Source organism: Helicobacter macacae MIT 99-5501 (genome assembly GCF_000507845.1).
GTDB classification, from domain to species: domain Bacteria; phylum Campylobacterota; class Campylobacteria; order Campylobacterales; family Helicobacteraceae; genus Helicobacter_B; species Helicobacter_B macacae.
In genome coordinates, this window is record NZ_KI669454.1 from 834,642 (window position 1) to 892,312 (window position 57,671).

Annotated in this window: 41 protein-coding genes and 1 tRNA gene (2 of these 42 cut by a window edge); 24 read left to right on the forward strand and 18 right to left on the reverse strand. The window is 40.9% G+C overall.

Going from position 1 to position 57,671, the window contains the following annotated elements:
• Both HMPREF2086_RS03705 and HMPREF2086_RS03710 read right to left on the reverse strand, forming a co-directional pair.
• Positions 1-649, reverse strand: the 5' portion of a protein-coding gene (locus HMPREF2086_RS03705) for a hypothetical protein (RefSeq protein ID WP_023927429.1). Its footprint begins 203 nt before the window's first position; 649 of the gene's 852 nt are visible here — the first part of the coding sequence; its start codon is at positions 647-649; its stop codon lies off the left edge, out of view.
• A 33-nt stretch (positions 650-682) separates the two neighbouring features.
• Complete coding sequence (locus tag HMPREF2086_RS03710) at positions 683-1,630, reverse strand: outer membrane beta-barrel protein (RefSeq protein ID WP_023927430.1); 948 nt, start codon at positions 1,628-1,630, stop codon at positions 683-685.
• 640 nt (positions 1,631-2,270) lie between these two features.
• Here HMPREF2086_RS03710 and fliR point away from each other — a divergent pair.
• Positions 2,271-3,047 carry a flagellar biosynthetic protein FliR gene (gene fliR, locus HMPREF2086_RS03715; protein WP_023927431.1) on the forward strand — a complete coding sequence of 259 codons (777 nt, stop codon included), beginning with the start codon at positions 2,271-2,273 and terminating at the stop codon, positions 3,045-3,047.
• Between the two features lie 180 nt (positions 3,048-3,227).
• Here the strand turns inward: fliR and miaB are convergent, their stop codons facing one another.
• Positions 3,228-4,550 (reverse strand): tRNA (N6-isopentenyl adenosine(37)-C2)-methylthiotransferase MiaB, encoded by a 1,323-nt coding sequence (miaB, locus tag HMPREF2086_RS03720; RefSeq protein ID WP_023927432.1) that lies wholly within the window; start codon positions 4,548-4,550, stop codon positions 3,228-3,230.
• 52 nt (positions 4,551-4,602) lie between these two features.
• Positions 4,603-4,875, reverse strand: coding sequence for an HP0268 family nuclease (locus HMPREF2086_RS03725; protein WP_023927433.1), 273 nt, complete (start codon positions 4,873-4,875; stop codon positions 4,603-4,605).
• A 219-nt stretch (positions 4,876-5,094) separates the two neighbouring features.
• Here HMPREF2086_RS03725 and nusA point away from each other — a divergent pair, with 219 nt between their 5' ends.
• Both nusA and HMPREF2086_RS10705 read left to right on the forward strand, forming a co-directional pair.
• On the forward strand, positions 5,095-6,456 hold the full coding sequence (gene nusA, locus HMPREF2086_RS03730; protein WP_023927434.1) for a transcription termination factor NusA: 1,362 nt from the start codon (positions 5,095-5,097) through the stop codon (positions 6,454-6,456).
• Positions 6,457-6,999: 543 nt separating this feature from the next.
• A complete protein-coding gene (locus tag HMPREF2086_RS10705; RefSeq protein WP_023927435.1) occupies positions 7,000-7,791 on the forward strand; it encodes an outer membrane beta-barrel protein in 792 nt (263 codons plus the stop codon).
• A 149-nt stretch (positions 7,792-7,940) separates the two neighbouring features.
• Here HMPREF2086_RS10705 and gltS read toward each other — a convergent pair whose 3' ends face one another.
• Positions 7,941-9,179, reverse strand: a complete 1,239-nt coding sequence (gltS, locus tag HMPREF2086_RS03740) for a sodium/glutamate symporter (RefSeq protein ID WP_023927436.1) — start codon at positions 9,177-9,179, stop codon at positions 7,941-7,943.
• A 268-nt stretch (positions 9,180-9,447) separates the two neighbouring features.
• On the opposite strand from gltS, the gene HMPREF2086_RS03745 reads away from it, so the two are divergent.
• From HMPREF2086_RS03745 to HMPREF2086_RS03780, 8 genes are all read left to right on the forward strand, one after another.
• Complete coding sequence (locus tag HMPREF2086_RS03745; protein WP_023927437.1) at positions 9,448-10,617, forward strand: agmatine deiminase family protein; 1,170 nt, start codon at positions 9,448-9,450, stop codon at positions 10,615-10,617.
• A gap of 9 nt (positions 10,618-10,626) precedes the next feature.
• Positions 10,627-13,443 carry a Kae1-like domain-containing protein gene (locus HMPREF2086_RS03750; protein WP_023927438.1) on the forward strand — a complete coding sequence of 939 codons (2,817 nt, stop codon included), beginning with the start codon at positions 10,627-10,629 and terminating at the stop codon, positions 13,441-13,443.
• Between the two features lie 196 nt (positions 13,444-13,639).
• Positions 13,640-14,200, forward strand: coding sequence for a D-sedoheptulose 7-phosphate isomerase (gene gmhA, locus HMPREF2086_RS03755; RefSeq protein WP_023927439.1), 561 nt, complete (start codon positions 13,640-13,642; stop codon positions 14,198-14,200).
• Between the two features lie 71 nt (positions 14,201-14,271).
• Complete coding sequence (locus HMPREF2086_RS03760; RefSeq protein WP_023927440.1) at positions 14,272-16,221, forward strand: DEAD/DEAH box helicase; 1,950 nt, start codon at positions 14,272-14,274, stop codon at positions 16,219-16,221.
• A gap of 1,172 nt (positions 16,222-17,393) precedes the next feature.
• Positions 17,394-19,010 carry a TolC family protein gene (locus HMPREF2086_RS03765; protein WP_023927441.1) on the forward strand — a complete coding sequence of 539 codons (1,617 nt, stop codon included), beginning with the start codon at positions 17,394-17,396 and terminating at the stop codon, positions 19,008-19,010.
• Between the two features lie 43 nt (positions 19,011-19,053).
• The gene (locus tag HMPREF2086_RS03770) at positions 19,054-19,857 is read left to right on the forward strand and encodes an efflux RND transporter periplasmic adaptor subunit (RefSeq protein WP_023927442.1); all 804 of its coding nucleotides are present in this window, start codon (positions 19,054-19,056) and stop codon (positions 19,855-19,857) included.
• A gap of 41 nt (positions 19,858-19,898) precedes the next feature.
• Positions 19,899-22,985 carry an efflux RND transporter permease subunit gene (locus HMPREF2086_RS03775; protein WP_023927443.1) on the forward strand — a complete coding sequence of 1,029 codons (3,087 nt, stop codon included), beginning with the start codon at positions 19,899-19,901 and terminating at the stop codon, positions 22,983-22,985.
• A gap of 94 nt (positions 22,986-23,079) precedes the next feature.
• Entirely contained in the window at positions 23,080-23,901 is an 822-nt protein-coding gene (locus tag HMPREF2086_RS03780) for a hypothetical protein (protein ID WP_023927444.1), read from the forward strand.
• 118 nt (positions 23,902-24,019) lie between these two features.
• Here the strand turns inward: HMPREF2086_RS03780 and HMPREF2086_RS03785 are convergent.
• From HMPREF2086_RS03785 to HMPREF2086_RS03800, 4 genes are all read right to left on the reverse strand, one after another.
• A tRNA-Val gene (locus HMPREF2086_RS03785) sits at positions 24,020-24,094 on the reverse strand.
• 329 nt (positions 24,095-24,423) lie between these two features.
• Positions 24,424-25,650 carry a cation diffusion facilitator family transporter gene (locus HMPREF2086_RS03790; protein WP_023927445.1) on the reverse strand — a complete coding sequence of 409 codons (1,227 nt, stop codon included), beginning with the start codon at positions 25,648-25,650 and terminating at the stop codon, positions 24,424-24,426.
• 39 nt (positions 25,651-25,689) lie between these two features.
• A complete protein-coding gene (locus HMPREF2086_RS03795) occupies positions 25,690-27,228 on the reverse strand; it encodes a 2-hydroxyacyl-CoA dehydratase (RefSeq protein ID WP_023927446.1) in 1,539 nt (512 codons plus the stop codon).
• A gap of 39 nt (positions 27,229-27,267) precedes the next feature.
• Positions 27,268-30,723 carry an acyl-CoA dehydratase activase gene (locus tag HMPREF2086_RS03800; protein WP_023927447.1) on the reverse strand — a complete coding sequence of 1,152 codons (3,456 nt, stop codon included), beginning with the start codon at positions 30,721-30,723 and terminating at the stop codon, positions 27,268-27,270.
• Between the two features lie 456 nt (positions 30,724-31,179).
• Here HMPREF2086_RS03800 and fliQ point away from each other — a divergent pair, with 456 nt between their 5' ends.
• Together fliQ and HMPREF2086_RS12070 are read left to right on the forward strand one after the other, a co-directional pair.
• Positions 31,180-31,446 carry a flagellar biosynthesis protein FliQ gene (fliQ, locus tag HMPREF2086_RS03805; protein WP_023927448.1) on the forward strand — a complete coding sequence of 89 codons (267 nt, stop codon included), beginning with the start codon at positions 31,180-31,182 and terminating at the stop codon, positions 31,444-31,446.
• 69 nt (positions 31,447-31,515) lie between these two features.
• Entirely contained in the window at positions 31,516-32,706 is a 1,191-nt protein-coding gene (locus HMPREF2086_RS12070; RefSeq protein WP_023927449.1) for a UDP-N-acetylenolpyruvoylglucosamine reductase, read from the forward strand.
• A 109-nt stretch (positions 32,707-32,815) separates the two neighbouring features.
• Here the strand turns inward: HMPREF2086_RS12070 and HMPREF2086_RS03815 are convergent, their stop codons facing one another.
• The 4 genes from HMPREF2086_RS03815 to HMPREF2086_RS03830 form a co-directional block, all read right to left on the reverse strand.
• On the reverse strand, positions 32,816-33,793 hold the full coding sequence (locus HMPREF2086_RS03815) for an ABC transporter ATP-binding protein (protein ID WP_023927450.1): 978 nt from the start codon (positions 33,791-33,793) through the stop codon (positions 32,816-32,818).
• Positions 33,790-34,857 (reverse strand): FecCD family ABC transporter permease, encoded by a 1,068-nt coding sequence (locus HMPREF2086_RS03820; RefSeq protein ID WP_023927451.1) that lies wholly within the window; start codon positions 34,855-34,857, stop codon positions 33,790-33,792. The genes HMPREF2086_RS03815 and HMPREF2086_RS03820 overlap by 4 nt, the downstream gene beginning before the upstream one ends.
• Positions 34,858-34,926: 69 nt before the next feature.
• Positions 34,927-37,113 carry a TonB-dependent receptor gene (locus HMPREF2086_RS03825; RefSeq protein ID WP_023927452.1) on the reverse strand — a complete coding sequence of 729 codons (2,187 nt, stop codon included), beginning with the start codon at positions 37,111-37,113 and terminating at the stop codon, positions 34,927-34,929.
• A 54-nt stretch (positions 37,114-37,167) separates the two neighbouring features.
• Positions 37,168-39,573: a TonB-dependent receptor plug domain-containing protein gene (locus HMPREF2086_RS03830; protein ID WP_023927453.1), complete on the reverse strand. Its 2,406-nt coding sequence runs from the start codon at positions 39,571-39,573 to the stop codon at positions 37,168-37,170.
• Between the two features lie 306 nt (positions 39,574-39,879).
• On the opposite strand from HMPREF2086_RS03830, the gene HMPREF2086_RS03835 reads away from it, so the two are divergent.
• On the forward strand, positions 39,880-41,373 hold the full coding sequence (locus tag HMPREF2086_RS03835) for a hypothetical protein (RefSeq protein ID WP_023927454.1): 1,494 nt from the start codon (positions 39,880-39,882) through the stop codon (positions 41,371-41,373).
• On the forward strand, positions 41,370-42,416 hold the full coding sequence (locus HMPREF2086_RS03840) for an ABC transporter substrate-binding protein (protein WP_023927455.1): 1,047 nt from the start codon (positions 41,370-41,372) through the stop codon (positions 42,414-42,416). Before HMPREF2086_RS03835 ends, HMPREF2086_RS03840 begins: the two co-directional genes overlap by 4 nt.
• A gap of 167 nt (positions 42,417-42,583) precedes the next feature.
• Here the strand turns inward: HMPREF2086_RS03840 and HMPREF2086_RS03845 are convergent, their stop codons facing one another.
• The gene (locus tag HMPREF2086_RS03845; RefSeq protein ID WP_023927456.1) at positions 42,584-44,575 is read right to left on the reverse strand and encodes a methyl-accepting chemotaxis protein; all 1,992 of its coding nucleotides are present in this window, start codon (positions 44,573-44,575) and stop codon (positions 42,584-42,586) included.
• Positions 44,576-44,840: 265 nt separating this feature from the next.
• Here HMPREF2086_RS03845 and HMPREF2086_RS11470 point away from each other — a divergent pair, with 265 nt between their 5' ends.
• A complete protein-coding gene (locus tag HMPREF2086_RS11470; RefSeq protein ID WP_156921312.1) occupies positions 44,841-45,005 on the forward strand; it encodes a hypothetical protein in 165 nt (54 codons plus the stop codon).
• A 16-nt stretch (positions 45,006-45,021) separates the two neighbouring features.
• Here HMPREF2086_RS11470 and HMPREF2086_RS03855 read toward each other — a convergent pair whose 3' ends face one another.
• From HMPREF2086_RS03855 to HMPREF2086_RS03865, 3 genes are all read right to left on the reverse strand, one after another.
• Complete coding sequence (locus HMPREF2086_RS03855; protein WP_023927457.1) at positions 45,022-46,227, reverse strand: septal ring lytic transglycosylase RlpA family protein; 1,206 nt, start codon at positions 46,225-46,227, stop codon at positions 45,022-45,024.
• A 24-nt stretch (positions 46,228-46,251) separates the two neighbouring features.
• Positions 46,252-47,820 carry a transglycosylase SLT domain-containing protein gene (locus HMPREF2086_RS03860; protein WP_023927458.1) on the reverse strand — a complete coding sequence of 523 codons (1,569 nt, stop codon included), beginning with the start codon at positions 47,818-47,820 and terminating at the stop codon, positions 46,252-46,254.
• Between the two features lie 172 nt (positions 47,821-47,992).
• Entirely contained in the window at positions 47,993-48,799 is an 807-nt protein-coding gene (locus HMPREF2086_RS03865) for a TatD family hydrolase (RefSeq protein WP_023927459.1), read from the reverse strand.
• Positions 48,800-48,909: 110 nt separating this feature from the next.
• Between HMPREF2086_RS03865 and ribE the strand changes: the two genes are divergently transcribed.
• From ribE to hypE, 4 genes are all read left to right on the forward strand, one after another.
• Complete coding sequence (gene ribE / locus HMPREF2086_RS03870; protein WP_023927460.1) at positions 48,910-49,560, forward strand: riboflavin synthase; 651 nt, start codon at positions 48,910-48,912, stop codon at positions 49,558-49,560.
• A 19-nt stretch (positions 49,561-49,579) separates the two neighbouring features.
• Positions 49,580-49,927 (forward strand): EscU/YscU/HrcU family type III secretion system export apparatus switch protein, encoded by a 348-nt coding sequence (locus tag HMPREF2086_RS03875; protein ID WP_023927461.1) that lies wholly within the window; start codon positions 49,580-49,582, stop codon positions 49,925-49,927.
• Between the two features lie 40 nt (positions 49,928-49,967).
• A complete protein-coding gene (locus tag HMPREF2086_RS10710; RefSeq protein ID WP_023927462.1) occupies positions 49,968-50,804 on the forward strand; it encodes a C40 family peptidase in 837 nt (278 codons plus the stop codon).
• A 435-nt stretch (positions 50,805-51,239) separates the two neighbouring features.
• Positions 51,240-52,319 carry a hydrogenase expression/formation protein HypE gene (gene hypE / locus HMPREF2086_RS03890; RefSeq protein WP_023927463.1) on the forward strand — a complete coding sequence of 360 codons (1,080 nt, stop codon included), beginning with the start codon at positions 51,240-51,242 and terminating at the stop codon, positions 52,317-52,319.
• Between the two features lie 252 nt (positions 52,320-52,571).
• On the opposite strand, the gene HMPREF2086_RS03895 is transcribed toward hypE, so the two are convergent.
• Positions 52,572-54,545, reverse strand: coding sequence for a Na/Pi cotransporter family protein (locus HMPREF2086_RS03895; protein WP_023927464.1), 1,974 nt, complete (start codon positions 54,543-54,545; stop codon positions 52,572-52,574).
• Positions 54,546-54,942: 397 nt separating this feature from the next.
• On the opposite strand from HMPREF2086_RS03895, the gene HMPREF2086_RS12335 reads away from it, so the two are divergent.
• The 4 genes from HMPREF2086_RS12335 to frr all read left to right on the forward strand — a co-directional run.
• Positions 54,943-55,110, forward strand: a complete 168-nt coding sequence (locus HMPREF2086_RS12335) for a hypothetical protein (protein WP_023927465.1) — start codon at positions 54,943-54,945, stop codon at positions 55,108-55,110.
• Between the two features lie 14 nt (positions 55,111-55,124).
• Entirely contained in the window at positions 55,125-56,780 is a 1,656-nt protein-coding gene (locus HMPREF2086_RS03900) for a disulfide bond formation protein B (RefSeq protein ID WP_023927466.1), read from the forward strand.
• Between the two features lie 466 nt (positions 56,781-57,246).
• A complete protein-coding gene (gene secG, locus HMPREF2086_RS03910) occupies positions 57,247-57,639 on the forward strand; it encodes a preprotein translocase subunit SecG (protein WP_023927467.1) in 393 nt (130 codons plus the stop codon).
• Between the two features lie 21 nt (positions 57,640-57,660).
• A protein-coding gene (frr, locus tag HMPREF2086_RS03915) for a ribosome recycling factor (protein WP_023927468.1) crosses the window boundary here: on the forward strand, positions 57,661-57,671 show its start. The gene runs 547 nt beyond the window's last position; the window shows 11 of its 558 coding nt (coding positions 1-11); it begins with the start codon at positions 57,661-57,663; the stop codon falls past the right edge of the window.

Below are 57,671 nucleotides of genomic sequence, written 5' to 3' on the forward strand. Positions count from 1 at the left end.
GTCCATATCCACTATCTTTGACTTCTGCGCGGTTGGCATAGGTCTGAGAGATATTGTAGTAGGAGTCAAATATCCACTTCGCGCCAAAGGCGTATTCTAGTGAAACTTTGCCTAGAGGGAATTTACCATCGATTTCTGCACCGATTCCGCGCGTCTGAAGTTTAAATCCATTGCCTTGCTCATAGTCTCTTCTATACTTTTCTGCTTCATACAAAAGGTTTATAAAAAATGGCATTCTCTGATTTGCCACATTAAACCCAGCTTTGATTGGCAAAATATAAAACAAATCCTCCATTTTGTTGCCATATAGTCTAAACGCACTTCCGCTAAGGTTAGAATCCCCAAGCCCGATTTTGACATCGGTAAGCACTTGTAGCCTCTCTTTGTCATCAGTGATTCTAGCATACGCCCCCACTAGCCAGCCATAGCTTGTGATTTTGGCATTAGTGCCACTATCAAGTCCATACCAGCCTCCAGCACTTGCGCGGATATTTAGGCATAGATATTCATTGCAGATTCCAAAGGCATTGCTTGATATAGCGCAAGTAAGCGTGCATATCGCTAGCAGTCTGCCCAAAAATGACTTTCGTCCAAAGCCTTGCACGCTAGAATCCTTGCTGATAGATTTTGCTGTTTTTGTTGTTTGCATTGTTTGCTCCTTAATTTTCATAGTCTTTACGCGCTATCGTCTATATGCAGAGGTAGTTCTAGGGTTGCCACTTCTAGCATTGTTAGTGCTTCTTGTGGGAGTGCCACCTCTTGCATTGCTTGCTCCCCTTGCATTGCTTCCACCTCTTGTGTTTGCTTGGCTTCTATTTTGAGTTGAAGACTTAGCGGTGGATTTTGCACCTCCCTTGCTAGCAGTTTTTGTGCTTGCAGGGGTTGATTGAGAGCTATTTCCTTTGCTTGTGTTTATGCTAAGCGTATAGCGGAAATACACTGCGTAGTTTGAAGTTGTGCTATGACGATAGCTTACAACCATTCCTAGTGTTTCTTGGCTTCTTTGATACAAAATATGCTCAAAAAACGGCAGACTTACACCTACTTCTATGCCATTGTATTTCATATAGTGTATGCGCATACCTAGATTTGCTCCCACATCTAGGTGGGTTTTTGCGATTGTTTGAGTGCCTTGCCGAGTAGCATTTAGTCTCCATTGCTCTTCTAGCTCGTTTATCCGAGCAGAATCATAAGTCTTGCCACCTATATAAAATCCCGCATAAAATCCCGCATCCACACTTGGCTTAGACACAGCATTTAGCAGCACATCAAATGCTCCACCATACGCCATAACGCTAATGTCTTGCTTTTGTTGCATATCATCGACAAAGCGTAGATTTGTATAAGTGAAATACCCGCCTAAGCGGAATCCAAACTTATCGCTGAAAAAATGCTTATAGCCAAGTATTCCGCCATATTGCATATCGCTTACATTCTTATCACTTGGATATTGAGTGAGTCCGTTTGTGCGGGTTTGCACTTTATACACCAAGTCGCCATAGCCTACTTGCAGTCCTGCAAACACCCCGCTTACTTCGGCATTTGCGACACTACACGCACCTGCAAGAAGTGCAGTGGCTAGATATTTGCCTATTTTTGTGCTTATCGTTTTGTTTATAGTCTTTCTCATAGAGATAGAGTCCTTTCGTATTTGGATAAACAACGACTATGGCAGAATCTACCTCACACACTTGTGCATAATCTCACACATATTTTGATTTTTATACAAGATTTTGCACGCATTTTGATTTGACTCATTTATATGCAAAATCTAACCAAATCTAGCAAAATCAAATTTATAGACTTTGGTGTGAAATCTTTGAGGTTTTATCCTATTATCTTGCCATTAACTCGTTATTTTGATAGGCATTGTAACGCGTTTTTTTTTTTTTTGTATGCAAAAAGCGTATTTTTTGAGTATTTTCCCCTGTAATTGTTACTATTGGTTACTTTTTGCACGAAAATTTTGAAAAATTTTTGATAAAAAACCTAAAAATAAATAGTTTTTAAACACAATTTTTTGCAAAAAATCACAAAAATCAGCAAAAATAAAAGGCACATACATTCATATTTTTTAAGATTTTTTTAATATAATGTCGCTTTGATAATTTTATAAAATCTTTGACAAGTTTAAAAAAAACAAAAACTACTAAGAGTGCTTCAAATTTTTGACAAAAAATTTTTGGCAGAAAAAGACAAAAATTTTGCCAAAGCAATCTTTAAAAGGTGATTTTGCTACCTCACACCACCACACCTAAAGGCGCGTAAAAATGGAATTTTTATCTTATCTAACCGATGGGAATGTAACGACATTTTTTTTACTTTTGTTGCGCTTTAGCGCGATTTTGGCGTTTTTCCCGTTTTTTGATTCCCAGCTTGTGCCTGTGAGTGTGCGCGGTGCATTGGCGTTTTTTCTCACTATCGTGTTTTTGCCTTTGGCGCATTCTCCTGCTGTGATTACCAATCTACCTGATTTGCTATATGCGGCATTTATGGAAGTCGCACTAGGGTTTATGGCGTCTTTGCTACTTCAAGTGGTGTTTAGCTCGCTTGCCATAGCAGGCGATACGATAAGTTTCTCTATGGGTATGACTATGGCAAGTGCCTATGACCCAAGCAGTGGCAACACCCGCCCAATCATCGCTCAAGTCCTCATTATAAGCGCACTTGTGCTAGCCCTCGTGCTAAATTTTCATCATCTAGTCTTGCAGTTTATCGCATATAGCCTTAAGATTTTGCCACTAGGAGAGGTGGCTTTCTCGCCCAATGTCATAAACTACATTATACGCGCATTTGGTGGAATGTTTGCGCTAGGGTTTGCTATGGCTTTCCCTGTGCTAGGCATTATTTTGCTATCTGATATCGTCTTTGGTATGATTATGAAAACCCACTCACAATTTAATCTTTTTTCTTTTGGATTCCCTATCAAAATCGGCATAGCACTTTGTGTGATAATCCTCATAGTCCCCGGGATTTTGTATCATTTCAAAACCGATTTATACGAAGCCTTTAAAGCAATGTCGATTATTTTTGACTTGGATAGATAGTTTTATATTAGGTAGTTTTTGGAGTTGCAAAATATTTGCCAAAATTTGCCTAAAAATCCACTGCAATGAGTGCAAGATAGCGATTTTCATTTCATAGTTAATTTTATCTGTGGCGAAATGTGGCAAGAAATTATCATAAATAAAATCTAAAATATGGCATTTTAGGAAAATATAAAATCTCTAGCTCAAAATCTCGCCATATAGACTTCCACCCTCATTGTGGCTTACTCGCACTCGTGCAAAATCCCCGATATTTAGCTTCACTCCTTGAATGTGTAGCAAGCGATTATTATCGCTTCTACCCTCACTAAAGACTTGCGTTTCATCTGCATAAGTATTTTCAATAAGCACTTCATAGACTTTGCCTATCTCGCCTTGTGCGATTTCGCGCAAAATCTCTCTATGTCGATTTTGCAATGCGCTTAATCTCTCTTGGGCTACTTGCTTTGGGATAGCATCTACTTCCCCCCAAGAGTGCGCAAGTGTGTGCGGACGAGGCGAGTAGATAAAGCTATACATCGTATCAAATCGCACACTCTCTAGCACTTCTAGTGTTTCTTTGAAGTCCCTATCACTCTCACTAGGAAAGCCTACGATAATATCTGTGCTAATGGTTAGCTCTGGCATAAGTGAGCGCATTTTTAGCGCGCGCTTGATATACCACTCTTTTGTATAGCCTCGCTTCATTTTTTTTAGAATCGCACTAGAGCCACTCTGAAGCGGGATATGGATAGATTTGCAGACTTTTTTATTCCCCGCAAACTCTTCTATAAACTCATCATCAAAATGCAGTGGGTGGGGCGAAGTAAAGCGAATGCGCTCTATGCCATTTACTTCGCTTAGTAGTCGCAAGAGTTTGGGGAAATTTATGTCTTTATATTTGGATTCTAGCTCGGTAGAAAATCTAACCCCATAGTTATTGACATTTTGTCCAAGTAGCAAAATCTCTTTGACACCATTTTGAGCTAGCTTACTTGCTTCATTTAGTAGCAAATCTGGCGGGATAGAAATCTCTTTGCCCCTAGTGTGTGGGACTATGCAGTAGGCACAGGACTTATCACAACCGATAGAGATATTTAGCAATGCTTTGATTTTGCTTTGTCGCACACTCTCAAACGCATACAAACTATCATCATAATCAAGCGCGACTTCTACGGCTTTGTCTTGGTGGATAACCTGCGTGATTTTGGAGATATTTCGCGCTCCTAGCACGAAATTTACACTTGGGGCTTTTTTTATGATTTCTTTGCCTAGATGACTTGCAGTGCAGCCACAGATACCGATTTTGGCATTTGGCTTTTTGATTTGGGTGTATTGCCCGATTTCAGAAAACAGCCTGCGCTCGGGCTTTTCGCGCACCGAGCAGGTGTTTATCAAAATCAAATCCGCCTCTTTTGGCTCATCTGTGAGTGTGTAGCCCTCTTTTGATTCTAGCTCGGCTATGATATGCTCGCTATCGCGTTCATTCATCGCGCAGCCAAGTGTTTGGATAAAAAGTTTCATTGCAAATTCTAATCAAAATCTATTTTTTAGCGCACAAGCGCAATTCCAAAACCTAAATAATGCGAAATTCATAAATCATATCCGCGCTATCTAGTCCGTATCGCACTTCTCCCATATAGACGGTTTTGCCTTTTGCTTCTATGAGTGCTTTTGCTTTTTTTAAGTCTTTGTCCTTACAGCTTCTATCAAAGTATAAAATCTGCATACCCTCTTTTGATTCCACTTCATTTGCCAAATCCTCTATGACAATGCTAGTTGTTTGAGGTTTCGCCTGTCCTTTTGCCAAAGTCTGTCCTAAGTCCATTGATGCGAGTTTTAGCTCCATTTTTTCTCCTTAACGCGTTTTGTTTTCGCGCTTAAATTTTCGCGTTATTGTAACGAATTTGCCTTAAATTTTTGTTATAATCACGGAATTTGCAAAAGTTTTTGCTATGTTTTGATACTTGGATTTTTCAAGGATTTTATCCAAACTATTTCAAACAACGCATAAAATCTAACAATTATCACAATCCACACACAAGCACAAGCTAAAAGGACTTACAAAATGGAAAAGATTTTAGACATTATTGAGCTTCTTGCGCACGAGAGGGGACTAGAGCCAGCGGCTGTCTCTCAAGTAGTCAAAGAAACGATTATAAAAACAGCAAAAAAACAATTTGGCGAGGAGCTAAACTATATCATTGAGGAGGACGAAAAAGAGCGCGATTTTAGGCTTATCCACGCTGTGATTGTGTGCGCTGATGATGATGAGAGGGCGAGTAAGGATTCCCAAAACTTTATTAGGATTTCAGAGGCAAAAAAAAGCGCACCAGATATAAGTCTAAATGATGAAATCCACTACGAAATAAGCCTAGAAAATATGAGTAGAAATGCAGTAAATTCACTTTTTTCAGACCTCGGATACAATATCCAAAAAACTATCGACAATCAGCTATACACCACGCTAAAAGCGATGCAGGGCAAAATAGTCAGCGGACAAGTCATCGCCATAGATGATGCCCAAAACACGCACATAGAGATAAAAGAATCCGCTAGCGAAGTTCGTGCCATACTTCCGCTAAAAAATCGCATAAAAGGCGAAAAGTTTAAAATAAATGACACGGTAAGCGCGATTTTGCGTAGTGTGAAGTTTCAAAAAGACGGCGTGAGGCTAGAGATTTCGCGCACCACACCTAGAATGCTAGAAGCCCTCCTAGAAAACGAAGTCCCAGAAATCAAAGACGGCGAAGTGCTAATCCACAAAAGTGCTAGAATCCCGGGCGAAAGGGCAAAAGTAGCACTCTACACTGCCAATCCTAGAATCGACCCCATAGGCGCGACTGTGGGGACAAAGGGCGTGCGGATAAACGCCGTAAGTAGGGAGCTAAATGGCGAAAATATTGATTGTATCGAATACAGCGAAGTAGCTGAAATGTTTATCGCTAGGGCATTATCCCCTGCGCAGATTTTGGGGGTAAAAATAGAAAAAGCCCAAGAAACACAAAGTGAATCACAAAATGAAGCCCAAGAATCTAGCGATTCTAGGCAAAATAGCAAAAATGACAAAAAAAGCCCAAAAGCAAAAGTCCTAATCGCTACCGACCAAAAAAGCAAAGCTATCGGTAGAAGCGGGATAAATATCCGTCTAGCGTGTATGCTTACAGGCTATGATATAGAGCTAGAGGAAGTCGGCAAAGAAGCACCAAAAGAAGCCACACAAGAAGAATTGCAAGAATCTACTCAAGCTAGCGAGCTAATAGATTCTGCAGATTTGACAAAAGAGGAGCTAGAATCTAGCCTAGAGTCTAGCGCACAAGACACAAAACCAAAAGAGCAAGCAAAAGAATCTCAAGCAAGTGATTCTAGTGAATCTAGCGATTCTCAAAAAGTCGGCAAAGACGCCTTAGAATCCCTCTTTAAGCAGTAGTTTTACGCGTAAAGTCTTAAGTGTATTTTGCTATTTTAATCATTTGGAATTTTATTATTTTGGCATAGATGAAATCTTTTGTGCTTATGCGATTTTGTGCTTTGCACGATTTTTGTATCCTGCACAATTTTGCGTCTTGTGCGATTTTTGCGCTTCTAAAATCACGCAAGTGATTTTACAAAAAAAACTTTGCAAAACTTTACCCCACTCTTTTTTAGATTTTGCATATTGCGTTTAGTCGCACATAAAATTTGTATGCTATAATTCCCCTTGCGCTAGATTTTGCTAATCTTGCTTTATTTTTACGAGCAATCCAAAGATAATATAAAGCAATAACGCAAACTATCTGCGCAAAAATCTAAAACACAAAGGAAACACAATGGATACAACAATGTCCTACACGCATTTACAACAAAAGTGCCAAACAAGCACAAAACTGCGCTTTAAGACGCGATTCCTCTCTCTCTCTCTCTCTCTCGTAAAATAGCTAGCATAATTTCTGTCCTAGCACTTAGCATACTTACACTTACTTCTATTGCCTCAATGCTTCAAGCACAAACCCCCCAAAATCCACAAAGCACTGATGAGAAAATCAAACAGCTTGAAAAGGAACTGCGACTCTTAGAGCTACAAAAGCAAATTGACCAAGCCAAAAAAGAACAATCTAGCAATAAGCCAGCTGATAAGGCTACTGATGATTCTAGCGCGACAAGCCCTGCGCAATCCACACAAAACACACCGCAAAAACCTGCCAAGCACTATGATTATGGCTATGACCGTAGTGGTTCATTTGTAGGAGTAGAGCTAGGCTATGGCGAGCTGCTTAGTTCAACTTCAGCTGCTGCTTATAAGGAAAAAGATGGTGGCTTCAAATACGGACTACTGCTAGGCTACAATAAATTTTTTGTCAAATACTTTGGTATCCGCTTTTATGGAAATGCCAATGTTACTCAAGTCAAAGATAAAGCAAGCAGTGATTGGCTATTTCGGCTAAACTATGGTGTAAATCTCGATGCAATAGCAAACTTCCTTGCCACAGATTATGCTGATTTTGGTGCGTTTGTAGGACTAGGAGTGGGTGGGCAGACTTATTTTTTCACAGGACAAAATAAAGAAGTTCTTGATGCTTTTGAATCTGCGGGCGGAAAAGTTAGTTATACTAGCGTTGATGTCGGGCTAAATGTGGGCTTACGCACAAATATCGCTAAACATTTTGGCATAGAAGTAGCCGCTCGTGTGCCTTTTATCAAGCATAATTTACTTGATGAGTCTAAAGGTGCGTATGTGTTGCAAGAAACTTATAGCATTTCTGCTAGGCTTTTGTGGAATTATTAGCGATTTTTAAGCCACGACTTGCTTTTGCGCTACGCATTTGCAGTGCACTTTTATAGGCGTTGTAAATGTGTAGTGTGGCAATGCCTTTAGCAAAATCTATCTTTGCTCTTTCATTGTCGCTTCTGCTAAATTTCTTTAATTTTCAACATTTACCCCACAATAAGGCTTAAGCTCCCCTGTATCACAAGCGCGTTGATAATGTCGATAAAAAACGCGCCCACCAAAGGCACGATGATAAAAGAAATATGGCTTGGTCCATAGTGTGAAGTAACCGTTTGCATATTTACCATAGCCGTAGGTGTCGCGCCAAGCCCAAATCCACAATGCCCCGCTGCTAGCACAGCCGCATCATAGTCTTTCCCACAGAATTTAAATGTTACAAACACCGCATATAGCACCATAACGACAGCTTGTGTAGCAAGAATAACCACCATAGGCAGTGCCAGCGAGACAAGCTCCCACAGATTTATCGTTATCATCGCAAAGGCAAGAAAAAGCGAGAGGCTTACATTCCCGATTACAGAGACTTCCCTGTCAAATACTTGGTGGATTTTAAGCGCGCTTAAAACATTTCGCAAAATCACCCCGCAAAATAGGCAATACACGAAAGTCGGCAAGTTGAAATCCTTTATGTATTGTATGTCAAGCTCTGCTAGATAGCCCCGCTCAAAGCCCTTAGCCAAAGTGCCTACAAACAGACAAATAGCAATGAGAGCTAGGGATTCTATGAAGCTTACAGAAGTGATGAGTCGCTCTTTTGTAGGGGCTTCAAAGCCGTGTGGATTGTCATCTTGGACTTTATCGGGGGTTTTTAGTTTGTAGTGCTTTACCAAAAACCGCGCCACAGGACCACCGATAATCCCACCCATAATAAGCCCAAAAGTCGCGCACGATAGTGCCACCTCCGTAGCCGCGCTGAAGTTATAAGGCATAGATTTGAAAATATCTGCCCACGCTACACCCGTGCCGTGCCCTCCACTCATAGTGATAGAGCCACCAAGTAGCCCCACAAGTGGATTTACACCCATTGTGTATGCCGCGCCAATGCCGATGAGGTTTTGCAAGATAAGCAGTCCGCAAACTATCACAAGAAAAATCCCAAGCAATCTCCCGCCTTTTTTGAGCGAGGCAAAATCCGCACTAAGCCCCACAGAGGTAAAAAACGCTAGCATTAGCGGGTCTTTTAGCGAGGATTCAAACTTTAGCTCTAAGCCTGCAAATTTATACACGCCAAAAATCACAACCGTAGCGATAAGCCCGCCCACGACAGGTTCCGGGATATTGTAATCTTGCAAAACTTTCACACGAGCGATGATAAATCGCCCCAAAATCAGCACCGCCACCATAACAACAAGCGTGGAGTAAAAATCAAAGTGAAAAGTATTCATCATGAGCCTTTTAGAAGTGTTTAGTGTGTGTCGCGACTAGATAGACGCGAAGTTTTAGAAATGCAAAAAATACGAGCAATGATTATAGCATATTACATTGACTTAAGTGCTATGCAAAATCTGCTATAATGTAGCCTTGTTTTAGTAGAAATATTTTCATACTTTAGAGTTGCTTTTAGTGCGAAAATGGCTTTGTAAAATCATAGTTTGATAAAATCTCACTTCTTTGATAAATCAAAAAAACCACATTCTTGCTTAAGGAGAATCTATGCAAAAAAAATCATCACACCTATCATATCAAACAAAAAAATCACAAAAATTACAAACACGAAAAAACCGCTTAAAAGCCGAGTGGGAAAAGCAAAGAGCGATTTTGCTTTCATTTCCCCACGAAAATAGCGATTGGGCTAGTCATATAGATGAAGCAAGAGCGTGTTTTGTGGAGATTATCAAAGCAATTACGCAGTTTGAAAAAGTCATCATTTGCCTAGATACGCAGGATTTGCAAGGGTTTGCATTTTTGCAAAACGAGTTTGCTAGTGATTTTGCAAAATCTACGACAAAAAACTTCCATACCCTATCTTTTAGCACACTAAAACTTAGCCAATCAATCACAATCGCATTTGTGCCGACAAATGACACTTGGGCGCGGGATTTTGGTGTGATAACTTTGTCATCACAAAGTCCCAAAAAACCACCAAAAAATGTTTTGCTAAATTTTTGCTTCAATGGCTGGGGGCTAAAATATAGCGCGAATTTTGACAACCAAATAAACGCAAATCTAAAAAAAATGAAAATCCTAAAAGACACTATGCGCACGATAGATTTTGTGCTAGAGGGCGGTAGTATCGACACAGATGGGGCAGGGACTTTGCTTACTACAAGTGCTTGCTTACTTGAGCCAAACCGCAATCCAAGCCTAAGCAAATCCCAAATACAATCCAAACTCAAAAAAACGCTAGGCATAAGCCGAGTTTTGTGGGTGGATTTTGGGTATTTGCGTGGCGATGATACAGATAGTCATATCGATATGTTAGCGCGATTTGTAGATAGGCAAACTATCGCTTATGTGGGTTGTGATGATATAAATGATGAGCACTATGAGGAACTAGCAAAAATGCAAGCCCAGCTAAAATCCTTTCGTCAAAAAAACGGCAAACCCTACAAACTTATCCGCTTACCCTTTGTAAGCGCGATATATGAATCTAGTGATGATAGTGCAAGCGGCGACAAAAAAGAGAGATTACCCGCGAGCTATGCAAACTTTTTGTTTGTAAATGGTGGGCTACTTGTGCCAACCTATGATGACAAAAACGACAAAAAAGCAATAGAGATTTTATCAAATGCACTGCCTCATTTGCGCGTGGTGGGGGTAAATGCCCGCACGCTTATCAAATGGCACGGAAGTTTGCACTGCATAACTATGCAGCTTTATTAGTAAAAGCAAATGCTAAAAATTCACTGCAAAGGAATCACTCAAGGGGTTGGATTTCGCCCATTTGTCTGCACTTTGGGGAATGATTTGGGGCTACGCGGAAGTGTGGCAAATGTCGGTGGCGATGGGATAATCTATGTAGATTTGCCTTATACTTGGGAAAATCTAAGCGAAAATCTAGCAAATCAAAAAATAAGCGCGACAAAAACAAATGTGGCAAAAAAAAATGTAGCTAAAAGCTTTGCAGAAAAGAATTTTACAAAAAAGAAGTTTGTGGCAAAAAGGTTTGTGCGATTTTTTGTGCTAGATTTGGATTTCTCTCTTGTGCTTTTGTCTCCTTTGCACTCTTTAGGCTACTTGCGTGATAGAGATTGTGCAAATGGTGCTAGCAAAGATTGCATTAGCATAGATTTTAGCGCGTTTTTTAGCGCGTTTTTTGCCTCTTTGCCTACAAATGCCAAAATCCACTCCATAAGTATTTCTTATCTTTGTGAGGAGGACTATCATCAAGTGCGAAATGCGCACAAATCTAACCCAAACTCTAGCTCCAAACCCACTTCCAAATCTGCCCCAAAATCTATCCAAACTCGCAACAATGATTCCAAGCAAAATCCAAAATCTAGTTTTGAGATTTTGGATTCTATCCCTGCTTTTTTTTTGCTAGATTCTAGCATTCCGCAGGATTTAGCCACTTGCAGGGATTGCTTAAACGATATTTTTTGCCCTACTTCTAGGCACTATCTCTATCATCTCATTTCTTGCACAAATTGTGGTGGGCGATACTCGCTTATCAAATCTCTGCCATATGATAGAGAAAACACAGCGATGAGCAAGTATGAAATGTGCCAAAAATGCAAGCAGGATTATGCAGATATGCAAAGCAGATTTTTCCACGCTCAACCTATCTCGTGCAATGATTGTGCCGTGCCTATAAGGCTTTATGAGGGTAGAGAGATTATCTCAAAAGATAGAGATACATTTGATATGCTAGTAGCACTTTTGGATTCTGGTAAGATAGTTTGCATAAAGGGTTTAGGTGGGTTTGCGCTTATCTGTGATGCGACAAATGCTAGTGCTATCGCTACCTTGCGTGAGAAGAAAAATCGTCCAACCAAGCCATTTGCCATAATGGCAAAAGACATAGCCACCGCACAAAAAATCGCAAATCTAAACAAAGCAGAATCTAGTGCGTTGTGCGAGCCAAGCGCACCTATCGTGCTAGCTTGGCAAAACAAGCAAAATCCACTAGGCTTGGCTTTGGAGCAAATCGCACCAAATCTATCCACTATTGGAATCTTGCTTGCAAACACGGCGTTGCATCATATTTGCTTTAGCGTGTTTGGTAAGCCCATCATCTACACAAGTGCGAATCTAAAAGGCGAGCCAATCATCACAAACCTGCAAGAAGCCCAAGAAAAGCTAGAATCTATCACAAGATATTTTTTGGACTTTGAGCGTGAGATTTATAACGGCATAGATGATAGCATACTGCGCTTTATCGCTGGGGATATGCGCCCTATTCGCTTAGCTAGGGGAAAGACACCGCTAAATTTTGCACTGCCAAATCTACAAAATAATCCACAAAATCAAACACCGCCACAAAAATCAATAAACTTGCAAAATCAAATTTCCCCACAAAATTTGCAAAATCCAAAATCTTACACTCAAAAAGCAGATTCTACCCAACGCCCCAAAAGTGGCACAAAAGATGAGATAAAAATCCTAGCTTTTGGAGCGCAAGATAAAAGCACGCTTTGTTTTTGTGATGAAAAGCGATTTATGCTAAGCCCTTATATCGGGGATTTATCTAGTGTGGCTACGCAAGAAAAATTTATCACAAATATGGATTTTTTTGCTCTTGTATATGACTTCTCGCCACGCGTGCTAGTGAGTGATTTTCACCCACGCTATGAGAGTGTGAAGCTAGCAAAGCAAATTAAAGAGGAAAATTACTCCACCACAAAGCATTTGCAAATCTATCATCATCACGCGCATTTGTGTGCGATTTTGGGCGAGGTGGCTAGTAGTGTAGATGAGGAGATTTTGGGGATTATATGGGATGGGAGTGGGCTAGGGGAGGATAGCAGTATTTGGGGAGGCGAGTTTTTGTTTGGTGGGTTTGGTGGTGTGCGTAGGGTAGGGTATTTTGGGGAGTTTTTTCTCTATGGTGGGGAAGTAGCGATAAAAGAGATTTGGCGTGTGGGATATGCTCTAAGCAAGCTATGTGGACACGAAAAAATGGTAGCCAAATACGAAGCAGAAGTGATTTCAAAAGAGATTTTGCCACTGCTAAAAGTGGCTATCCAAAAGGGCATAAACACACACAAAACCACTTCGGTAGGCAGGCTATTTGACGGCGTAGCAAGCCTACTTGGAATCCTCCAAAACACACGCTACGAGGGCGAGAGTGGTGCACTTATAGAGGAGCTGTATTATCAGTGCCCTAAGCTAGATTTTAAGCCCTACACTTTTTGCTTGCAAAATGGTGTAGTAAGGCTAGAATCTTTTATTTATGAAATCTGTGAGGATATATGTTTGGGCGAGCCTTTGCCACATATCGCTAGGAGGTTTATCCACACGCTTAGCATTATCGCACTAGATTTTACAAAAGAGTTTTTAGGAAGCACGACAAGTGAAGCAAAATCTAGCACCAAGCAAATAAAAGTCGGCTTTAGTGGCGGCGTGTTTCAAAACAAGGCATTGTGTGAGGAAATCCACGCGCTATTTTCACAAGCAAAGATTCCGCATTTTTTTCACACTATTGTGCCGACAAATGATAGCGGGATAAGTTTCGGGCAAGCAGCGTTTGGGCTATATGGCAAGCACTAGGCTAAATACAAAAACCACAGATGACAAAAATTATGGTGTTTTATTTGCTTGTGGCTAGCCCAAGTGTTAAGAGATTTTGCACGCATAGTTTTGGTGTAGTTTTGGCGATTAAATAGTGATTAGTTGTTTAACAATCTTATTTATACTTAAAGGCAAATTTTTTACAAACAAATAAAAAATTACATAAGGAGTAAAAATGCAAGACTTTATCCAAAAAGAGATAGCCGAGTCAATCGCCACGCTAGAGCAAACCAAATCCCTAGAATCTAGCATAATCAAAGTGGCAAATCTCATCACAGACGCACTAAAGCAAGGCAACAAGCTAATCACATTTGGAAATGGTGGGAGTGCTGCTGATGCACAGCATTTCGCCGCAGAGCTTAGCGGACGCTACAAAAAAGAGCGCGAAGCCCTAGCAGGAATCGCTATTAGCACAGATACTTCCGCGCTTACTGCTATTGGCAATGACTATGGGTTTGATGTGGTGTTTTCTCGTCAAGTAGAGGCTATCGCCAAACGCGGAGATGTGCTTTTTGGGATAAGCACAAGTGGAAATTCTGCAAATGTGCTAAATGCCTTTGAGAGTGGCAAAGCTATGGGGTGCAAATGTGTGGGACTAAGCGGAAAAGGCGGAGGGAAAATGAATAATCTAAGCGATATAAATCTTGTAATCCCAAGTGATAACACACCTAGAATCCAAGAAGCACATATTTTAGTGATACACATTCTATGCGGACTTATTGAGCTAGAATACTAAGCAAAATCCGCGCTTTCTAGCTTAAAGAGCCAAACACAAGCCAAGCCAAATACACTAAGCTAATCTAAGATATGCAATCTCTAGCGCAATTTGGCTTTGGCAATCTATATGAGCTAATCCTAACCCCCCCACATAGCTATCAAAACACAATGCCAATACGGAATTTGATAGACGGCACAGAGGGTGCGCTATCTTTGCAAATCACAGATTCTCGCTATCGCCCAAAGGCATATACTTTTTATGGATTTTCAAAAAGCCTAAATGCAATGGTGGAGCTTGTGTATTTTTACCCCAAGCCCTATCACAAAGCACTTTTTACACTCGGGCAAGAAGTCATAGTGCAGGGCAAAATGCGACTAAATAATGGCACACCTAGCTTTATCCAGCCCAAAGTCATAAAATCTCTTGGCGAGATTTTGCCTATCTTTAAAGTAGCAAAGCACAAATCCACCTCCATTCACTCACTTTGTAAGACTTACATTACGCAAAAAAATCTATCCAATCTAGGACTTCCCAGCGACATAGCACAAAGCATTATGGAGATTTTCTATCCAAATGATGAGTTTTATGCCCTCTATACCTCACACAAAGGCTTTAGTGGCAAGCATTTAGAAGCGTTAAAATTTGTAGAGCTTTTTTATTATGCTTTGCGACTTAGTAAGAAAAAAAGCGATTTTCCTGCCAAATATGTATGCAGTGGGGATTATAGTGGGTTTGTCTCATCACTTCCCTTTAGACTTACAAACGCTCAATCTCGTGTCATTGCAGAAATAGCGAGTGATTTTGGTAGTGGTAGGGCGGCGCGTAGGCTTGTTATGGGAGATGTGGGCTGTGGCAAAACTATGGTGATTCTCTCAAGCGTGATGATAGCCTATCCGCAAAAATCCCTACTTATGGCACCTACTACGATTTTGGCAAAGCAGCTATATGAGCAAGCAAAATTGTATCTACCTAGCTTTGTGCGCGTGGGGCTTATCACAGGGGATTCCAAAGAGTTTAAAACAAGCAAAGATTCTACGCAAAAATCAAAAGGCAAAAAAGATAGCAAAGATTTTGACACACTTTTTGAGTATGACTTCATCATCGGCACGCAAGCCTTGCTTTATAGGGATATTGAGGGGGAGGATTTCGCCCTTGTGATGAGCGATGAGCAGCATAGGTTTGGCACGAAGCAGCGATACGCACTAGAAAAGCTAGCAAGTAGCACAAGGCAAAATTCTAGCACGGATTCCAAAGCAAAATCACAAGCTGATTTAGATTTGCGAGCGTGCCAAAAAGAAAATCCAAAAACAAAACAAGCTAGCAAGCCTCATATTTTGCAGTTTTCTGCTACGCCTATCCCGCGCACTATGGCGATGCTAGAATCCAAAATGATAGATGTCAGTATCATTGATGAGCTACCTTTCAAAAAAGACATTTCTACGCGTATCATTACTCGTAGCGATTTCAAAGAGCTACTTGCACATATACAAAGCGAAGTGGCCCAAAACCACCAAGTCGCTATCATCTATCCGCTTGTGGAGCAAAGCGAAGTCATAGACTATCTCTCTCTTAGCGAGGGGGCTAGATTTTGGCAGGAGCGATTTAGCGGGGTGTTTATCACTTCAGGGCAGGACAAAGACAAGCAAGAAGTGCTAGAAGCCTTTGCCAAAGAGGGCAAAATCTTGCTTGCCACCACGCTTATAGAGGTGGGAATCTCACTGCCAAATCTCTCTACCATAGTCATAATCGCGCCCGAGCGACTAGGGCTAGCCACGCTTCATCAGCTACGCGGGCGCGTAAGCCGCAATGGGCTAAAGGGGTATTGCTTTTTATACACCCAAAGCAGCGGCGATAACGCACGGCTAAAAGATTTTGCTACCCAAAGCAGTGGGTTTGAAATCGCTAGGCTTGACTTGGCTTATCGCAAAAGCGGGGATTTGCTAAGCGGGGATAAACAAAGTGGAGAAAATCTACTCTGGGCTGATTTAGCCCAAGATGAGGACATACTAAAACGCGCACTAAAAGAGCTAGAATCGTAAGTTTTTAAGTCTATATTGATTTTACATTTGCATTCATTCATATTGCTGTGTTTTATTTTGTTTGCTTTTTTGTTGCGCTTTCTTTTGTGTTTTTTTATGTTGGCTTTTTGATTTGTGTCGTTTTGGCATACTGACTTTTTGACATTGTCATATTGTCTTGTCGCCTTTTTTTGTCATATTGACATTTTTAATTGTCGTATTGCTTCATTTCTTTGTCTTATTGAGGATAAGCGAAATATCTCAAAGAATCATACAAGATTGCAAAAAACACAGAAAAAGGAATAGATTTGCGAAATCTATTTGGAATCTTTTTTTTTAGACGCTTCGGTTTATGCCAAACCTTAAGTATGACAAACTAATTTGCTTTGCGACTTTAAAGGCCCCCTTTCCTGCGGAGGGGGTTTGGGGGTGGGTATTTCCGTCATCGTGTGTTGATTGTTCGTCATTGTGGGGTAGTGGCTAAAATCCACAAAGAAGCAGTCCGCCACTCCCGTCATTGCTGGAATTTGACTTGTCTGATTCGTGGCAATCCACCCTCAATCGTCATTGCGAGAGAATCCACAAGGATTCTCGTGGTAATCTATTCTTTTTCTCTATCTTTTTTTTAGATTGCCACGCTCGCTTTGCTCGCTCGCAATTACGAAAAAGAACCCACCCCCTTTGTCCCCCTCCGCAGAGGGAGGGGAAAATAGATTGCTTCGGGCTTGGGCGTTTTAAAGTATGAAAAATGTTTGAGTTAATAGGGCAAACACTTGCAAAGCAAAGTCAAAACAAAAAAATAAAATCAAAATAAAGACAAGTATTTATGAAAAAACAAAGTCAAATAAAGTCAAATAAAATGTGAAGCGAATATAAAATAGTTGCATATACAACTATTTTGAAAAAATATTAAATAATTTTATGCTATACTGCGCTTTTGGCAATGATTTGTCAAGACTTTTTAGGCATTTGATTTATGAATAGCAAAATGTCGCAACCCTGCGAGTTGCAAATAAAATACAAATTGCAAATGTTGCAAAAATACGCAAATTGCTTTTTGAAGCGCATTTTGCCAAGCGCATTTTGTAGCCTTTAGATAAAAAGCCTTAGACAAAATTAGATAAAAATCTAAAGCTAAGCAAGACTTGAGAGAAATCTACACCATAAAAGCAACAAAGATTTGGGAGTAAAATATGAGAATTTTATATGTCTTTTTCGTTTGCGGAGTATGTGCTTTGGGTGTCAAAGCAGCACCTAGCACGCTAGATTCTACACAAAGCACCAATACTGCTTCTACCACCTCCATTACTTCTAGCACTTCGCAAGACACTACATTGCAAAGTCCTTTTAGTCAAAGTCCAGCTTTTGATGACCCAGCTAGCAAAAGCCCTATTTCACAAGGACTTGGCGAGCGAGGAAACGGGGGGCAAGGAATCGTGGGAAAAGGATTTGCAGAGCAAGGATTTGAGAGCGCACTAGGCTCGCCTACCAAAGAGGAGCAGTTAGCTAGCGAATACTCCTCTCAAAACCTCCAAGATGAAGTAGAATCTCTCCTAAAAGAATCCAAGCACCAAGTAAATCTAGCCGAGCTTTTAGAAGCTGCAAAGAGTAATGACTCCCTCCAAGCCCAGCTTCTCCAAGTAGAATCTAATCGCCAAATCGCACGCGTAGCCAAAATAGGCTTTATCCCCAAGTTAGATGTGGATTATAGTTTGCAGCATAGTTACTCTGACCTGCGAAGTCTTGATGCAAATGCGATGAAATTTGGGCAGTTTGGTAATTACCGCACACAAAATTTTAACGCTAGATTTTCGCTTGATTTGTTTAGCGGGTTTAGCACGATAAACCTTATCCGTGAGAGAGCTGCGACATATCGCTCATCTGTGGCAAATGCCGAGTATGCAAGGCAAAGCATTTATTTGCAAGTGATTCAGGAGTATTATAGCTATTTCAATAACCTATCCCAGCTCCTCTCCTTAAAGCGCAAATACGAGGAGGTGCGCTCTGATGAAACGCGCGTGAAGCGACTATATGACGCGGGGCTATCTACCATAGATGATTTAGAATCTTTGCGCTCCCAGCTATCCCTCACAGAATATCAAATCGCTGATATGAAGCTAAGCGTGGAGCAAAATCTATTTATGCTCCGCTACCTTACCAAGCTAGAATTTGACGGGCTTGTCCGTCAAGACATATCCACGCCAAGACTTAGTAGCGATGAGCAAAGGCAAGACATAGTCGCACTTAGCGAGCAGACAAAGGCACTAGAATTTCAAAAGCGACAATACCACTTCTATCCCACAGTAACTGTGGCAGATACCTATACTTACAGAATCGAAAAGCCAGATTATGCCACGAGGGTAGACCCGCAGTTTGGCAACTTTATGGCGAGGCAATTCCCCACGCACGCAAATACCGTTACGCTCACTGCGACATTTGCGCTATTTGACAAAATCACCACAGGATTTCAACGCCAAAGCTACCAGCTAAACAAACTATCCAAGCAAAAAGAGCTAGCCTATAAGCAAGCCGAGAAGCAAAAAGATGAAGCCCTCTATCGCAAGCGACTAGAAATCGCCAAAAGCCAAATCCGCTCATCAGAGGCTAGCCTAAAATCTGCTAATATTTCCTTTGAGAATGTGCGTAAGCGATACAATTCCCAGCTTGTAAATTTCACCGACTACTTGCGCTCTCTAAGCACCAAGTATGACGCAGAATCAACATACAATCAAGCCCTAAACAACTACGAGTTACAAAAAGCAAACTATATATTTTATAGCGGACAGCAAATACAAGAGTATGTCAAGTAGAAAAATGTGGCAATGCCAAATCTAAGCGATACGGAGTAGTATGATGAAAAAGTCTGCAAAGTTCTTGATTTTGTTTTTGTTTGGACTAGGTGGCGTAAATTATGCAGAGGATATATATGCTGTGTTTAATGTCAAAGCAATCAAAGACGCAAATCTCGCAATAGATGTAAGTGGCGTGGTAGAAAAAATCTTTGTTGATGTTGATAGTGAAGTAAAAAAAGGAGCGCAGCTCCTCGTGCTTGACAACAAAGACAAAGCCGCTCAACTAGAATCCATAAAGCAGCAATATCTTTTTGCAAAAGCCCAATGGGAGCGATACGCTAAAAGCGCGGACGCAGTGGATAAAAATACCCTAGACCAGCAAAAATCAAACTTCAAAAAACTAGAAGCAGACTATCAATACTACCAATCAATGTATAACAAAAGCATTTTGCGCGCACCATTTGATGGCACTATCGCAGAAAAAAAAATCGAAGTAGGCGATGGCGTGGGCGGGACAAGCACTGCTCTATTTCGCCTTGTGAGTGCGGAGAAAAAGCTCGTTTTGCAGTTTGATTCTAAGCATTTATCAAAAGTCAAAATAGGCGACACCTTTGAATATGCAATCGATGGCATAGGCAGCAAGCAATCCGTCATCATAAACAAAATCTACCCCACTATTGATAAATCCACTCGCAAAGCCACTGCTGAAGCAAGCGCACCAAACACGCTAAAGCCCGGGCTTTTTGGCGATGGGTTTATAAAAGCAAATGCACCACAACGCATACAAAATCCGCAAAACTTGCCAAATCCACAAAATTTACAAGAAAACACAGGACAAGAAAATCAAAAGCCACAAAATAATTAGAGCATTTAAGTAAGCCAAAAACAACAAAAAGGAACAAGCTAATGTATAAATTCGCTATCAATCGCCCCATTAGCACGATAATGTTTAGCTTGGGAATTATGTTTTTTGGATTTTTGGGGCTAAAAAAAATTCCTGTCGCGCTTTGGCCAAATATTGATTTTCCCATAGTGCTTATATCCACAGTATATCCCGGTGCTTCTGCCACTACGATTGAAAGCAAGGTAACTGACAAAGTCGAAGAGCAAGTGCTAGGGATTGATGGCATAAAAAATGTAACCTCCATAAGCGTGAGAAACACAAGCCTTGTCATCGTCCAATTTCAGCTAGAAAAGCCCATAAGCGAAGCGGTAAATGATGTCATAAACAAAGTCTCTTCGGTGTATTTCACAGATGCAGATATACGAAAACCCTCCATTGACAAAATCGATACCAACGGACAAGCAATCATTTCGCTATTTGTAAGCTCTGCTACGCACTCCGCGCCAGAGATTATGAAGCATACAGACACTATCATAAAGCCCCAGCTCCAAAAAATCGCAGGTGTAGGTGGCGTGCAATTAAATGGATATAGAGAGCGACATATCCGCGTATATCCAGACCCTACCTTAATGGCAAAATATGACATAACCTACTCGCAAATCTCTCAAAAACTAGGTGGCGAAAATGTCGAAATAGACGGGGGCAAAATCATAAACGCCACACAGCAATTTTCTATCACTACCGATGGCAACAGCCCAAGTGTCGAAAAAGTCGGCAATATCCGCTTAAATGATAATGTCTTGCTTAGTGATATAGCTGTCATAGAAGATGGGCTAGAGGAGTATAACACCTATGCTGCGTTTAATGGCGAGGGTGGCGTGATAATGGAAGTGCAAAAAATCGCAGGCTCAAATGACATAGCCATAGCCGATGGCGTAAAAAAGGCATTGCCCATCATAGAATCTGTAAGTGAGGGGTATAATATCCGCCCATTTTTGGATACCACAGAATTTATCAAAGAATCTATCCACGATATTGAGTTTGACTTGATTTTGGGTGGGATTTTGGCTGTGCTTGTGGTGTTTGTGTTTTTGCGAAATGTAACTATCACGCTTGTGTCTGCTATCTCGCTACCTATCTCGGTGCTAGGGACATTTGCGCTTGTGCAAGCTATGGGATTTTCGCTAAATATGCTTACGATGATGGCTATCACGCTTTCTATCGGTATCATCATAGATGACGCCATAGTAGTCATCGAAAACATCTACAAAAAGCTAGAGGAGGGCAAGCAAAAAAGAGAAGCTGCCTATGAGGGCGTGCGCGAAATCGCTTTTGCAATCTTTGCTATTTCGGCTATGCTTTTATCGGTGTTTGTGCCTGTGGGAAATATGTCTGGAATCATTGGCAAATTTTTCCAAAGCTTTGGGATTACAGTCGCGCTTGCGATTGGGATTTCTTATGTAGTAGTGATGACGGTGATTCCTATGGTTAGCTCACTCATTGCTAGCCCTAAGCAAAGTGCTTTTTATGCCAACACAGAGCCGTATTTTGTGCGACTTCAAGAAATGTATGCAGGCACGCTAAAATCCGTTCTAAGTCAAAAATTCCTTGTATCTTTAGCTGTGCTTGGTATTTTTATCGCTTCACTTTTTTTGGCAGGAAAGCTAGGAATGGAATTTATGCTAAAAGAGGATAGAAGTCAAGTGTATTTTTGGGTGCAAACCCAGCCCGGAATCAGTATCTATGAGATGAGGGCAAAAACCGAAGCTCTCCAAAAAGAAATCAACAAAGACACTCAAAATGTTGAATACACCACGATACAAGTCGCTTATGGCAAAACCCAAAACACACACAAATCCAAAATCTATGTCAAACTTCACGACAGAGATAAGCGCAATATAGACCAATTTGTATGGATGCGCGAAATGGGCAAAAGGCTATACTCACTCAAAGAATCTAGTGGGCTTACTATCACGCCTGCAGAAGTGCCACTTATGGGTGGAGGGGACAACTCCGCATTGCAAGTAGCGATATACGCGCCCGAGCAGCGATTAGTCGATGAGAGTGCTAGCAAGCTAAAGCAGCTTTTGCTGCACGATGAAAGGCTAAAAGGAAAGCTAGTTGATTACCACGAGAATCAATCTGATTGGCAGCCTGAATATCGCTTGAAAGTATTGAGGGCAAATGCAAATGAATATGGGGTAAGTGCCAAAGACATAGGGAATGCTATAAGTGCGGCTTTTTCAGGCGAAACCCAAGTAGCTTACTACAAAGAAAACGGCAAAGAATACAAAATCACTTTGCGCGTGCCAGATGAGCGCAGAGCAAGCGTAAATGACATAAAGCGCATACAGATTCCAAACAAAAACGGCGATATGATGTTTTTGGAAGGCTTGGTAGAAATAGAGGAGGGAAAAACCCCCACCACTATCAATCGCTACAATCGCCAACGAAGCATAATGCTCTATGCAAATACCGCCACAAAGCCAAATGGCAAAAAATATCCACTAAGCGAAGTGCTAGAGACAATCGAAAAAACAAAAGGCGAGTGGCTATCTCAAGGTGCGACTTATAGTCTAAGTGGCGAAGCAGAAAATCTAGCCGAGACAGGTGCTGCATTTGGCATAGCGGTTGCTACGGCGTTTGTGCTGATTTATTTGATTTTGGCTGCACTTTATGAGTCGATTTTAGAGCCTATCATTATTATGGTAACGATGCCTCTTAGCTTTTCAGGCGCGTTTTTTGCGCTAGGGATTGTGGGGCAGCCACTAAGTATGTTTTCATTGCTTGGGCTTATACTGCTGATAGGAATGGTCGGCAAAAATGCTACACTGCTAATTGATGTAGCAAACGAAAAGCGCGAGGAGGGCTATGGCATAAAAGATGCGATTCTCATAGCAGGGGAGCTACGACTTCGCCCGATACTTATGACGACTATCGCTATGGTATTTGGTATGCTACCTCTTGCGCTTGCCACAGGGGAGGGAAGCTCGATGAAATCTGCCATTGGCATTTGTATGATAGGCGGGCTTATCATTTCTATGCTTTTAAGCCTTTTAATCGTGCCTGTTTTTTATATGATTTTAGCCCCCATAGATGATAAAATCAAGAGATTTTACCGCGTAGCAAAATCACAAAGGCTTGCTTGATTTTGTGCTGTTTGGCGTGGCGAGATTTTGATGTGCTTTTGCGTGATTTTTAAACATTGTATTTTTTAGATTCTAGATAGATTTTGGATAAAAAATGATAGCTAATAAGTTTTTGTGTTTTGCTTTTTGTGTGGGGGTTGTCTGCGGTAGCTTTGCCCAAATGCTACTAGCAAAGCCCACAAGCCAAACAAAATCTACAAAGCCCGCTAAATCTCCCATATCTACCAAACCTACAATATCCAAACCTACACAAAGCCCAAACTCCACCACAAAAAATAGCTCCAAAAATACCCAAAAACCCAAACCAACAAATAAAGATTCCTCACTAAAATTTACACTCACCACCCTAGAAATAGAGAAAAACAAGCTAGGCAAGCCTCGCAAAAATCCTCACTCACTATTCATAGGAGCTGGGCTGGGCTATGGAGTAGAGAAGCAAATACCAAAAGACACGGCTAATGCCAAAGACACAATATCTATGCTAAATATCGGCTTTCGCTCGGGCTATGAGTATATGTCACTAGCCTATATCGGCTTTCGCGTGTATTTGGACTATTTTTTGAGCGTGCGTCCTAGCGGGCTAGAGAGTGAAGCTACCTCTACATTTTTGGCAAATCTAAACGCACAAGGTAGAATCTACTCCTTTAGCGAAAGGTTTGAGTTTGGCTGGCTAGGTGGCTTAAGCGTGGGCTATGGAGTGCAGGATAAGCAAATCTCATCTAGTGATGATTCTAGCGAGCAGATACAACAAGGCAGAGGGGTTTTTCTAGGAAATGTAGGGGTTTTTGGTATCATTGATGAACATCATCGGGTAGAGATTTTAGTCAAACTCCCTATCAAAACCTTTGCAGAAGAAAGCCAAACGTATACTTATGAGGATTATAGTTTTTTGCTTATGTATGACTATCTTTTTTGATTTTTATTGCGAAGCATTGGCAAAAATATTGTGAGTAAAAATATTGCTAAAATTTTCCAAGAAATGAGAAATACAAGAAATGTAAGAAATAAAGAAAAGCAATGCAAGTAAGAAAAAATGGTGGCTCTGATTGGATTTGAACCAACGACCCCTACCATGTCAAGGTAGTGCTCTACCACTGAGCTACAGAACCAAAAACACACTTTTTAAAAATTGCTAAAAGCCACCAAAAACTAGCACAAAGCAAAATTAAAAAATAAACACTTAAATCACAAAAACACTATAAAAATGCACGCCAAAAATTCACGCACACTTGGGATAAAAGCAAGTTTGAATTATAAAGTATTTTTGTTTAATTTTTGCTTTATCACCCTACTTTATGTTGCATTACTTCGTGTCATATCACGCGTTATGTCGCATTTGAAGCACCACGATTGATTATAGCTCGCGGTGGCGTTTTGCAAAACACTAAATGCTAAAAAAACACCAAAATCCACTTGTGCAAAATCACTTGAAAAATCGCTAAAGCCACTGCGGATTTGTAGTCCAGCTTACAGATAGCCAGATTTTGTAGCTTGGGATTGCAAGTGCGTGCTGTATCTCCTCACGGATAGAATCCAAATCCGCCACCTTGCCCTCATAATCCCCCTTTACCAATATATTTATCTCCACCATAAAAAACCTACCAGATTTTGCTGTGTGTGTATCATAGTCGCTAAAGCCGTATTTTTGGCTTATTTCCTCCATTATGTGCGTGATTTTTTCATCAATTTCTTTTGGGGCTACCATTATCAAATCTTTGAAATTCGCTATGGCGATTTTTGCAGGGCTTATGCAAAGTAGCAAGGATAGCACACACAAAAGTGCGGGGTCTACATATCGTGCCAATGTTTTTGCACTAGGGCTAATCGTGCCAGAATCAAGCGCGTTTGCACCACTTGTCCCGCTTAATATCACATAAATCACACCAAACGCCACAATCGCCCCCAAATATAGCACACAATCGATTTTCCACTCGATATTATCCACTTTGATTAAATCTGATTCTAGGGCTTTGCAAGCGCGGTGAGTGTAGACAAAAAGTGCTAGACAAAACAAAAACGCACACACACTATACACACAAGCCCCACCCAAATACACCTCATACCCACCACTTAGAATGCTACTAAGCGCGTTTATAAACGCATACACACACACAAAAACAAGCACTAACGCCTTAAAAAGATTTACCATAGGTTCAAAGCGCACATAGCCGTATTGAAACACATCATCATCTTCTTTGTAAATATAGCGCGAAGTTATCACACTAAGCGCACCAAGCCCCACACTGATAAGCGAGACAAACCCATCAAACGCGATTGAAAGCGAGCGCACCGCCACCCCAAATCCAATCCCAAATATTGCTAAAATTAGCGAGCTAAACATAGAGATTTTTAGCACCATTTGTTCTTTTTGGGCTTCTTTTTTGGGAGAGGAAACACTAGCAGGTTTCGCGCTAGAATCGCTTTTTTTGCCTTTGCGCACAGAAGTGATATAGTTGCGCTTAAGTGAGAGAGTTTTGCTAAAAGGCAAGGAAGTTTTGAGGACAGAATCTTTTGGCTTTTGTGTGCTGTTTTGCGTGATAGAATCCCGCATTTTGGATTCTTTTGCACTAGATTCTATCGCATTAGAATTATTTAAATCCACTATCTTAGAATCTGTGTTTGTAGCACTTATATCATCAATGTTTTGTGGCGTTAGATTTTGCATTTATATCCCCTATTTGCCCTAAATCACTTTTGGCGATTTTTAGCATTTTTGTTTTTGGGAGAGTTCTTTTTTGGCGTTTGAGAGCATAAGTTTTATGCGGTTTTCTTGATTGACTTTTGTCGCGCTTGGGTCGTAGTCTATGGATATTATGTTGCTTTGTGGATTTCGCTCTTTGATGAGCTTTAGCATACCGCGTCCTACTATGTGGTTTGGCAAGCAGCCAAAGGGCTGCGTGCAAATGATATTATTTACGCCTTGCTCTAGTAGCTCTAGCATTTCAGCAGTGAGTAGCCAGCCCTCGCCCATATTCATTCCGTGCGAGACATAGCCATTTGCTAGGGTTTTGGTATGCCAAAACGGCGTAGGTGCGCGAAAAACCCCGTGCTTTTTTATCGCGCTTATCATATCTTTTTGTCGCTTCAAAAAATACCAATACACCGCTTGATAGATAAGCTTTTTGTAGAATTTATCGCCATAGAGTTTATTATCTACAAGTCTATCATTTATACAATAAAGCCCAAAATCTAAAAATCCCGGGATTACCACTTCGCAGTCCTCTTCTAGCAAGAAGTCTTCTAAGTTATTGTTGCCTATGGGGGAAAATTTGATATAGATTTCGCCCACTATACCGACTTTGACTTTTTGCGTGTGAGTGCGACTAATACTAGCAAAATCTTGCAAAATCGCTTTCATATCGCGTTTTAGAGATTTGTAGCTTGTAAGCCCGCTTGTGGTTTTGGCTGTGGCTTTGATAGAGTTTTTTAGCGCGTAATCGCTTGTGTTATGGTTTGTTACGCGCTCTATCCATTTGCTTACTACTTTGTCTGTGTCGCCTTTGTTCAGCTCATAAGGCTTGCACTGATTTGCTAGACACATTAGCAAATCCCCATAAATCATCGCGTTTGTAAAATGCTTTAGCATTTCTCTACTTACGCGAAATCCTTGCCCACTCTCTAGCCCGCTGAAGTTTAGCGAAATCACAGGAATCCTCTCAAATCCCGCTTTTATAAGTGCTTTGCGTAGGAGGTGGATATAGTTGCTAGCTCGACAGCCACCACCTGTTTGGGTGATAAGCAAAGCGACTTTGTCTAAGTCGTATTTGCCACTTTTTAGTGCGTCTATCATTTGCCCGATGACAAGCAGGGCAGGGTAGCAAGTGTCATTATGCACATTGCGCAACCCCTCATCAACCACACCCTTGCCCTCATTGTGCAATAGCTCGGCTTTATATCCGTGCAAGTGCAAAATATTTACTAAGAAGCGAAAGTGAATCGGCAACATCATTGGCACTAAAATCGTATGAGTTTGCTTCATCTCTTTTGTAAATATGGCTTTGATATTATCTCGTCCTTGTGATTTTTGTGGTGGTCTCTTTGGGTTTTTGGGATTAGTAGCACTATTTGATAGCCTCCACTCTTTTATAGCGGGCAATCTTGGTGGGAGATTTTGACTAAAATCTTGGAATGCTTTTAGAGCGTTTTTGGGGTTTGGCATAGAGCCTAGAGTATCAAAAGAATCCAAAATGTTTTGGTGTAAAAAAGGGCTTTGCCCTTGATATAGATTTGTGGCTTGTTTCATTGATTTTCCTTATTTAGCAGATTTTAGATTTAGCAGATTTTAGGCATTTTCTTTTGTGGCTTGTGTGGCTAGATTTTGACGAGTAGCTAGCACAGAGGGGAAAGCCATATTTGCGCGTTTGCGAAAGATGATTGATTGCTCGCTATTTGTGCTATTAGCATTATCGATTTTAGTAGCAAAGACTGCGCTATTAAATTGTGTCTTTAGCACACTAGAATCCATAAGGCTAGATTTTGCTTCTAGTTGTTTGCTATCTTGCTTGTGGTTTTGGCTAGCTAGCTCCATAGCTGCTATTAGCGAGCGGATACGAATCTTTACTGCACCTAGATTGCTTATTTCATCGATTTTTAGCTGGGTGTAAAATCTGCCTTTTGATTCTAGGATTTCGCGCACTTCATCAGTAGTGATAGAGTCTATCCCACAGCCAAAGCTCACAAGCTGCACTAGCTCAATATTCTCATTTTCGCAAACAAACTGCGCGGCATTATAAAGCCGTGAGTGATAACTCCATTGGTTTAAAATCTGCAAATCTTTTGCGTGTGCAAGATGAGCTATGGTATCCTCGCTTAGCACGACTAGCCCAAGCGAATTTATGAGTTTATCTATGCCGTGATTTATCTCTGGGTCTATATGGTATGGGCGTCCGCAAAGCACGATAGCCTTTAGATTTTGCTCCTTTATGATTTGCAAAATCTCTTCACCCCTAGTGCGAATATCAGCTAGCCACTCCTCACGGAAGCGATACGCGCTATCAAGCGCGGCTTTTAGCTCTTTTTGGCTAAAATCTTTTAGTCCTAGCATTTTGCTTGTTGTTTTTATGGTGGATTTTAGTGTGTTTTTTAGCGCGGATTTTAGTCCCTTTTTGTCGCTTTTGGATTTTGCAAAATCCCTAAACATTTCGCCAAAAAATCGGCTAGATTTTCGGTAGAAATTGTCCTTTTTGTGCAAGCCAAAGTAGGGATAATAAAATCGCACTTCTTTTAGTTTGTCGACATTGTTTGCAAGTAGCTCTGGATAGTAGGCGACAACGGGGCAATTATAGCTTTTGGTGCTAGAGTCTTGGTGGTTTTGGCTATTTTGAAATCCCTTGCTCATACAGGGATAAAATATCGCTTCCACCCCTTGCTCTAGCAAATCCTCAATATGCCCGTGCATAAGTTTGGCAGGGTAGCACACCGTATCGCTAGGGATAGAATACTGCCCTTTTTGGTATGTGTCTTTTGAGCTAAATTTTGATACTACCACTTCAAAGCCTAGCTCGCTAAAAAGTTTGTGCCAAAAGGGTAGATTCTCATACATATTTAGCCCTAGTGGGATACCGATTTTGCCTTTGTATTTTGGATTTTGGCTTGGATTTTCATATAGCTTGTAGTTAGTCAAATCTTTTAGTCTATTTAGTTTGTATTCATACATATTTGGGAGGGTGCTTTGTTTTTTTATGCCTAGTGGTTTATCGCAGCGATTGCCCGAGATAAATTTCCGCGCTCCTTTTGAATCGTTAAATTTATTTATCGTTAGGTGGCAGTTGTTTCCACAGATTTTGCAGTTTGTCGCACTTGCACTATGTGAGAAATGCTCCAAATCGTGCTCATCTAAAATGCTAGATTTGTCTAGTCCCAAACTTTTGGCATAAAGAGCCGCACCAAATGCACCCATAAGTCCGCTTATCTCTGGGCGAATGACATTTCTAGCGATTTCTATCTCAAAGCTCCTTAGCACAGCATCATTTAGAAATGTTCCTCCCTGCACGACTATTTGCTGTCCCAAATCATCAGCATCACGCGCGCGAATCACTTTGTAAATCGCATTTTTTACCACGCTCATAGATAGCCCCGCACTTATATCCTCTATGCTTGCACCCTCTTTTTGCGCTTCTTTGACAGAGCTATTCATAAACACCGTGCAGCGCGAGCCAAGCTCTACGGGGTGCTTTGACTTTAGCCCTAGAGTTGCAAACTCACTCACACTATGCCCCATAGAGCGAGCAAAAGTCTCTATAAAGCTCCCACACCCACTTGAGCAAGCCTCATTTAGCATTATGCTATCTATCGTGCCATTGCGGATATAAAAGCACTTCATATCTTGCCCACCGATGTCAATGATAAAATCCACCTTTGGGTTAAAAAACTGCGCGGCTTTTAGGTGTGCCATTGTCTCTACTATGCCTGCATCTAGCCCAAAGCCAGATTTGATAAGCTCTTCGCCATAGCCTGTAACAGCACTTCCTTTGATAAAAATCTGTGCACCATAATGCTTGTATATATGCTTTAGTTGGGAGTGAATCACGCTTGCAGGATTGCCCTCATTGGAGTTGTAGTATTGATAAAGTATGTTGTTTGCAGAATCTAGCAGTATGATTTTGGTAGTGGTGCTACCACAATCCACTCCAAGATAGGCTTCTATGGGCTTTCCTCCATTTGCTTCAAAGGCTTCATCAATGTCTATGATTTTTAGGCTAGCTTTTTTGTGCCTAGCATTAAAATCATCTAGCTCTTTTTGGCTAGCAAAAAGTGGTTTTAGATATTTGTTGCGAGAAGCGGTGTTTTTGGATTGCTCCAATCTCTCTAGCAGGCTATCACAGCTAAATGTTTTGCTTGATTCACTAGCACACCTTGCCACACCGATAGCCACCGCATAAGGAGCGAAATCAGGGAAAACCGCGCAAAAAGGCTTAATAGATTTTGCGGGATTTTGAGTATTTTGGGTGTGGCTAGGATTTTTGTTCTTTGCCCTCTCATAGCTTTCACTTTTTTCATAGTCCTCTTGCAAAGTCTTAGCAAATCTCTCTTGCAAACCTTTGTAAAAAAACAGCGGTCCACCCAAAAACAGCACTTTGCCCGTGATTTTGCGCCCTTGTGCTAGTCCGCTTATGGTTTGATTTACCACAGCTTGAAATATGCTAGCAGCAATGTTAGATTTATCTACGCCTTGATTTAGCAAGGGCTGGACATCGGTTTTGGCAAACACTCCACAGCGACTTGCCACAGGATAGATTTTGCTATGATTTAGAGAAATCTCATCAAATTCTTGCGCACTAATTGCTAGCAGGGTTACCATTTGGTCGATAAACGCTCCTGTGCCACCTGCACAAGAGCCATTCATTCTCTCCTCACTTCCTCCGCTCAAAAATAAGATTTTGGCATCTTCCCCACCTAGCTCGATAACCGCATCTGTATCTGGCTCCAAAAACTTCACTGCTTCTGCGGTGGCAAACACTTCTTGGACAAAATCTATGCCAACTGCTTTTGCTATGCCAAATCCTGCCGAACCACTTAGGGCTACTTTTAGTTCGCGCGTGCCGACTATATCGCGCAAATCAGTGATGATTTCTATGGCTTTTTCTCTCACTTTTGAGTAGTGTCGCTCATATCGCTTATAGATGATTTTCTCCCCGTCCAAAAGCGCGATTTTTGCCGTAGTAGAGCCGACATCTATGCCAAGAAGTAAAGGTTGAAGTAATGTGGAATTTGCAGTTTGCGTGATTATTTGCGACATTTTGTTTTGCCCTTTTTTAGATTTTGCGCTTTATTTATTAGATTTTGTAAGCCGTATTTAGACATTGGAGATTTTGGTGTTTTTTGATTGTTTCTAGTCCATATTTTGAGATTTTTTTAGAATTAAAGCCCAACTTTTGATAGTTAGAATCGACAAAGCAATGGCGAAATTGTAGCAAAATAAAGGCAAAAATCGTGCCTTAAGTCTTGTAATTTTCACTTTATAAAAAACAAATTTTATTTAGTCAAAATTGCTCGTTTGTTTTGCGACAAATAAAAGAGTGAATTTGCGCTAAACATAAAGCTGTTTTTATGAAGTATATTTACCAAAATTGGGCTCAATCATTAAGAGGGCGTAGAGATTTTGGCAAGATTTTGCTATAATTGATTTTTGTTTTATCCACAATAATAGTCCATTAAAGCACGCAAAATCAAAATCTCACAAAAGGACACAAATATGGAAGAGCAGCTTGTCGCCCTTGCGATTGAAACCTACAAAATCACACTTCTTATCTCACTTCCCATTCTTGCCACAGGGCTTATCATCGGGCTTTTAATCAGCATTTTCCAAGCCACCACTCAAATCAATGAAATGACACTCTCTTTTGTGCCAAAGATTTTGGGCGTAATCGCTGTGATTGTGCTTACGATGCCGTGGATGCTAAATATGCTAAGCGATTACACGACAAATATCATCAAACTTATCCCTAAATTTATAGGCTAGATTTTGCTATAAAAGCAACATTTTCAAACGCAAAATCTTAAGCAAAATTAAACAAGATAAAATCCTAAAATGTTTCTAAAAATCATAAATTTTGCCACTTACACAAGCCTAAAAATCGGCACTCCACTGCCTGTGTGGGTGCTAGAGAGAAGCGATGAAGTCGCCTTTGGGGCATTGGGCTCGCACAAGGTGTGGGATAGATTAGACAAACTAGAAAAAGATTTTTTAGAAAAATTGACACAAGCAAAATCTAACACTAAAGCTGATTTATCGCATACTAATTTAGACTTATCCTCTTTAGCAAGTGATTTTATAAGTTTAAATAGTGATTTGGGGAATGATTTGGCAAGCGAAGAGTTAAGCTCAAATGAGATTTTGGAAAATGAGATTTTGGAGGGCAAAATCTCAAGTAGTGAGATTTTTAAGACAAAGCAAAGCACTTGTGGCAAACAACAGCAATCCCTAAAATCCCTATACACCTGCATAGGCAATGGCTATAATCTCCTTGTATCGCCAAATGCTAAGCACTTGGTTATGCTCTCTTCCGAGTTTGATTATATTTTGACAAAAGATACTTTGCAAAATCCAAAAGATTCTAGCGAGGTTATTGAGGTGGGTGGCAAAACTAGCTCTTCAAGCCTTTTTAGATTTTGTAAGCAGCATAATTTAGGTGGGCTAGAGTTTTTGCGCTCATTGCCGGGGAGTGTGGGCGGATTAGTCAAAATGAATGCTGGAATGAAGCAATATGAGATAAAAGATACGCTACTAGAAGTCTGCATAGATGGTATCTGGCGCAGTGATTTTGCCCTAAGCTATCGCTCTAGCGATATAGCAGGCATAATAAGCGCGGCTAGATTTCGCCTAAAAAAAGGCTTTGATTCTAGCTTGCTAGCGCAGTTTCAAGCGATGAGAAGCACCCACCCCAAAGAGCCAAGCTGTGGGAGCTGCTTTAGAAATCCTAGCGGGGATTATGCAGGTAGGCTAATAGAAGCTGTGGGGCTAAAAGGTGCTAAGCAAAATGGAGTAGGGTTTAGCTCACACCACGCAAATTTTTTGGTAAATTTTGGCACAAAATCCACTCAAGCAAGTCCTACTCAAGTAGATTCCACTCAAACAAATTCCACCAAAACAAACTTCACTAAGATAGATTCTTGCCAAGCGGAGTTTGCAGACGCGCTAGCGATGATAGAGCTAGCAAAAAAGCGCGTAAAAGAGCGATTTGGCATAGAGCTAGTCCCTGAAGTGCAAATCGTGCACTAAAAGTGCGCGTAAAATCACCTAACACGATAAAGCCTAAAGCGACTAAAATGCGCAAAAACACAATTCTTAAAAGCAATGTCTGCATTGCTGCAATTTGCTATGACTTGGGCTATATCCGCACGATAAATTCTTGGCAATCAAAATTTGCGCCCATAGAGTGTAGCTCCAAAGGCACGCCATATAGGCTACTTAAATGCGCTTCATCTAGCAATTCCCTCCCACCAAAAATGCCATTAGAAAATCCCTCGCCTAACGCGCAGGCAGTTATAAAATCGTGATTTTGTATTTTTGCAGAATCTTTTGAAAAATCCACTTTAAAATCCACTTTCGCGCAAGATTTTGTAGAATCTATTTTTGAGATTAGCAAAACTTTGTTGGACAAAAACAGCGCGTGGGCAGGGAAATGTGTATTTATGATGATAGCACAGCCCTGCTTGCTTAAATCTTTTAGCATATCAAGGATTGTTTTTTGGTTTGCAAAGTCAAGATTTGATTCTGGCTCATCTAGGACTAAAATCTTTGGTCGTTTGACTAAAGCGCGAGCAAAAAGCACCATTTGAAGTTCGCCTCCACTTAGAGAAGCGCAGTTTTTTGTTTTTAGATGAGCGATTTTTAGCTCATCTAGCACTTGGCTTGCTTTTTCAAAGTCGCTTTTTTTGGGCATCAGCGTGATATGTGAGTTTAGCCCTAGCGTTACCATTTCTAGTGCGCTTATGGCTAGAGGGATACCTTTGTTTTGAGCGACATAGGCTATGTTATCCCACATTTTTGCCTGCCTTGCACCTTGAGAGTGGCTTATATTCACTCCATTTAGTCGCACTTCTCCGCTTGTGGCTTTTATAAATCCCAAAAGGCATTTTAGTAGTGTCGTTTTCCCCGCTCCATTGCGTCCTAGCACACTTAGGATTTCGCCTGCTTGGAGGGAAAAATTTATATTTGAGAGGATTTTGCTAGTGCGTGAGAAGTTTAGATTTTTTACTTCAAGCAGTGGTGGATTTGGTGCAAGATTTGGCACAAGTGTAGTTGTGGCGTGATTTATGGTGCGAGTCGTGTCGCAGTGGATTTTATCGTGCTTTGGCATAGTCATAGCCTTACTCCTCCTTTGTTTTTGTGCAATATATAAATAAAAAACGGCGCACCCACAATCGCACTCAAAATCGATATAGGAATCTCACTAGCACTAAGAGAGCGTGAGATAATATCTATGAGGGTTAAAAATCCAGCACCCAAAATCGCGCTTAAGCCCAAAACTCTAGAGTTTTCACTTCCCACAAGTAGCCTAGCGATATGTGGGATAAGTAGCCCTATCCAGCCTATCACGCCACACAGACACACACTCACGCTTACGATAATCGTGCAAGATAAAATCACGCCTGCCCTCAAAGCATTTAGATTTACCCCTAGACTTTTTGCTTCTTCTTCACTTAGGGCGAGTAGATTTAGCTTCCAGCGCAGGGCAAAAAGCACCACACAGCCCAAAGCCACCACGATAAGTCCAGCCCCTAGCTGTGCGCTCCACACGCGTGAGAGAGAGCCCAAAAGCCAATAAGTGATACTAGGAAGTGTGTCTTGCGGGTCGGCTAGGTATTTCACAAGACTTACTAGGCTAGAAAAAAGTGCAGATATGATAATCCCGCTTAGCACCATACTCACGCTACTTAAGCTGACAAAGCGCGAATAGCTTACCGCTACTACAAGCACGAGAGACACTATCCCAAAGCAAAATCCAAATGCGCACACCCCTACCATATTAAGCCCAAGCATAAGTGCTAGCACCGCGCCAAAGCTACTTGCATTTGTTACGCCCAAAATATCAGGTGTGGCTAGAGGATTTCTAAAAAGACTTTGAAATGCACAACCACACATACTTAGCCCAGCACCTACGATAAGTGCTAACAGCACGCGAGGAGCGCGAAAATCTAGCAAGATAACTCGTTGCAAATACTCTTGCTGTGATTGTGTGCTATGAGTGCTGCTAAGCGTGTCAAAAAGCATAGAGACAACCTCGCTAAAAGCGATAGGATAGCGACCGCTTGATAATGCCAAAAGTGCTATGCACACCATAGCAATGATAGCTAGAGTATAAGCAAGTGCGGTTTTTGTAGATTTTGGGTGTGTTGTGTGATTGCTTTGCTTAGATTTTGCTTTCATTGTGGATTTTCCTTTAGTCGTTTTCATTTATTGCTACATAAATCACATACATAAATCACAAATAATGAGCTAGTATTTCCACACATATTTTAGTGTGAAGTTTCGTGCAGGTTCTACTAGAGGGTTTGTGATAGAGTATGAGGCTTTTATCTCCTCAAACACTACGGGATTTCGCCCTATGGTGTTAAAGAGATTTGACACACCAAAGATTAGCTCCATATCTTTCATATTATGTTTAAACGCACCTAGCTTTAGCCCTGCGTAAATATCACTCATCATATAGCCCTTACTCCTGCGCTCTTGCGTGTTGTCTATGCGCCATTTATCCGCATAAAATCTCTGCACTATCCCAAAATACACTCTATCAAAGTTAAACTTCACGGTTAGATTTCCATAAAGTGGCGCGATATAGGCTATTGGCTTATGATTGCTTATATCCATTCCGTAGTTATATGCAAGCACATAGCCTAGCTCTATCATAGAGTCCAAAAAGCTATGCCTGCCCTCTAGCTCCGCTCCAGCGATATATGCCTTGCCTATGTTTTGATATTTTCTAGCATTTGTTTGCAAAATACTATCAAAGTAAGTCGCACCAAGTGCGATTTTGTCGTGATAGTAGGTAAAAAACCCTACAAGTGAAGCATAGTGATTATCCGTATGCACGCGAAATCCTAGTTCTGCGGTTTGGGAGTATTCAGGATGCAAAGTCGGGTTTATCATTGTTGGGGGATTGCCAGCAGAGACGGAGTAGCGATAGCTATATGAGTCTTTGAAGTTGTGGCTTAGATTGATGACATTGCTAATGTAGTCTGTGATAAACCACACACTTCCTAGAGAGCCTGTGATAGCTCCGCTGTGTAGTATGTCATTATCATCAAGTTGTTTTGTTAGCGCGGCTTGAGTGGAATTAGTTGGATTAGAATTTTCGCTAGACATTCTCTCTTTGCCAACGGTGGATAAAAAATAATCCCCTCTAATCGCACCTGATAAAATCCACCTATCAAATACTTTCCAATCATCTTTTACAAATAGCGCAAAATCTGTGTTTGTGCTAGGGCGAGCAGCGATATTTACACTACCTGTGGCGTTTGTGCCATTTCCATTGTGAAAAATCTGCCTTGTGCCTCTAGGATTTATCGCGCTTACTATTTCCACGCCATATCCCAAAGAGTGCTTGCCAGCGGTGCTATCAAAGATGATTTTAAATCCTGCTATGTTGTTATTATAAACTTGTTGTTGGATATTTGTTTTGCTTGCGCCATAAGTGGAGTTTGAGCGGTAGTTCCAAATGTCTGTGTCCCAATGCCGAATATATGCGTATATATCCATAGAGTTGGCAAAAGATAGATTTTTTTTAAGCGCACCTAGTCGTAGGTAGTATTCTCTAAGCGGAATCTCACTTACATAGATTCCATAAGAACTGCCCGGTGCCGCGCTCACTCCAGCTCCACCACCTGCGCGGTGAGATTCTATGCTTGAGTAGCGTCCTTGCGCGTAGTAGCGAGTGTTGCTTTTTGTCGTGTAGCCGACATTAAAGTCCAAATTAAACGCATTGTAGTTGGAGTTTTTTGCTTTTAGGTATTTGCCACCCTCTTGGATTGGCGTTAGATAATCCCCACCGATTCTACCACTTACACCTACTAGCAAATCCCAGCCACCTCCACCACCCAAAATCTCTGCCCTTCCAGCTACGCCGTTATTTACGCTTTGGTATTCTAGTGAGCGTAGTCTCGCTGTGGCTTTGAAGTCTTTGCCACCAAGATTGTAGTTGCTTTTTCTAGAGCGAAAATTGATTAGCCCATTTATGCCGTAGTTGCCATATAGTGAGCCAGCCGAACCACGAATGACTTCAATAGAATCAAACTGATTTACATCAAGCACATTAAAATCTAGCGTGCTTCGTCCCGTGAAAGGCACGCCATCTATCATTATGAGTGTGTAGCCGTTATTAGAGTTTTGCCCGCGCACGCTTATTTGTCCATTTACTCCACCGCTTCGTGAGTAAAGCACGCTAGGCACGCTCTCTAGCGCGGTTTGTGCGCCACCTAGTGAGATTTTCTCTAGCAAGGTGTCTTTTGAGACAATAGATATTTGCCTACTTTGTAGCTCTAATGGCAAGCTGCTTAATCCTATTTGAGCTCCTTTGTTTGCGCTTACAGTTACGCGCTCTAGCTCGTGGGTTTCTACATTTTGGGATTCTAGCGCGTATATTTGGGATAGTAGCGTTGCAGAAATTGCTAGTGTTTTTGCTTTCATTAGTTTTCCTTAAGTTTTTTTTGCTTAGTTATTGCCACAGTTGCAAGCGATGAGCTAGTATTTCCACACATATTTTAGTGTGAAGTTTCGTGCAGGTTCTACTAGAGGGTTTGTTACGCTAAGTGGATAGAGTGCGTTTACAGCTCCTACCGTTACGGGATTTCGCCCTATGGTGTTAAAGAGATTTGACACACCAAAGATTAGCTCCATATCTTTCATATAGGATTTGAAAGCCCCTAGCTTTAGCCCTGCGTAAATATCTGTCATTGCATAAGATTTTGTCTTGTATTCTGTCGCGCCAGCCACGCGATTTTTGCCACCATAAAACCTCTCAGCTAGCACGAAATACACTTTCTCAAAGTCAAACTTCACACTTAGATTTCCATAAAGTGGGGCTAGATAAGCGATAAGCTTTTTTTGTGTCAAGTCCTCTCCGTAGTTGTAGCTTAATGTGTAAGTTAGCAATACTTTAGAGCTAGCAAAGCTATGCCTACCCTCTAGCTCCGCCCCAGCGATAAACGCTCGCCCGATATTTTCATAGCGATTGCGCCCGTCTTGAAACAAGATTCCCAAAACCATATCTTGATAGTTTGTATAAAATCCTATGATTGAAGCGAAGTGATTTTCGCTAGTAAATCGAAATCCAAATTCTGCGGTTTGTGAGTATTCGGGCTTTATTTTTGGATTGGCAATCGTAGGCGTGGTAGAAGCTGATGGCGTAGAGCTAAGCCTCGAAGATGCCCCCGGGTCTTGGAAATTGTGAGAGATATTGATGACATTGCTAATGTAGTCTGTGATAAACCACACACTTCCTATCGAGCCTGTGAGCGCACCTGTGTGAATGAGCGGATTTGCATCTAGCACTTGTGCACTTTCTTTCGCGCCATTTGTGCTGACAGTAACTTGTTTGTTTTCTATATCACTGCGCTTTTTAGAAATAGTCGTTAGCACATAATCCCCCCTAATCGCACCTGATAAAATCCAATTATCAAATACTTTCCAATCATCTTTGACAAATAGTGCGAAATCCGTGTTTGTATTTGGGCGGATAGTAGTGCAGCTAGAGGCTTTGCATTCACCTTGTGAGCTTGTCAAAAAGTTTTGTCTATAAGGAGTTAGATTTATGCTACTTAAAATCTCTGCGCCATAGCTAAAGTAGTTGTTTTTGTATCGTGTGTCAAATGAGATTCTACCTCCTAGATATTGATTGGCATATACTTCTTGGTGGATAAAGAGATCTGTTGCTGTGTTGCCATTGCTACCGTTCATTAGCGTGCGTCTATCATTCCAAAGGTCTGTATCCCAATAGCGATAATACACATAAGCATCCATAGAATCCGCGTATTTTAGATGTTTGGTGCTTACCCCAAGCCTTAGGTAATACTCCGACATAGGATTTTCTCTAAAATACACTCCATAGTCCGCACCCGGTGCTGCTGCTAGCCCTCCTGCGCGTGAAGTCTCTATGTGTGAGTAGCGTCCTTGCGCGTAGTAGCGAGTGTTGCTTTTTGTCGTGTAGCCGAGATTAAAATCCGCATTGTAAGTGGTGTAGTAAGAATTTTTTGCCTTCAAAAACTTGCCATCTTTTTGGATAGGAGTTAGATAATCCCCGCCATTTCTAGCACTTACCCCCACTAGCAAGTCCCATCCACCTCCACCACCCAAAATCTCCGCCCTCCCAGCTACGCCGTTATTTACACTTTGGTATTCTAGCAAGCGAAGTCTAGCTGTGGCTTTGAAAGATTCTCCACCAAGATTGTAGTTGCTTCTTCTGGAGCGGAAGTTTATCACGCCATTCATCGCATCACTTCCCCATAGTGCGCTAGCCGCACCGCGAATCACTTCGATAGACTCAAATTGACTTGCATCAAGCACATTAAATTCTAGTAGGCTTCGCCCTGCAAATCGCACGCCATCTATCATCACCACAGACCGTTGCGAAGTGGAGTTTTGCCCGCGCATTGTGATTTGTCCATTTACTCCACCGCTTCGTGAGTAAAGCACGCTAGGCACACTCTCTAGCGCAGCTTGTGCGCCACCTAGTGAGATTTTCTCTAGCAGGGAGTCCTTTGAGACGATAGAAATCTGCTTGCTTTGTAGTTCTATTGGCAGCTCGCTTTGGCTTACTTGGGCGGTTACAGATACTTTTTCTAGTTGCTTTGTTTCAGATATTTCGCCTTGATAGCTTGGAGTGGTATCAGCTATGTGCTCTAGATTTTGGCTAGAATCGCTAGATTTGCCAAATTCACTAGGGTTGCTAGATTCGCTAGAATCTAGTTTTGTTACGCTTGGTGTTGCGCTTGGCTCGCTTGTGGTGATTGTAGTGGTGGTGCTTTGGCTTGTATCTGCCTCATTTGACAAAGCAGGTTCTGCATTTGCTAGATTCACACTTATGATACTTGCACTTATGGCACTCGCACTTATGACGCTTGAAATCGTTGAAAGGGATAAAGGCTTCATTTTTAGCTCCTAAAGAATTTTGATGATTTTGGTAGCAAGGATAGTGAAAATTGTTACCAATCAGCGCAATCATAATCAAAAAAAAAAAAAAAAACAACTTAATTTTGCAAATTTTTATCAAAATTTTGGTAGTGTTGTAACGAGATTACACAAAAATATCATTCATTCTTATTTTATGCGTATTTTTAAGACTTAAAATGCTGCATATTTTGAGAAAAATGCGTTATTTTTTGTGTAATTCTCAAGCACTTTTTATTTTTGGCTAAATCCTAGCCAAAAAGCACAAAATCACAAAAAGGAGAAACAATGAGTGTGCAAAACTGCTGTATAGCGAGTGAAGAGAGCATAAGCCAAAATCTAGCAACAAGGCTTAATGAGGCATATAGCCATAGTGAGATTACGCGCTATGGCAAGGTAGCTTATATCGATTCTTATGGTTACGAAAAAGACGGAATCTATGAGCATTTTTTGTATAAAAACGCGCTGGAATTTGTGGACTTATACAGCGATTTTGGTGGTCTGGACTTGAGTAAATACTGTGCTATGGTGCTAGGAATGAGTATCGATGAGGTGGCACTATGGAAGCATAGAGAGAAGCTATATGAGTTTTTGGACAATGGAGGGATTGTGATAAGTTTTTGCCATAACTACACAAAAATCCTCCCAAACAATTCAGGCTACATAAAAAGCCCTGTGGAAATACGAGATAGAGAAATAAAGCTAGTGGGACATAGCCTCACAAATGGCATACGCGAATACGACATAAACTATCGGCGAGGTGTCAAAGGCTTTTTTAATCGCGGGTATTTTGAGATAGATGAAAAAGATTGTGAAGTGTTTTTGCGCGATAGTGAGGGTAAAGTAGTGGGCTACATAGATAGAATCTCTACTCGTGGCGTGATAGTAAGCACCGCAGGAGCGGATTTGCTGACATTTGGCGTGTTTGAAAACAATAGTGCAAGACGACTTGGGCTAAATCTTTTTAAATGGCTTGCTCAAGAGCTAAAGCAAAGAGAATCTAACAAGATTTGCCTTGCAAGTCGCCTAGCCCAAAATCTCATAAGTGAGGAGAATCAAAGCGGACTTTTTCACTTTGATTGCGACATAATTGCTAGCCAAACCCCACAAAATCCACTGCGCAAAAACCCAAAGCTAAAAAACGCTATCATCACAGGTGGTGCAAGCTATGAGCGCAATTTTTTCTACAACAAAGATGCAAAATACGCACACTTTTTTGATAAGCGAATCTACCATAAGCAAGCCAAAGATACGGATTTTAGCGAGTTTGATTATATCGTCATCGCTTCTAGGGCAAATCCGCGATTTTTGTTGCCTTGCAAGGATAAGTTTTTGGACTTTCTAAAAAATGGTGGGAGTATTGTGAGTTTTGGCGAGATTACGCAGGATTATTTGCCAAATATCGCGTGGAAAGAATACGGCGTGAATTTTTGGTGGTGGCTTAGTGAGGGTGCGGATATGCCATTTGTAGTGTGCGAGAGTGGCAAAAGTCTTTTTGAAAAAATGTCGCTTTTCACTGCCAAATGGCACTATCACGGCGCGTTTTATCCACCAAAAGATTGTATAAATATTTTGCAAAATGAGCTAGGAGAGGCAATCATCTACAAAGACATAAGTTTCAAAGGTGGGCTATATGTAACCTCGCTTGACCCAGATTTTCATCTAGGGCAGGGCTTTATGCCAAAGACAGAGCCGTTTTTTGATAACTTTATGGAATGGATAGAAAACGACATTCTAAAGCACAAGTTGGGACACAAACTAGAGCATAAGGAGGCAAAATGAAAAAGCTAATATTTCTCGCACTCACGCTTGCTAGCGTGCTTTATAGTGCCACATTTCCACTGCAGCTAGTCGATGATGAGGGGCAAAAAGTGATAATCCACAAAGAGCCACAGCGCATAGCTATCTCTGGGCTGTGGCCTATGCCTTCAGTGATAATGATGCTTTCAAATAGTGCTAGCAAAATCATATATATGCCACAAGCATCAAAAAACGCCTTGCTGCATTCGTTTATGGTAGAGATTTTCCCTCACATTTCCCAAATCCCCGCAGGCAATAGCGAAAATATCGAGGAGCTACTAAGCTACAAACCTGATGTGTTTATCTGCCATAGTGCAAACAAATCCGTGTGTGCGTCTATGCGCCAAAGTGGCGTGCCTACTATCGCTATAAGCGTGAGTGCGTGGAAATATGATTCTTATAGAACTTTGCAAGGGTGGTTTAGGCTTATCGCGCCCCTGCTAGATAGGGAGCAAAAAGCACAGCAAATCTTACAAGAAGTGCTTAAGCAAGAAAATCTAGCAAAACAAAATAATGAGATTTTGCCAAAAGCGATTTTTATCCACACCTATGCAAGCGATGAGAAGCTCACTATCGCAGGGATTTTTAGCAAGTATTTGCTTAAGTCTAGTGGTGGGGTAGCTATGCTAGAATCCAATGCAAATACTTCCTTAGAGGAAATCTACAAGCTAAATCCGGATATTATTTATATAAACAATTTTACTCCGCTTTTGCCAGAGCAGATTTTGCGCTCTAAGCGGTGGCAAGGAATCGCAGCGGTAAAAAATAAGCGCGTGTATAAATTGCCACTAGGGAGCTATCGTCCATTTGCTCCAAGCGTGGATTTACCCGTGCTGTTGGCGTGGCTAAGGGTGCATAATGAAGAGTTTGTAAAATCTAGTGGCAATGCAACAAAAGGCGTGATAAAAGAGGACTACAAGCAATATGCAAAGCAATATTATAAAGAAATGTTTGGACTTGAGCTAAATGAAGCGCAGCTAGAAAAAATCTTTGCTCCCTCAAGCAAAGCAGGGAATTTGCAATAGATTTTACTAGCATAGTGAGGGGGGGATTTGTGCGCATCTATGCTTCACATTTTTGCAAAATCCCCTTTACAAAATCCTTTTGCAAAATCCACTTTACAAAGTCTAACTGCAAAACACCATAACAAAGTCCCGAAATTCCCTAGCGTAATATTTTCATTAAAATCCATTTAGAATTTCTTTTTATCCACATCTGCTAGGATTTCTTTTGCTACGCTATTTACGCGCTTTGTTATGTCATCTGTCGCGTTTGCTACGGACATATTTTCTTGCGTTACCGTGTTTAGCTCTCCTATTGCCTCATTGATTTGCTCTAAACCGATAGTTTGCTCTCTCATAGATTCGCTCATTTCACTCACAGATTGCACGAGGATATTTACATTTGCTTCGATTTCGCTAAGCGAATGTGTAGTGCGCTCTGCTAGCTTCCTCACTTCATCAGCCACTACGGCAAATCCCCTGCCGTGCTCGCCCGCGCGTGCCGCTTCGATAGCGGCATTTAGTGCAAGCAAGTTTGTCTGCTCGGCAATGTCTTTGATGACATTTACGATATTGCAAATATCTTCTGCTTGCTTAGAGCATTCCTGTGTGCGCTCATTTACTTGCTGCATAGAAGCGTTTATTTGCTCCACTGCTGCGCTTGATTGCTCTATCGCACTAGCTTGAGTTTGAGAGCATTGTGTAAGTTTTTGCATTGATTGCTCTAAGTCTTTGCAGTGCTGTGCCAAATCTTTTGCAAAGTGTGAACTAGAACTTAGCATTTCTTTTATGACTTGTCCCAAAGTGTTTGTAACGACTTCTACCTTGCCCTTTGCATTTGCCACTTCGGTGGTAAAGTCTAGGCTCGTATACGCGCTAAAAACCCTAGCGATTTCATTGGTATCGCTACCGATTTTATCTTGGAGCGAATCTAGCATTTTATTTAGCACATTTTTTAGCTCTATTAGTTGAGGATTCGCTGGGCTTTGGGTGATTCTAGCTGTTAGATTGCCCCATTCGATTTGTTTTGCCGTGTCGGCGGATTGTAGTATGGCTTCCTCATCTTGGATTAGGTTTTTCTTTGTGCGCTCGATATTTTCATTGATAGCTTTGCTAATGGTGCTAAACTCATCATTGCCCTTTAGCGGGATAGGATTTGGCGGAGTGTTTGTCTTATGATTTAGATACGCAAAAAAAGCATTTAGTCCATTTTGCATAATGCTTAGCGGTTTAAACAAATAATGAATGCAAGCTAGCAGTGCCACTCCACCTAGCACAAGCAATAAGATAGCTAACCCCATAGAAGTCAAAAAACTCTGATGAATCACCTCTGTGAAGTCTGATTCATTCGCTTCTGTGGCGATTACCCATCCTGAAGGCATTTGATGATAAAACACCACTTTTTTATTGCCACCAAATGTCGTTTCAAATCTGCCTTGCGGGTTTGCTTTGCTTTGTGCTAAAATCTGTGCTCCTAGCTCGTTAAACTCGGCTTGATTTTCTTTAGTCAAATCCTTATGCACAAATACACTGCCTTTGGAATCCACTAGCAAAACTTCAAGGCTAGGCAATTCTCTAAGGTGCATTCTATCAAACCGCTCTTGGAATGTGGAGGGAATCACATTTGCACCAATCACACCTATGAATTTATCATTTTTAAATATTGGCATAGCGGTGGTGGCGACTACTATGTTTTCATAACCAGAGGCTTTGCTAATGTAAGGGTCAGAGACTATAAATTTTTTGGTAGATTTTGCTAGCTGATACCACTCTCTTTGGCGAAAGTCAAAGCTATTGCCATCATCTCCGTTTTTTAGCTCGGATTCGGTAGTTTTGGCGGTTACGGAAATTAACTTGCCGTCATTTTCATACACGACAAATACAAGCGGAGAGGCAACTACACGAGCGAGATTTAGTAGCACCCTGCGTTGCAGTAAATAATCCTCTCTATCTACTAGAGAGATTCGCTTTGCTAGTCCATTTAGCTGATTTGTAGCGGAGGCATTCATCGTAATATCCACTGTTAAGAATGCCGAGTTTAGGGCTAGTTTTTGCAATCCCTCATAAACTTCAATCGTTTCTGCCGAAGTTTGCTTGTAGTTTACAAAGGTAGAAATCCCAAGCACTATGACAAAAATGCCAATGCTAATGCCTATAATTTTAGAAGCGACACTTTTAAACATAAAATCCCCTTTATATGCGAAATCAAAATACCTTTACAAACACCTTATTTGCGCAAGTTTTTGCGCAAATTTGTGCAAAAAGTGCGGGTAAAAACAAGGGTAATCCTACAAAAAAAAAAAAAAACGAAAAAATAACTACAAGATTTTATTTTCATATTTTCATTGCGCGTTTTTTAAGATTTTATTTAGTGGAATTTGGATGGGATTTTAGCAATGGTGTTGTTTGCGTGTGGGCAGGCAATGAGCTAGTGGCAATGAATTAGAAATGAATAGAATTGAGAGTTTTTACACCTTAGGTGGCATTTACAAAGTGGTGCAAAGTAGCGCAAATGAGAGGATAGAAGCAGCGGGCAAAGATAGTTGTGCCACATATTTTATAAAATCAAAAACATATAATGCAGTTTTGTTTAGCAGAGAATTTGGTTTATAGAAAAATATAAGCCTTTTTATTCGCGCACGATGATAGGAGTCAAGCCATTTGATTTGGCAAAATCTTGTGCTTCAGCTTCGCTACTAAATCCTTGCACAAACACGCGATATAAGCCATTATCCTCTTTTATAAATACATTATATTCTTTTGCAATGTCATCAAACTTTTTCTTTGTGGCTTGCGCACCATCTTTTAGTTTAAACACGCCAACTTGCAGTGAGAAAACCCCTCCCGCAACAGCTTCTTTTGTCTCGCCCACTTCAAATTCATCTTGGATAGCTTCATTGGATACATTGAGGGAGTTTTGGTAGTTTTTATCCACTTTGCCACCAAACCCTATCACTTCTAGCCGCACTTTTGCCGTGCCTTTTGTAACCATATCTATATCTTTTGCTGCGACATTTGACAAATCAATGATGCGCCCATCTACAAATGGTCCTCTGTCATTTATGCGCACAATGGTGGTTTTGCCATTTTCTTTGTTTAGCACTTTGACTATGGTATTCATAGGGAGTGTTTTGCTTGCTGCGGTGTGAGCGTGCATATTGTAGGTTTCGCCATTGGAGGTTTTTTTGGCGTGGAAGTTTGGTCCATACCAGCTTGCTATGCCATCAAATGTTTCGCCGATTTTGACTTGCGTGGGGTAATACCATTTGCCCGCGATTTGATATGGTCTCATCGTGGCTCTCTGTATGGCTTGGGACTCTCTCATACCATACATAAGCGAAGCCCCACCACCGCTAAAAGAGTCAATAGGGGCGTTGCTAGCAGTGAAATTTTGCTCAAATGATTTTCCAAAGCTAGTGTTTTTTTCTCGATTTGAAAAGGTTTTGCCAAATGCTTTTTCAAATCGCTCGTTTTCAAATACTTGGTTTGCAAAATGCTGTGCTTTGCCCACAGAGCGATAGCTTGATAAGGCTTCGTAGTCTTTAAACGCTCCTAATCCACCTCGATACACGCTTTCATTTGCGCAAGCTGTCAAGCATATAGCCAAAAATCCAAAAATAACAATGAAGTTTGTATAATGAATGATTTTGGGTAGTTTGGTTAGTTTGGACAGTTTGCGTGTGGTTAGTTTGTAGCAAAGAGGTTTGTATAAAAAAGAACTGTGATAAAAGAACCTGCGTGAAAAAGATTTAGACAAAGAAGCAAACAAAGAGAGGAAATGCAAGAAAAAAAGAGAATCTATGCAATTTGCATACTTGGTTTTTCTAAATCGCATAGATTCTTATCATATAGATTTTGTTTATTTTTGCGCGATTTTGCCACTAGAAGCAAGCGGGACAAGTAGCTTTTGATTAGCTACTATTCTAGGTTTTTCGCTTAGGTTGTTGGTGGATTTGAGTGTGGCTACTGTTATGCCGTATCGCTTTGCTATGCTTGCTAGATTTTCGCCTTTTTTGACTCTATGAAACATAAACTCCGCAATTTTTGCATTGTCTTGGTCGAAGTTTTGCTTAAAATACGCAAGTCTATCATAGGGAATATACACGGAATATTCTTGTTGATTTGGGGGTAGGAAGTGATAGGTTATGTGGCGATTGTATTTCTTTATGTCATCTATATCCATACCCGCACCTGCTGCGATAGATTCTAGCATTGTCCCGCCTTTTACTTGCACTTCGGCTAGAGTATCCATAGCCCCGCGATTTAGCAGGTATTCTCTATCGGCATCACGCATTTTTTGTAGATTGCCAAAAGCTAGAGACATACTCAAAATCGTGCGGATATAGTTGCGCGTTTCGGCAGGTAGGTATTTTGCTTTCTCATCAAGCAATACATTCAAGTCCTTTGTCCCAGCTTTTGCTATGGCTCTATTTAGCCGTCCTAGCCCGCAGTTATACGCCATTGCGGCTAGATACCATTCGCCTGTGGCTTGGTAGAGGTATTGGAGGTAGCGTATAGCCGCTTTTGTGCTTTTTATCGGGTCGCGCCTTTCATCGACATAGTCATTGATGATAAGCCCCATATCTCGCGCTGTAAAGCTCATAAACTGCCAAATTCCACTTGCTTTTTTGCGACTATACGCCTTTGATGAGAAGCCAGACTCTGCCATCGCGAGAAATAAAAACTCTTGTGGGATTCCGCCTTGCGCTATCATAGAGCGGATAATAGGGATAAACTCATAGCTTGAGTCAAACTGCTGGACAAATCTAGCCCATCTTTTATCATCGTTTTGGGAGTGCAAAATCGTATTTGTCTTTAGGCTTGCCAAAAATTCCTCGCTCACACCAAATGAATTTAGCGTAGAGATGCTTTTGTTATCGGGATTGAAGCCACCATTTGTGCTCAAAAACCGCTCACTTTGCATAGCTCGCGCAGAAATCGTGGCTTGGGTGGGCTGTGCGCTAAATGGTGCTACGCTTTGAGCGGCACTGCCTGCAGAGCTACTAGAGCTATCCATAGAAGTAGCAGATTGGGTAGTAGTGGGTTGAGAAGTGATAGCTGTGGTAGCTTGAGTAGAATTTAGTTGATTTGAGTTGGCTTGCGTGTTTGGATTTTGGCTATGATTTTGTGAGGTTGTAGCAGAATCTAACGCGCTAGATTCCGCACTTTGACTTGTAGTTGTGTCATTTGGTGCGTCATTTTGGATAGTGGAGTTTGTGCCACTATTTGGGTCGATACCGAAGTTTATGAAGCTAGTCATATCAGTGCCACTAGAATCTAGCAGCAGATTTTGACTAGAGTCTAGCACCCCGCTACTTAGCGCATTGCTAGACATATCAAGCGTGCTGCTCGCATTTAGCACACTCACACTTACTGCCCCTGCCACACTAGCAAAAATCCCTTTTAGTAAAAGTTTTGAAATTTCCACCGATTTTCTCCTCATACAAAATTTGCAAACATTGCGAAAAAATGCCACAAAAACATAAGAAAATACACAAACATTCTCGCAAACACACTGCAATCGTAACAATCACAATGCGAAAAAACACGCGACAATGCCCAAAAATAAATCTAGCATTATAGTAAACTTTTGTTTCTTTTTAGTTAAATTTAAATAAATTTTGTGCATTTTGTGTCGTTATGCTCGCTATTTCCTCCACACCAACCCCCAAAATCTCCCCAACACGCGTAGCTATAAGCGGTATATATTCAGGGCTATTGCGCTCTCCACGATGAGGGTGGGGCGTGAGATATGGTGCATCTGTCTCTAGTAGCAAGCGATTTTTGGGGATAAGTGGTAGGACTTCAAGCAGACGCCTAGCGTTTTTAAAAGTCGCCACACCACCGATTCCATAGTAAAATCTATCGCTTAAATCTAGCAAGATTCTATCAGCATTGTAGCAGTGCAAAACCCCTCGTGCTTGTTTGTAGGAGGAGAGAATCTCATAAGCGTCATTGCTTGCTTCACGGATATGCACGATGAGGGGCAAATCTTTTCTTATAGCTAGTTCTATTTGCTCGGCAAAGAGAGCTTTTTGCGCGTTTTTTATCGCCTCTATTTCTTGGTGTTTTTTTTCTTTATCACAATCCTCTTGTGAAACCTTTGGCAGATAATAATAATCCAGCCCGCACTCCCCGACAGCCTTGCATTTTGGGCTATCGACAAGGTGGCTAAGGCTTGCCCTAAATTGTGCTTCCTCATCAATATCACAAGGGTGCAAACCACAAGCAAAATACACACCTTTATCACTATTGCTTATTTCTTTTGCTCTATCCAAAGTGCGAGGACTTGCCGCAGGGATAAGAATCTCCTCCACTCCCAAATCCCTTGTGCGCTTTAGCACGACTTCTAAATCCCCCTCATATCGTTCATCGTCCAAATGACAATGTGTATCAACAAAGTGCATTTTTATCCTTTAGTGTTTTAAATAATAAAAAATCTCCAAAATTTGTTAGAATTCTAGCAAAAATCGTGCTTCATAATATAAATCAAAATAAAAAAAGGATTTTGCCAGCAATGTTTAGTGGACTTGTGCGAGAGATAGGACATATAAAAAGTTTTAAAAACGACATTTTGCGCGTGCAATGCACTCACAAAGCCCAAATCGGCGATTCTATCGCTATAAATGGAATGTGCCTAACGGTCATAGAAGTGCATAATGATGGATTTTCGCTAGAGATTTCTAAGCATTCCCAAAGCCTAGTAGCACTTGAGAATTATCAAGGGGCTGTGCATATCGAGCCTGCTTTGAGGGCTGATTCTAGGCTTGATGGGCATTTCGTGCAAGGGCATATTGATAGTGTAGGTGTGATAAAATCTATCACGCCACTAGAGAATGCCACGCGCTTTGCAATCGCTATCCCAAAAGAGAAAATCCAAATGATTATCCCTCAAGGTTCGGTATGTGTAGATGGCATAAGCCTAACTATCGCAAGTATAGATGAAGCAAATAAAGGCAATGATAAGGAAGCAATTTTTATGCTTAGCATTATCCCTCACACTTTGCAAAACACACTTTTTTGCACCTATCAGGTCGGCAGGCGCGTAAATATCGAAACTGATATGATTGTTCGCTCTATTGTCCATATACTAAAGACTCGCGATAACACTCAAGCTAAAAATACTTGCTCGTGGAGCGAGCTAGATTCTATCGCATTGCGATACTAGATGATAAGCAAGGCAGATAATGCAAAAACCCACAAAACTTCAAAATCCAAAATTTCTTAAAAATCTAAAAAATTTGCCACAAATCAAAGCCGCAGCCCTCGCTTATGATGACAAAGCTGACATCGCACCAAAAGTCCTAGCAAGTGGCAAAGGCGAGATAGCAAAAAAGATTATCCAAAAGGCTAGGGAGTTTGATATTCCACTTTTTGCAAATGAGGAGCTAGTAAATATGCTACTAAAAGTAGAGGTTGATGAGTGTATCCCTGTGGAGCTATATGGTGCGGTGGTTGAGGCGTTTGTGTGGCTACACAATGTCGAGCAAAAATCTCAAATGAGCCAAAATCAGCCGCAAAATCACTCAAAGTAAATTTAGCCACAAAATCAAGCTAAGATAAGAAGATAAAAAAATGAGATTTTATAAAAGATTTTATAGCATTTTTTACAAGAGAAATTTTTGCTTGCGCGCATTGCTATTTGGTGTGCGTGTCTATGCCTCCCAAGTGCGAGCTAGCGCAAGCACATATATTGGCATAAGTAGCATAAGTGTATGTGCACTCTTGCTAAGTGGGTGTGCGTTTTTGGATTTTAACAAATCTGCAAGGATAAGTGGCTATCAGCAAACAAGGCAAAATCTTTTTGCCACTTCAAGCACTACAAAATCTAGCACAAAATCTAAACAAACCTCGCAACAAGCCAAAGATTTTACTCAAAGCACACAGAGCGAACAAAGTATGCAAGGAGCACAAAGTGCGCAAAATCTAGATTTGCAAAGCTTAGATTCTCAAAGTGAGGATTTTGCTCCTATTTTGACTTCGCCTGATTCCACGCTTTTTGGAGCAGAACCTGAAAATGAAATCCTCTCCAAACTATATCAGCAGCAAAAAAGCTGGGAAAAAACCCCCTATCGTTCGGGTGGGATAAAGCGCGAGGGTGCGGATTGTAGTGGGTTTGTTATGGTGGTGTTTGATGAGAGTTTCTCACTCAAACTCCCTAGAATCACGCTAAATCAAATGGCGCAGGGCGAAAAAATCGGTGGCAGGCACACGCCCACAAAAAATATTCAGCCTGCAGATTTGTTGTTTTTTCGCACGGGTAGGGGTGCGCACGGCTATCACGTAGGGATTTATCTCCAAAACGGCGATTTTATGCACTTATCGACAAAAGGTGGGGCAAAAATTGTGAATATCTCAAATAAGTATTGGAAAAATAGGCTTAGAAAAGTCGTGCGCTACGAGATTCCATAGATTTTTAAGGCATTGTGAATAAATCTATATTTTTGTGAATAAGTCCAAAACAAAACGCATAAATTTTTAAATTTTACTTGTTTTTGTTTGCAAGCCATTTTTTAAGCATTTTTGCTAAAAATTGAGTTTTTTATATTTTGGTTATTTTTAGCACAAGCAATGATATTTCTTATCCGTTGTGGGTTTTGTAAAAAGCCAAAATCTTTAGAAGTAGTCAAAATCTTTGAATGCGAAACAAGATAGGGAGATAAAGTAAAAAGCAAATAAAAAAGCCAAGCAAAAAACAAAGTAAAAAAATAAAATAGGGAAACAAACAAAATAACCCAAAAATAAATCCAAAAATAAATCATTGTTTTTGCTTGTTTTTAGTAAAATCTAGCGATTCTAAAAACGATAAAAGCAAAATCTAAAACAAGGCTTTTTTAAGGAGAATCTATGCAAAAAAAGCGCACACAATACACCCACGCTACTATCCCTCTTGCTGCAGGTAGTGGTGGGGCAGCTAGCGATGAGCTGATAAGGGAGATATTTTTGCCACATTTGGGGAGGTTTTTTGTAAGTGAGGGGGAGGATGCGGGTGTGTTTAGTGCGGGAGATAGTGCCAAAGATTTTGCCATAAGCACGGATAGCTTTGTGATTTCGCCGATATTTTTCAATGGTGGCGACATAGGTAAGCTAAGTATTTGTGGAAGTAGTAATGATGTGGCGATGATGGGGGCAAAGCCAGAATTTATCACGCTTGGATTTATGATAGAGGAGGGGCTAGGGCAAGATGAGCTAGAAAAAATCATCAAAAGTATTGCGTGCGAGGTGGAGTGCACAGGCTTAAAAATCCTAAGCGCAGATACCAAAGTCCTGCCCAAAGGCTCGATAGATAAGCTATTTATAAACACTACTTGCATAGGCAAGGTGCTAAAGAGTGGCATTTCTAGCAAGGCATTGCAAAATGGGGATAAAATCATTCTCTCTGCACCCATAGGAGCGCACGGAGCGAGTATATTTGCAAGCAGAGAGGGGATAGGACTTCACTCAAGTCTACAAAGCGATTGCGCTCAACTCTATGAGATGCTAGAGCCGCTTTTTAGTGGCGACTTTGGGATACACGCGCTAAGAGACGCTACTAGAGGTGGGCTTTCAGCCGTGCTAAATGAATGGGCAAACGCTTCAAAAGCGCAAATAGAGATAGATGAGGAGTGCATACACATAGATAAGGAAGTGCGCGGAGTGTGTGAGATACTCGGGCTTGAAGCATATATGCTAGCAAACGAGGGAGTGTGCGCTCTAAGTGTAGAGCCAAGTCAAGCTAGCAAAATCTGTGAGATTTTGCGCTCCCACCCACTTGGCAGATATGCTTCTATCATCGGCGAAGTAACCGAAGTGAGTAACACGCACAAGGCTAATCCAAATCAAAATCTAGCAAAAAATGCAAAAGCACGCGTGGTGCTAAAAAACAAATGGGGTTCAAAGCGGTTTATGGAATATCCACAAGGCGAGCTATTGCCTAGAATCTGCTAGATTTTATAGTCTGTCTTATAGATTTTGCTTAGATTTTTAGCAAAATCTAGCAAGTGCAACTCGCGACATTTTTTACAAAAAAGCAAAGAGGCAAAAAATAGCTGGGCAAATTCTCCCCCGCTTGCTTCACAAAATCGCTTTCCAAATCCCAAAAATCATAAAATCACTAAAGAATCATCAAAGCCATATACGAGAAATATGCAAAAATCCCCTCTTTTATCGTCCCCCTACTAAATCCACTAAAGAGCAAATCTATTTTTTGACTACTTTTTCTGCACTCTTTTTCGTGGTGGGAGTGCTTTTTTTGCCCTCTCTTGTGCTAGGAGTTTTTTTGGTGCTTTTTGTTTCTTTGGAATCTTTTTGCACTTTTGGATTTTTTGCACTAGATTCTTTTTGTTTGTTTAGCAAAGCCTCTCGCTTCTTTTTGCTCTTTTTGCCTATGTAGGTGTTTTTGGATAGTCCATAGATATGGTTTATCGCACCTATAAGCTCTTTTGCTACATTATTGATGAAAGATAAGTCATTTAGTAGAGATGTCCCCTCTGCTGCACTTACCGCCTTGCGATTGATTAGGGCTTCGACAATGTCAAACGCCTCTCTATCTTGGAGTTTAAAGAATTTCTTTTGCTCTTTTAGTAGCTTTTTGGCGTCTTTTCTGTCATCTTTGGGGGCTTTTTTGATATGCTCTATCATACGAAGTAGCTTACCCAAATCAAGCCTCATATCATCATATTCTTTCTTAAGTGCGGCATTGCTTCCTGTGGAATATTTTTTCATATTATCCTCTAGCAAGCCTATATTTTTGGTGGCTTCAGCGATTTTGCGTGAGGCGATTTGTATGGATACGATTCGCTCGATATGCTCTCTATTGGTGGTAAAAACCTGCAACTTTGTGGAGAAATCCATAATCGCATTAAAGAGGGTTTTTATCTGTGTGTTATACAGCTCTGCTATGTCTATGTCAGCTTTTAGCAAGTCTTTTTTCTTTATGAGGCTAGAAAACGCCGCACTTGAAGAAATATCCTCCCTATGAAATCCAATAGCCCTAGAGATAATCATATAGGCATTATCATAGAGGTGCTTGACTTCGTTGTTTAGCGCACCCATAGCAGTGTCAGGATAGGATAGCAAAATCTCACTGATAAAAAGCGGAGTAGACACAGTCTGTGTCTTGGTATCGCTTTTTAGGGCTTTGTTTAGGAAATTTGCCATAGCAGGGATAAAGCCGATAAGTAGCACCACACCAAACACATTAAACAGCGTGTGGAAAAGTGCCAAGCGCAGTAGGCAAGAATTACCCTCTTCTAGTGTTTTGGCAAATCCAAAAGTATCGCCTAAGAAGTTATTTAAGTCTAAAAAATAAGGGAAAAATACCGCGACAATAAGCACGGTTGTGAAGTTAAACATACAATTTGCTATGGCAAGTCTTCGCCCATTCACATTTGCACTTAGGGAAGCTACAAGCGCGGTTACTACGCCACCTACGCTTGTCCCAAGCACTGCACTAAGTGCTGCTGTGTAGCTGATTTGCTGCTCCAAAAATGCTGTAATGATGATAGCAAGTGTGGCGTGAGAGCTTTGGATAATCGAAGTGATGAGTGCACCCAAAAGCAAAAATCCAAATACTTCTTTATAGCCGTCAAGTTTGTATTGGGATAAATCCATAACCCCGTGGAAACTCTCAAAACCTGCCTTTATATAAAACACACCCAAAAAGAAAAATCCAAGCCCTGCAAGCACCTTTCCTATGCCTTTGTATGTCTTAGATGCTTGGAAATTAAATAGTAGTCCACCTACGATTAGAGGCAAGGCAAGTGCGGAAATATTTATCGATGAAGCACCTACAATCAGCCAAGAGCCAGCGGTATTTCCTAGATTTGCCCCAAACATAACGCCAATACCTTGCGTAAGCCCGATGAGTGAAGCACTCACAAAAGAAATCGCAAGCACAGATACAAGGCTAGAGCTTTGCATAATAGTCGTAGCAAGTGTCCCAAACATAATGCTTTTTATGGAATTTTTGGTGTATTTTGCTAGCACCCTCTCCAAAAACCCGCCCGAGAATGCGCGGAATCCCTCACCCAAAAATAGCATACCAAATAGCAAAATCGCTACCCCCGCACAAAGTTTGCCTACTTGCTCATTTACTGCTAGTGCATATATCACAAGTATGACAATCACTGCGAAATAATACTGCTTTATTACCCCTTGAAATCGTGCCAACATTTTCTTTACCGCCTTTTTGCGCAAATTTTAGAGTGCGCTAGATTTTGTGAATGCCTTGCATTATATCGCCTTTTATGTAAAATATTTCTAACAAAATACACACTAAAGTGCGGTATATGCAAAAATATTGTAAAAGTTGTAAAGAAATTGTAAAGATTATGGATATATATTGCAAAGACAATTAAATATTTTTATCGTTTTTTTTATTTAATTTTGTTTTTTTAGATTTTGTTTTGCTATACTGAAAGGGTATTTGGCTAGGCATATTCATTCAACTTCAATTCGGCTTTCTAACTTCTGCTGATTTGGACTGGCTGATTTGTGAGCGTGTCTGATTTGAGGGTATGTCGGGTCTATGTCAAGTCAAATACAAAATCTTATTCTTTAAGGAGTTTGTATGGAATTCTTAGAGTATCTCTTAGCATTCATCGCGGTTTTACTGATTTGGTTCAAGCCGCAAAAAGAAAGGTTGGCGTTTGGCATCATCGCTGGTGTGATTGCCTTTGATGTAGTGTTGTGGTTGGTAGCAAGTGCTTCTACTTGGATACCAAATCTTACACTTTAGTATAGGAGGTTGTGATGAAAGAATTGTTTGACAAACTTCTCACAGAGAAGAATTTCAATATCGTAATGACAACCGCCGTGCTCATCATTTTGGTTGTTCCTGTTGGTATGGCAAACCTCTATCTAGGCTTTGTCAAAGGAGAATCTCCTTGCTTGCTTTGCGGACACGAGCGACTTGGTATGATTATCGTTGGGATTTTGGGGCTGTTTATGGTGCGCTATGGCGTGAAAATCAAGTATATGGTAGCAGTATTCCTCACAGGCTTTTGGTTCTTGTATGAGGGCTTGCGCCATGTCGGTATCAGCGGGCAAGGCGACATAGGGCAAGGCTTTGGCGAGGCAATGTTTGGCTTGCATACTTATACTTGGGCTTTTGTGGTGTATTGGGTTGTGATTTTGGCTATGGCTGTGATGATGCTCTTTATCCGCAAAGACAACTTGCTTGGCAAAGAGCTTCTAGATTCTGAAATCAAAATCAAAGAATTTAGCCAATACGGCAAAGCTGTGTTTGTGCTTTCTGCGTTTATTGTATTTACCAATGTTGTGCAGTTTTTTATTACCAATGGACCACCTCCATTTGGCGGTAGAGGCGCACCTGCGGCTACACGATTTACTTGGGATATTGGCTTAGCGTCTAAGTTTTGGGACCCTGTGCATTGGCACGAAAACTTTAGACCGGGCAAGTGGAGTTTGCTAGGGTTTAATCAAGGACCTAAGCCGTGGATTGCAGGGGCAAACGAAAATCAGGACGCAAACTACCCAATTGACACCAATCCCAGCAATTCACCGATTTTAAGTCAAAATCAAACTCCGCTTTCGCTCATAGCTACTAAAGAAATAGGCATAGAGCTTAAAAACTATGCAGGTAGCAAGACTTATGCAGGTGGTTTGGCGTATGACAAAGCAAACAATCAATTTGCCCTCATCGGCACAGGTGCTTCTGTGTATTTCACTGATAGCAACTTCGCAGAGAGCAAAGAGTTTGCCACTATCGACCAGCCAAATGGGCAAGACATTCCTATCACTGTTGATGCGACATTTTTCGCACCGGGCAAAGTCGTAGCCACTGCGTATAACAAAGCGATTTGGGGCGTGGAGCGCGTAGATAGCCTAGATGAGACTGACAAATATATTCAGTGGGAATTTTTACCTCAAGTAGAGGGCAATCTTTTGCCAGCGTTTGGTAAGAAAAACGAAGCGTTGTATAAAAATACCAAAGGACAAAGACTTTCTTTGCGCACTACAAGGGCTAAGAAAAACTATGTCTTAAGTCTTGCTAAAGACCCAGATTCAAGGTATTTTTATATGCTTACAGTAGCTGCTAAAAAAGCTCCAAATGTCATCTTGCTAAAATTTGATACCAAAGACAATCAAATCAGCGAGGAGACAATCCTAGAATTTGGCAAAGGCTTGCAGCTAAAAGAGGGCGCGAAGGTAAATAACTTCTACATTACAGGTGCGGACATTGTAGATGGCAAAATGCTAGCCATTTCTAAAAACTACAACGCACTGCTTGTAATCGACCTCGCTTCTAAAGCTATAACAGATGCTTACACACTGCCAAATATCGGCGATGCAAGCGATATAGCTATCAAGGGCGATGAACTCTATATCCTAACCCGTGAGGGCGGAGCAGACAAAGTCGCAGTGGTGAGAAATCCCATAAAATAACGCTAAATCGCTTGAAAATAGCACTTGCAAAGTAGCATTGTGTATTTGTGGCTTTTTGCTACGAATCTTTGCAAGGGGCTTTTTAAGAGATTTATAGCATTTAAGGATTTGGCTAGATTCTTTGACTTGGCAATATTTTGCTTAATTTTGCTTGGCAGAGAATCTAGCTTTTTGTATATTCGTAATGTTTGTTTTTGTTTCTTTTTTATCTTTTTATTTGCTTGCTTGGATTGTGTGTCTTTATCTTGCTAGATTTTGATTCTACTTTGTTGTCCTTTGGTTATTTTTGCTACTTTCTTGCCACTTCTACTAGAAATCCTGCCACAAAGTTTTCTTATCCAAAATCATATAAATTTATGTTAAAATTGCCTTTTTGTTTGCGTGCAATGGCTATAAAGCTGTATTATCAAAATCATTGCAAACTAAAAACCCAAAATCTAAATTTTCACTTCTTAAGGAGAGTGCTATGAGCACGGTTTTTGTCGTTATTGAGATTATTTTGTCTATCATTATCGTAGGAGTAGTCCTCCTCCAAAAGTCCTCAAATCTAGGGCTTGGTGTGTATAGCGGGAGCAATGAATCCCTATTTGGCGCAAAAGGACCTGCAGGATTTTTGGCAAAACTCACAATGTTTTTGGGGCTATTATTTTTGGCAAATACGATATTTCTAGGCTATCAGTTCAACGCCCAGCAAGAAAAATCCGTCTTTGACTCACAAAAAGAAGCCACTAGCAAGCCAACCGCTCCACTAAATGCCCCTCTAAATGCACCGCTAAATTCCCCATTAAATGCTAATCCATCGCTAAATTCCCCACTGCAATCTAGCACTCCAAGCCAAAACAACCCAAGCGATAAATAAAACACTTTAAGGAAGTAAGCAATGACACAAGA

Excerpts from the sequence above, each read along its gene's own strand:
- nusA (WP_023927434.1), top strand. The coding sequence starts at position 5,095 with ATGGAAAAGATTTTAGACATTATTGAGCTTCTTGCGCACGAGAGGGGA.
- HMPREF2086_RS03750 (WP_023927438.1), top strand. The coding sequence starts at position 10,627 with ATGCTAAAAATTCACTGCAAAGGAATCACTCAAGGGGTTGGATTTCGC.
- HMPREF2086_RS03875 (WP_023927461.1), top strand. The coding sequence starts at position 49,580 with ATGCAAAAACCCACAAAACTTCAAAATCCAAAATTTCTTAAAAATCTA.
- HMPREF2086_RS03835 (WP_023927454.1), top strand. The coding sequence starts at position 39,880 with ATGAGTGTGCAAAACTGCTGTATAGCGAGTGAAGAGAGCATAAGCCAA.
- HMPREF2086_RS12335 (WP_023927465.1), top strand. The coding sequence starts at position 54,943 with ATGGAATTCTTAGAGTATCTCTTAGCATTCATCGCGGTTTTACTGATT.
- HMPREF2086_RS03745 (WP_023927437.1), top strand. The coding sequence starts at position 9,448 with ATGCAAAAAAAATCATCACACCTATCATATCAAACAAAAAAATCACAA.
- HMPREF2086_RS03830 (WP_023927453.1), bottom strand. The coding sequence starts at position 39,573 with ATGAAGCCTTTATCCCTTTCAACGATTTCAAGCGTCATAAGTGCGAGT.
- HMPREF2086_RS03800 (WP_023927447.1), bottom strand. The coding sequence starts at position 30,723 with ATGTCGCAAATAATCACGCAAACTGCAAATTCCACATTACTTCAACCT.
- HMPREF2086_RS03900 (WP_023927466.1), top strand. The coding sequence starts at position 55,125 with ATGAAAGAATTGTTTGACAAACTTCTCACAGAGAAGAATTTCAATATC.
- HMPREF2086_RS03765 (WP_023927441.1), top strand. The coding sequence starts at position 17,394 with ATGAGAATTTTATATGTCTTTTTCGTTTGCGGAGTATGTGCTTTGGGT.
- gmhA (WP_023927439.1), top strand. The coding sequence starts at position 13,640 with ATGCAAGACTTTATCCAAAAAGAGATAGCCGAGTCAATCGCCACGCTA.
- HMPREF2086_RS03780 (WP_023927444.1), top strand. The coding sequence starts at position 23,080 with ATGATAGCTAATAAGTTTTTGTGTTTTGCTTTTTGTGTGGGGGTTGTC.
- HMPREF2086_RS03840 (WP_023927455.1), top strand. The coding sequence starts at position 41,370 with ATGAAAAAGCTAATATTTCTCGCACTCACGCTTGCTAGCGTGCTTTAT.
- HMPREF2086_RS03725 (WP_023927433.1), bottom strand. The coding sequence starts at position 4,875 with ATGGAGCTAAAACTCGCATCAATGGACTTAGGACAGACTTTGGCAAAA.
- fliR (WP_023927431.1), top strand. The coding sequence starts at position 2,271 with ATGGAATTTTTATCTTATCTAACCGATGGGAATGTAACGACATTTTTT.
- HMPREF2086_RS03795 (WP_023927446.1), bottom strand. The coding sequence starts at position 27,228 with ATGAAACAAGCCACAAATCTATATCAAGGGCAAAGCCCTTTTTTACAC.
- gltS (WP_023927436.1), bottom strand. The coding sequence starts at position 9,179 with ATGAATACTTTTCACTTTGATTTTTACTCCACGCTTGTTGTTATGGTG.
- HMPREF2086_RS03775 (WP_023927443.1), top strand. The coding sequence starts at position 19,899 with ATGTATAAATTCGCTATCAATCGCCCCATTAGCACGATAATGTTTAGC.
- HMPREF2086_RS03790 (WP_023927445.1), bottom strand. The coding sequence starts at position 25,650 with ATGCAAAATCTAACGCCACAAAACATTGATGATATAAGTGCTACAAAC.
- HMPREF2086_RS03855 (WP_023927457.1), bottom strand. The coding sequence starts at position 46,227 with ATGCGATTTAGAAAAACCAAGTATGCAAATTGCATAGATTCTCTTTTT.
- secG (WP_023927467.1), top strand. The coding sequence starts at position 57,247 with ATGAGCACGGTTTTTGTCGTTATTGAGATTATTTTGTCTATCATTATC.
- hypE (WP_023927463.1), top strand. The coding sequence starts at position 51,240 with ATGCAAAAAAAGCGCACACAATACACCCACGCTACTATCCCTCTTGCT.
- HMPREF2086_RS03815 (WP_023927450.1), bottom strand. The coding sequence starts at position 33,793 with ATGACTATGCCAAAGCACGATAAAATCCACTGCGACACGACTCGCACC.
- HMPREF2086_RS03895 (WP_023927464.1), bottom strand. The coding sequence starts at position 54,545 with ATGTTGGCACGATTTCAAGGGGTAATAAAGCAGTATTATTTCGCAGTG.
- HMPREF2086_RS03820 (WP_023927451.1), bottom strand. The coding sequence starts at position 34,857 with ATGAAAGCAAAATCTAAGCAAAGCAATCACACAACACACCCAAAATCT.
- HMPREF2086_RS03825 (WP_023927452.1), bottom strand. The coding sequence starts at position 37,113 with ATGAAAGCAAAAACACTAGCAATTTCTGCAACGCTACTATCCCAAATA.
- HMPREF2086_RS10710 (WP_023927462.1), top strand. The coding sequence starts at position 49,968 with ATGAGATTTTATAAAAGATTTTATAGCATTTTTTACAAGAGAAATTTT.
- ribE (WP_023927460.1), top strand. The coding sequence starts at position 48,910 with ATGTTTAGTGGACTTGTGCGAGAGATAGGACATATAAAAAGTTTTAAA.
- HMPREF2086_RS11470 (WP_156921312.1), top strand. The coding sequence starts at position 44,841 with ATGAATAGAATTGAGAGTTTTTACACCTTAGGTGGCATTTACAAAGTG.
- HMPREF2086_RS03845 (WP_023927456.1), bottom strand. The coding sequence starts at position 44,575 with ATGTTTAAAAGTGTCGCTTCTAAAATTATAGGCATTAGCATTGGCATT.
- HMPREF2086_RS10705 (WP_023927435.1), top strand. The coding sequence starts at position 7,000 with ATGCTTCAAGCACAAACCCCCCAAAATCCACAAAGCACTGATGAGAAA.
- HMPREF2086_RS12070 (WP_023927449.1), top strand. The coding sequence starts at position 31,516 with ATGTTTCTAAAAATCATAAATTTTGCCACTTACACAAGCCTAAAAATC.
- HMPREF2086_RS03710 (WP_023927430.1), bottom strand. The coding sequence starts at position 1,630 with ATGAGAAAGACTATAAACAAAACGATAAGCACAAAAATAGGCAAATAT.
- HMPREF2086_RS03760 (WP_023927440.1), top strand. The coding sequence starts at position 14,272 with ATGCAATCTCTAGCGCAATTTGGCTTTGGCAATCTATATGAGCTAATC.
- HMPREF2086_RS03770 (WP_023927442.1), top strand. The coding sequence starts at position 19,054 with ATGAAAAAGTCTGCAAAGTTCTTGATTTTGTTTTTGTTTGGACTAGGT.
- miaB (WP_023927432.1), bottom strand. The coding sequence starts at position 4,550 with ATGAAACTTTTTATCCAAACACTTGGCTGCGCGATGAATGAACGCGAT.
- HMPREF2086_RS03865 (WP_023927459.1), bottom strand. The coding sequence starts at position 48,799 with ATGCACTTTGTTGATACACATTGTCATTTGGACGATGAACGATATGAG.
- fliQ (WP_023927448.1), top strand. The coding sequence starts at position 31,180 with ATGGAAGAGCAGCTTGTCGCCCTTGCGATTGAAACCTACAAAATCACA.